General features: G+C 72.8%; 46 protein-coding genes (2 of these 46 running past the window's edge). 30 read left to right on the forward strand and 16 right to left on the reverse strand.

The genetic code is table 11. The features are described 5' to 3' along the window. Together ACSU6M_RS27920 and ACSU6M_RS27925 are read right to left on the reverse strand one after the other, a co-directional pair. Window positions 1-143: the beginning of a DUF2795 domain-containing protein gene (locus ACSU6M_RS27920; protein ID WP_437073283.1), read on the reverse strand. 241 nt of this gene lie to the left of the window's left edge; the window shows 143 of its 384 coding nt (coding positions 1-143); the start codon lies at window positions 141-143; the stop codon falls past the left edge of the window. Window positions 144-377: 234 nt separating this feature from the next. Further along, window positions 378-2,174, reverse strand: a complete 1,797-nt coding sequence (locus ACSU6M_RS27925; RefSeq protein WP_437073284.1) for a thiamine pyrophosphate-requiring protein — start codon at window positions 2,172-2,174, stop codon at window positions 378-380. Window positions 2,175-2,429: 255 nt separating this feature from the next. Here ACSU6M_RS27925 and ACSU6M_RS27930 point away from each other — a divergent pair, with 255 nt between their 5' ends. The 4 genes from ACSU6M_RS27930 (at window position 2,430) to ACSU6M_RS27945 (ending at window position 6,800) form a co-directional block, all read left to right on the forward strand. Continuing rightward, a complete protein-coding gene (locus ACSU6M_RS27930) occupies window positions 2,430-3,221 on the forward strand; it encodes an RNA polymerase sigma factor SigF (RefSeq protein ID WP_437073286.1) in 792 nt (263 codons plus the stop codon). A gap of 220 nt (window positions 3,222-3,441) precedes the next feature. Further along, window positions 3,442-4,071: a hypothetical protein gene (locus ACSU6M_RS27935; RefSeq protein ID WP_437073288.1), complete on the forward strand. Its 630-nt coding sequence runs from the start codon at window positions 3,442-3,444 to the stop codon at window positions 4,069-4,071. Between the two features lie 258 nt (window positions 4,072-4,329). Further along, on the forward strand, window positions 4,330-5,577 hold the full coding sequence (locus ACSU6M_RS27940; RefSeq protein ID WP_437073289.1) for an aminotransferase class I/II-fold pyridoxal phosphate-dependent enzyme: 1,248 nt from the start codon (window positions 4,330-4,332) through the stop codon (window positions 5,575-5,577). After that, entirely contained in the window at window positions 5,574-6,800 is a 1,227-nt protein-coding gene (locus tag ACSU6M_RS27945; protein WP_437073290.1) for an MBL fold metallo-hydrolase, read from the forward strand. Before ACSU6M_RS27940 ends, ACSU6M_RS27945 begins: the two co-directional genes overlap by 4 nt. Window positions 6,801-6,819: 19 nt before the next feature. Here ACSU6M_RS27945 and ACSU6M_RS27950 read toward each other — a convergent pair whose 3' ends face one another. After that, window positions 6,820-7,440: a DedA family protein gene (locus ACSU6M_RS27950; protein ID WP_437073291.1), complete on the reverse strand. Its 621-nt coding sequence runs from the start codon at window positions 7,438-7,440 to the stop codon at window positions 6,820-6,822. Next, window positions 7,437-8,210, reverse strand: a complete 774-nt coding sequence (locus ACSU6M_RS27955; protein ID WP_437073293.1) for an MBL fold metallo-hydrolase — start codon at window positions 8,208-8,210, stop codon at window positions 7,437-7,439. Before ACSU6M_RS27955 ends, ACSU6M_RS27950 begins: the two co-directional genes overlap by 4 nt. 84 nt (window positions 8,211-8,294) lie before the next feature. On the opposite strand from ACSU6M_RS27955, the gene ACSU6M_RS27960 reads away from it, so the two are divergent. From ACSU6M_RS27960 to dnaK, 8 genes are all read left to right on the forward strand, one after another. Then, entirely contained in the window at window positions 8,295-8,732 is a 438-nt protein-coding gene (locus ACSU6M_RS27960) for a hypothetical protein (RefSeq protein WP_437073295.1), read from the forward strand. 182 nt (window positions 8,733-8,914) lie between these two features. Next, window positions 8,915-10,975, forward strand: a complete 2,061-nt coding sequence (locus tag ACSU6M_RS27965; RefSeq protein ID WP_437075386.1) for a phage holin family protein — start codon at window positions 8,915-8,917, stop codon at window positions 10,973-10,975. An 84-nt stretch (window positions 10,976-11,059) separates the two neighbouring features. Beyond that, entirely contained in the window at window positions 11,060-12,433 is a 1,374-nt protein-coding gene (locus ACSU6M_RS27970) for an amino acid permease (RefSeq protein ID WP_437073297.1), read from the forward strand. A 79-nt stretch (window positions 12,434-12,512) separates the two neighbouring features. After that, on the forward strand, window positions 12,513-13,574 hold the full coding sequence (locus ACSU6M_RS27975) for an ATP-binding protein (RefSeq protein WP_437073299.1): 1,062 nt from the start codon (window positions 12,513-12,515) through the stop codon (window positions 13,572-13,574). Further along, on the forward strand, window positions 13,571-15,355 hold the full coding sequence (locus tag ACSU6M_RS27980) for a vWA domain-containing protein (protein ID WP_437073301.1): 1,785 nt from the start codon (window positions 13,571-13,573) through the stop codon (window positions 15,353-15,355). The genes ACSU6M_RS27975 and ACSU6M_RS27980 overlap by 4 nt, the downstream gene beginning before the upstream one ends. A 52-nt stretch (window positions 15,356-15,407) precedes the next feature. Further along, window positions 15,408-15,836, forward strand: coding sequence for an OsmC family protein (locus tag ACSU6M_RS27985; RefSeq protein ID WP_437073302.1), 429 nt, complete (start codon window positions 15,408-15,410; stop codon window positions 15,834-15,836). A gap of 74 nt (window positions 15,837-15,910) precedes the next feature. Beyond that, window positions 15,911-17,206 carry a hypothetical protein gene (locus ACSU6M_RS27990; RefSeq protein ID WP_437073304.1) on the forward strand — a complete coding sequence of 432 codons (1,296 nt, stop codon included), beginning with the start codon at window positions 15,911-15,913 and terminating at the stop codon, window positions 17,204-17,206. Between the two features lie 110 nt (window positions 17,207-17,316). Continuing rightward, complete coding sequence (gene dnaK / locus ACSU6M_RS27995; protein ID WP_437073306.1) at window positions 17,317-19,176, forward strand: molecular chaperone DnaK; 1,860 nt, start codon at window positions 17,317-17,319, stop codon at window positions 19,174-19,176. 69 nt (window positions 19,177-19,245) lie between these two features. Here the strand turns inward: dnaK and narJ are convergent, their stop codons facing one another. The 3 genes from narJ to ACSU6M_RS28010 form a co-directional block, all read right to left on the reverse strand. Next, on the reverse strand, window positions 19,246-19,713 hold the full coding sequence (narJ, locus tag ACSU6M_RS28000) for a nitrate reductase molybdenum cofactor assembly chaperone (protein WP_437073307.1): 468 nt from the start codon (window positions 19,711-19,713) through the stop codon (window positions 19,246-19,248). Window positions 19,714-19,866: 153 nt separating this feature from the next. Beyond that, a complete protein-coding gene (locus ACSU6M_RS28005) occupies window positions 19,867-20,667 on the reverse strand; it encodes an SAM-dependent methyltransferase (RefSeq protein WP_437073309.1) in 801 nt (266 codons plus the stop codon). Between the two features lie 41 nt (window positions 20,668-20,708). Beyond that, on the reverse strand, window positions 20,709-21,572 hold the full coding sequence (locus ACSU6M_RS28010) for a helix-turn-helix domain-containing protein (RefSeq protein WP_437073311.1): 864 nt from the start codon (window positions 21,570-21,572) through the stop codon (window positions 20,709-20,711). 152 nt (window positions 21,573-21,724) lie between these two features. Between ACSU6M_RS28010 and ACSU6M_RS28015 the strand changes: the two genes are divergently transcribed. Further along, a complete protein-coding gene (locus ACSU6M_RS28015; RefSeq protein ID WP_437073313.1) occupies window positions 21,725-22,150 on the forward strand; it encodes a hypothetical protein in 426 nt (141 codons plus the stop codon). On the opposite strand, the gene ACSU6M_RS28020 is transcribed toward ACSU6M_RS28015, so the two are convergent. Beyond that, complete coding sequence (locus ACSU6M_RS28020; RefSeq protein ID WP_437073314.1) at window positions 22,132-22,956, reverse strand: helix-turn-helix domain-containing protein; 825 nt, start codon at window positions 22,954-22,956, stop codon at window positions 22,132-22,134. The genes ACSU6M_RS28015 and ACSU6M_RS28020 overlap by 19 nt on opposite strands. 99 nt (window positions 22,957-23,055) lie before the next feature. On the opposite strand from ACSU6M_RS28020, the gene ACSU6M_RS28025 reads away from it, so the two are divergent. Together ACSU6M_RS28025 and ACSU6M_RS28030 are read left to right on the forward strand one after the other, a co-directional pair. Continuing rightward, window positions 23,056-23,361, forward strand: a complete 306-nt coding sequence (locus ACSU6M_RS28025; protein WP_437073316.1) for a 4a-hydroxytetrahydrobiopterin dehydratase — start codon at window positions 23,056-23,058, stop codon at window positions 23,359-23,361. Window positions 23,362-23,430: 69 nt separating this feature from the next. After that, complete coding sequence (locus tag ACSU6M_RS28030; RefSeq protein ID WP_437073317.1) at window positions 23,431-24,174, forward strand: class I SAM-dependent methyltransferase; 744 nt, start codon at window positions 23,431-23,433, stop codon at window positions 24,172-24,174. A gap of 177 nt (window positions 24,175-24,351) precedes the next feature. Here the strand turns inward: ACSU6M_RS28030 and ACSU6M_RS28035 are convergent, their stop codons facing one another. After that, a complete protein-coding gene (locus ACSU6M_RS28035) occupies window positions 24,352-24,831 on the reverse strand; it encodes a hypothetical protein (RefSeq protein ID WP_437073318.1) in 480 nt (159 codons plus the stop codon). A gap of 39 nt (window positions 24,832-24,870) precedes the next feature. Between ACSU6M_RS28035 and ACSU6M_RS28040 the strand changes: the two genes are divergently transcribed. After that, window positions 24,871-25,842: a helix-turn-helix transcriptional regulator gene (locus tag ACSU6M_RS28040; RefSeq protein ID WP_437073319.1), complete on the forward strand. Its 972-nt coding sequence runs from the start codon at window positions 24,871-24,873 to the stop codon at window positions 25,840-25,842. 49 nt (window positions 25,843-25,891) lie between these two features. Here the strand turns inward: ACSU6M_RS28040 and ACSU6M_RS28045 are convergent, their stop codons facing one another. Together ACSU6M_RS28045 and ACSU6M_RS28050 are read right to left on the reverse strand one after the other, a co-directional pair. Then, the gene (locus ACSU6M_RS28045; protein WP_437073321.1) at window positions 25,892-28,561 is read right to left on the reverse strand and encodes a cellulose binding domain-containing protein; all 2,670 of its coding nucleotides are present in this window, start codon (window positions 28,559-28,561) and stop codon (window positions 25,892-25,894) included. 197 nt (window positions 28,562-28,758) lie between these two features. After that, a complete protein-coding gene (locus ACSU6M_RS28050) occupies window positions 28,759-31,671 on the reverse strand; it encodes a glycoside hydrolase family 48 protein (RefSeq protein ID WP_437073323.1) in 2,913 nt (970 codons plus the stop codon). 492 nt (window positions 31,672-32,163) lie between these two features. Between ACSU6M_RS28050 and ACSU6M_RS28055 the strand changes: the two genes are divergently transcribed. Both ACSU6M_RS28055 and ACSU6M_RS28060 read left to right on the forward strand, forming a co-directional pair. After that, window positions 32,164-33,885, forward strand: a complete 1,722-nt coding sequence (locus tag ACSU6M_RS28055; RefSeq protein ID WP_437073324.1) for a glycoside hydrolase family 6 protein — start codon at window positions 32,164-32,166, stop codon at window positions 33,883-33,885. 177 nt (window positions 33,886-34,062) lie between these two features. Next, on the forward strand, window positions 34,063-34,968 hold the full coding sequence (locus tag ACSU6M_RS28060) for a class I SAM-dependent methyltransferase (protein WP_437073326.1): 906 nt from the start codon (window positions 34,063-34,065) through the stop codon (window positions 34,966-34,968). An 89-nt stretch (window positions 34,969-35,057) separates the two neighbouring features. On the opposite strand, the gene ACSU6M_RS28065 is transcribed toward ACSU6M_RS28060, so the two are convergent. The 3 genes from ACSU6M_RS28065 to ACSU6M_RS28075 form a co-directional block, all read right to left on the reverse strand. Further along, window positions 35,058-35,888: an aldo/keto reductase gene (locus ACSU6M_RS28065; RefSeq protein ID WP_437073327.1), complete on the reverse strand. Its 831-nt coding sequence runs from the start codon at window positions 35,886-35,888 to the stop codon at window positions 35,058-35,060. Window positions 35,889-35,978: 90 nt separating this feature from the next. Beyond that, window positions 35,979-37,805 (reverse strand): AMP-dependent synthetase/ligase, encoded by a 1,827-nt coding sequence (locus ACSU6M_RS28070; RefSeq protein ID WP_437073329.1) that lies wholly within the window; start codon window positions 37,803-37,805, stop codon window positions 35,979-35,981. Between the two features lie 293 nt (window positions 37,806-38,098). Beyond that, window positions 38,099-38,953, reverse strand: a complete 855-nt coding sequence (locus ACSU6M_RS28075; RefSeq protein WP_437073330.1) for a LysR substrate-binding domain-containing protein — start codon at window positions 38,951-38,953, stop codon at window positions 38,099-38,101. 158 nt (window positions 38,954-39,111) lie between these two features. On the opposite strand from ACSU6M_RS28075, the gene ACSU6M_RS28080 reads away from it, so the two are divergent. After that, window positions 39,112-40,152 carry a bile acid:sodium symporter family protein gene (locus ACSU6M_RS28080; protein ID WP_437075388.1) on the forward strand — a complete coding sequence of 347 codons (1,041 nt, stop codon included), beginning with the start codon at window positions 39,112-39,114 and terminating at the stop codon, window positions 40,150-40,152. On the opposite strand, the gene ACSU6M_RS28085 is transcribed toward ACSU6M_RS28080, so the two are convergent. Then, the gene (locus ACSU6M_RS28085) at window positions 40,088-41,314 is read right to left on the reverse strand and encodes a DUF4185 domain-containing protein (RefSeq protein ID WP_437073331.1); all 1,227 of its coding nucleotides are present in this window, start codon (window positions 41,312-41,314) and stop codon (window positions 40,088-40,090) included. The genes ACSU6M_RS28080 and ACSU6M_RS28085 overlap by 65 nt on opposite strands. 207 nt (window positions 41,315-41,521) lie before the next feature. Continuing rightward, window positions 41,522-42,370 carry a formate dehydrogenase accessory sulfurtransferase FdhD gene (fdhD, locus tag ACSU6M_RS28090; protein ID WP_437073333.1) on the reverse strand — a complete coding sequence of 283 codons (849 nt, stop codon included), beginning with the start codon at window positions 42,368-42,370 and terminating at the stop codon, window positions 41,522-41,524. A 253-nt stretch (window positions 42,371-42,623) separates the two neighbouring features. Here fdhD and ACSU6M_RS28095 point away from each other — a divergent pair, with 253 nt between their 5' ends. The 11 genes from ACSU6M_RS28095 to ACSU6M_RS28145 all read left to right on the forward strand — a co-directional run. Next, window positions 42,624-43,562 (forward strand): beta-ketoacyl-ACP synthase III, encoded by a 939-nt coding sequence (locus tag ACSU6M_RS28095; RefSeq protein WP_437073335.1) that lies wholly within the window; start codon window positions 42,624-42,626, stop codon window positions 43,560-43,562. Between the two features lie 228 nt (window positions 43,563-43,790). Next, window positions 43,791-44,468 (forward strand): GntR family transcriptional regulator, encoded by a 678-nt coding sequence (locus ACSU6M_RS28100; protein ID WP_437073336.1) that lies wholly within the window; start codon window positions 43,791-43,793, stop codon window positions 44,466-44,468. A gap of 170 nt (window positions 44,469-44,638) precedes the next feature. After that, window positions 44,639-45,820, forward strand: coding sequence for an ROK family protein (locus tag ACSU6M_RS28105; protein ID WP_437073337.1), 1,182 nt, complete (start codon window positions 44,639-44,641; stop codon window positions 45,818-45,820). Between the two features lie 262 nt (window positions 45,821-46,082). Beyond that, window positions 46,083-47,600: a sugar ABC transporter ATP-binding protein gene (locus ACSU6M_RS28110; RefSeq protein ID WP_437073339.1), complete on the forward strand. Its 1,518-nt coding sequence runs from the start codon at window positions 46,083-46,085 to the stop codon at window positions 47,598-47,600. Beyond that, window positions 47,597-48,616, forward strand: a complete 1,020-nt coding sequence (locus ACSU6M_RS28115; RefSeq protein WP_437073341.1) for an ABC transporter permease — start codon at window positions 47,597-47,599, stop codon at window positions 48,614-48,616. Before ACSU6M_RS28110 ends, ACSU6M_RS28115 begins: the two co-directional genes overlap by 4 nt. A gap of 17 nt (window positions 48,617-48,633) precedes the next feature. Then, window positions 48,634-49,677 carry a substrate-binding domain-containing protein gene (locus ACSU6M_RS28120; RefSeq protein WP_437073343.1) on the forward strand — a complete coding sequence of 348 codons (1,044 nt, stop codon included), beginning with the start codon at window positions 48,634-48,636 and terminating at the stop codon, window positions 49,675-49,677. A gap of 64 nt (window positions 49,678-49,741) precedes the next feature. Continuing rightward, window positions 49,742-50,971, forward strand: coding sequence for a Gfo/Idh/MocA family protein (locus ACSU6M_RS28125; protein WP_437073345.1), 1,230 nt, complete (start codon window positions 49,742-49,744; stop codon window positions 50,969-50,971). Between the two features lie 15 nt (window positions 50,972-50,986). Continuing rightward, window positions 50,987-51,985 (forward strand): sugar phosphate isomerase/epimerase family protein, encoded by a 999-nt coding sequence (locus ACSU6M_RS28130; RefSeq protein ID WP_437073346.1) that lies wholly within the window; start codon window positions 50,987-50,989, stop codon window positions 51,983-51,985. 760 nt (window positions 51,986-52,745) lie between these two features. After that, on the forward strand, window positions 52,746-55,262 hold the full coding sequence (locus tag ACSU6M_RS28135) for a PQQ-dependent sugar dehydrogenase (RefSeq protein WP_437073347.1): 2,517 nt from the start codon (window positions 52,746-52,748) through the stop codon (window positions 55,260-55,262). 14 nt (window positions 55,263-55,276) lie between these two features. Beyond that, window positions 55,277-56,635 (forward strand): ThuA domain-containing protein, encoded by a 1,359-nt coding sequence (locus ACSU6M_RS28140; RefSeq protein WP_437073348.1) that lies wholly within the window; start codon window positions 55,277-55,279, stop codon window positions 56,633-56,635. A gap of 264 nt (window positions 56,636-56,899) precedes the next feature. Continuing rightward, on the forward strand, window positions 56,900-57,671 hold the 5' portion of the coding sequence (locus ACSU6M_RS28145) for an inositol-3-phosphate synthase (RefSeq protein WP_437073350.1). 380 nt of this gene lie beyond the right edge of the window; only the first 772 of its 1,152 coding nucleotides appear in the window; it begins with the start codon at window positions 56,900-56,902; its stop codon lies beyond the right edge, outside the window.

Below are 57,671 nucleotides of genomic sequence, written 5' to 3' on the forward strand. Positions count from 1 at the left end.
ATCCACGGGTCGTCGTCGGCGGCGGGCTCGGGATCGTGCCACTCCTCGACCCGCGTGGGGTGGCCCGACCTCAGCAGGCCCTGGAGCTGGTGCTTCATCTCGTCGTCGCGGTGCGCGCTCATCCGGTCACTGCCTCGCTGCATGACTCCTCCAGATCGTCGGCAGTCGCGCACCGCGTACCCGGACGGGCCACGACGACACCGGGGTTTGCCCGGCGGATCGGGGGAGACCCGGCCCGCACCCCCCACGGAAGCCCCCTGGGGAAGGAAGCGCCATGGCCGTACTCGCCGTGATCATCCCTGTCCTGCTGCTGGGCGTCCTGCTGGCGCTGGGCTGGTACGAGGACCTGCTGCTGCCCGCCGAGAAGGCGGAGGAGGCTACTTCCTCGCGCGGCCCGGCAGGAACTCCTGCAGCTTCGCCTTGAAGCCCTGCCGCACCATGGAGCCGCGGTCGGCGTCGCCCCTCAGGATCGACGCGGCCGTGGCCTCCATCTGCTCCCAGGTGGAGTGCGGCGGGATCGGCGGCACGGCGGGGTCGGTGAGGAACTCCACCACGGCCGGCCCGTCCGCCTCCAGCGCGGCCCGCCAGCCCGCCTGGACGTCCTCCGGCTTCTCCACCCGGATCCCGGTCAGCCCCAGCGAGCGGGCGAACCCGGCGTACTGCACGTCCGGCAGCTCCTGCGAGGGCAGGAAGGACGGCGCGCCGCCCATGGCCCGCATCTCCCAGGTGACCTGGTTCAGGTCGCGGTTGTTCCACACGCCCACCACCAGCCGCGGATCCTCCCAGCGGTCCCGGTACTTGGCCGCGGTGATCAGCTCCGCCAGGCCGTTCATCTGCATCGCGCCGTCGCCGACCAGCGCGATCGCCGGCCGGTCCGGGTGCGCGAACTTCGCGCCGATCGCGTACGGCACCCCGCAGCCCATCGTGGCCAGCGTGCCCGACAGCGACGACCGCATCCCCGGCCGCATGGACAGATGACGGGCGTACCAGTTCGCCGCCGACCCCGAGTCGGAGGACACGATCGCGTTGTCCGGCAGCAGCGGATCCAGCGCCCGGGCCACGTACTCCGGGTTGATGGGATCGGCCGACAGCCCGGCCCGGCGCTCCATCACCTCGTGCCAGTGCGCCACGTTGTCGCACACCGTGTCGAACCACTCCCGGCCGCGCTCCTCGCCCCGCAGCATCGGGATCAGCCGCCGCAGCGTCTCACGGGCGTCACCGACCAGGTTCACCTCGTACGGGTAGCGCATCCCCACCATGTGCGGGTCGATGTCGATCTGCACCCCGCGCGCCGTGCCGAACTCCGGCATGAACTGCGCGTACGGGAAGGACGATCCGATGGTCAGCAGCGTGTCGCAGTCCCGCATCAGCTCGTACGAGGGACGGGTGCCCAGCAGTCCGATCGAGCCCGTGACGTACGGGAGTTCGTCGCTGAGCACATCCTTGCCGAGCAGCGCCTTGGCCACGCCCGCGCCGAGCGTCTCGGCGACCGTGCGCACCTCCTCGACGGCACCGGCCGCGCCCTGGCCGATCAGGATCGCCACTTTGTCGCCGGAGTTGAGGATCTCCGCCGCCCGGCGCAGCGACTCGTCCGACGGGACCGCCGTCCACGCGCTGCGGTCCAGGCTGGAGGGCACCATCTTGAACTCGTGGGTGGGCGGCGAGTACTCCAGCTCCTGCACATCGCCGGGCACGATGACCGCGGTCGGCGAGCGACGCGCGTAGGCCGTGCGGATCGCGCGGTCCAGGACGTTCGGCAGCTGCTCGGGGACGGTCACCGTCTCCAGGAAGTCGGAGGCGACGTCCTTGAACAGCGAGTGCAGATCGACCTCCTGCTGATAGGAGCCGCCCATCGCGGTACGGTGCGTCTGGCCGACGATCGCCAGCACCGGCACATGGTCCAGCTTCGCGTCGTACAGGCCGTTCAGCAGATGGATCGCGCCGGGTCCGGAGGTCGCCGCGCAGACCCCGATCCGGCCGCTGAACTTGGCGTAGCCGACCGCCTGGAGCGCGGACATCTCCTCGTGCCGGGACTGCACGAACATCGGCCGGTTCTCGGCCCGGCCCCAGGCCGCGAGCAGCCCGTTGATGCCGTCGCCCGGATAGGCGAAGACATGCTCCACTCCCCATTCGCGCAGGCGTTCGAGGATGTGGTCGGAGACGGTGGTGCTCATGGCGGATCCTCCCTGGGACTCGGGTCGACGCGGACCGGGCTCACTCCCCGCCGAGTCACCCCGCCCCCCGGCCGGAAACCCCGGCCCTGGTTTGCGGGCAGGAAGCCCGGGCAGGCGCACCCCAGTGCTTCGGACCGGAGGCACGTCCGTGGGAGAGGGTCCCTCCGCAGCCCGCGCGTCGTGCCCGGCCGCCGGTCCGGCCTCCCCACGGTGACCGTCCATCCCAGAGTCCCCACAAGGGAGTTGCGACGCACCATGCGCACCACAACACCCCCGAGGCACCACCCGCACGACGACGCCCCCGACACCGCCGAGGCATTCCGCACGCTCGCCCAGCTCCCTCCGGGGCCGCGGCGCGACGCACTGCGCGACGAGATCGTCGAGGCATGGCTGCCCATGGCCGACCGGATCGCCGGGCGCTTCCGCAGCCGCGGCGAGAGCTCCGAGGACCTGCGCCAGGTCGCGGCGCTCGGCCTGGTCAAGGCCGTCGACCGCTACGACCCCGAACGCGGCAACGCCTTCGAGAGCTACGCCGTGCCCACCGTCACCGGGGAGATCAAGCGGCACTTCCGCGACCACATGTGGACCCTGCATGTGCCGCGCCGGATCCAGGACCTGCGCAACCGCGTCCGCTTCGCCGTGCAGGACCTGCAGAGCGGCTCCGGACGCACCCCCACCGTCGCCGAGATCGCGGCGCACGCCGACCTGAGCGAGGACGACGTGAAGGCCGGGCTGGAGGCGCTGGAGAGCTTCACCGCCCTGTCCCTGGACGCCGAACTGCCGGGCGGCGAGGACGGCTACTCCCTCGGTGACGTCCTCGGCGCCCCCGACCCCGCCCTCGACACCGTCGTGGACCGGGAGTCCGTCAAGCACCGGCTCGCCGCGCTCCCCGAACGCGACCGCGCCATCCTCTACATGCGCTTCTTCGGCGACATGACCCAGAGCCGGATCGCCGAGCAGCTGGGCATCTCCCAGATGCACGTCTCCCGCCTGATCAGCCGCTGCTGCGACCGCCTGAGGGAACAGGTGCTGCGCGACGCGGGGTGACCGGGCAAGCGCGACGCGGGGCCACCGGGGGAGGTGCGACGCGGGGTGACCGGGGGAGGCGCGACATGGCGTGACGGCGGATGCCGGCGTTCACCCGGACGGGTGCGTCTGTCCCACCGATGGTGTCCGGCCGCGCGCGGGGCGCGGTGGGGCGGGCTGTGATGGCTGTCGGGGCGCGAGCGACGTGCCCCGGCAGCCGTCGGCCCGAGGAGCCCTGCCCATGCGCCGCATCGCCCGTGTCCTGTCCGTGGCCGCCGTGACCGGTGCCGTCCTGGCCGGTGCCGGTTCACCGGTGTCGGCGGAGCCGGCCGCCGAGGTGAGCCCCGCCGGTGTGCCGCCGGGCGGGAGCGTCACCGTGTCCGTGAGCTGCGACCCGCTCGGCGGCCCCGCACCCCCGACCCTGGACGCCACCTCGCTGGCCTTCGCGGAGGAGACCGTCGCCCTGCATCTGGTGCCGGGCAACGACGACAAGACCGCGGGACCCGCCTACCGCGGCAGCGCGCGCATCGCCTCCGCCGCCGACCTGGAGGGCGAGCCCGAGGGCACCGGGCCGGACACCGCCTGGACCGTCGAGGGCACCTGCCCGGCCGCGCCCGGCGGACAGGGCAAGCCGTGGAGCGCCACCTTCACCGTGACCAAGGGCGGCGCCACCGCACCAGCCTGCCACGAGACCCCGCCGCACGGCACCCCCTGCCCGCCCGCCCCCGTGCAGCACGGCGTACGGGCGGGCGAGGGCGGCGCCTTCACCGACTCCGTGCCCGCCCTGGTCGCCGGCGGCCTGCTCATCGCCGGCGCGTTCGGCGGTGCCGTCTACCGGCTGCGCCGCAAGATCCCCGCCCGGCACGCCTGACCGAGCGCTCATCTGGGTACGCAGTGCCCGAAGAGACCGGCGGGGCTCCGCACGGCGCGAGGGACAGGGGAACGGAGGCCCGGTAGGACAGCGCTCGAAGGTCGGCACAGACAGCGCGCCACGCGGCCCGCCCGCCCCGTAGCGTCACGTGCGGCACGGAGCGGACGGGCGGCACGGGCGCGTGGCCGCCCCGTGGCGCGGCAGCCGGACACCGGCCCGGCGACGCGGACGAGACGGCAGCACGAGGCGGAGGTGGGCATGGGGCGCAGCGACACGCGGGGGCACGGCCCCGTCCGGTACGGGCCGCCGCTGCCCGACGACGGGCTGCCGGTGCTCCCCGAACTGTGCGCCGTACTCGCGGCGGCCGCCGGCCGCGGTGGCGCGGAACCCGTCGGCGGCGGACCGGTGCTGCTGGAGGCCGCCTGCGGCTACTGGGAGCGCCGGGGCCTGCCCACCGCCCCCGAGCACGCCGCCGCGGGCCCCGGTGCCCCCTCCCTGCTGCTCGCCCTCACCGCCGCGCTCGGCGGCGACGTCCTGGTGCCCCGTCCCTGCGCCGCCTGGTGGGCACCGTACGCCCGTCTGCTCGGCAGACCCGTCTTCCACGTCCCCACCCCCGCCGAGTGCGGCGGTGTGCCCGACCCGTACGCCCTGCTGGAGACCGTGCGCCGGGTCCGCGAGGAGGGCGGCGACCCCCGCCTGCTGGTGCTCTCCGTCGCCGACGACCCCACCGGCACCGTCGCCCCGCCGGAGGTGCTGCACGAGACGGTCGAGGCCGCCGCGGGCGAGGGCCTGCACCTGGTCAGCGACGAGACCTGGCGCGACACCCTGTACGCGCCGCCCGACACCGTGCTGCTCAGCCCCGCCGAGATGCTTCCCGACCGGGTCACCGTCGTCAGCGACCTGGCCGGCGCCCCGCTCCCGGCCGCCTGGCCCGCCGCCGTGGCCCGCTTCCCCCGCGGCGAGGCCGGGGCGGCACTGCACGCGCGTGTGCTGGACGTCCTCACCGCCCTCGGCGCCCGGGTCGCGGGCCCCGTCGCGGCCGCGGCCGCCTACACGCTCGCCGAGCCCGAACCGGTCACCGCCCGCGTCACCGCCGCCGTACGCCTGCACGCGCGCGTGGCCGCCGCCCTGCACGGCGTCGTCGTCGGCGCCGGCGCCCTCGCCCGCCCCCCGCAGGCCGGCCGCCACCTCTACGCCGACCTCGGCCCGCTGCGCGAGGCCCTGTCCGCCCGCGGCGTCGGTGACGCACAGGAACTGGAGGACTTCCTTGCCGCCCGGCTCGGCATGCCCGCACCCGGCGGCCAGCGCTTCGGCGACGACCTCGGCGCGCTGCGCGTCCGGCTGGCCACCGGCCCGCTGCTGGGCGGCACGGACGAGGAACGCGCGGCGTGCCTCGACGCGCCCGATCCGCTGGAACTGCCCCATGTGCACCGCGCGTTGACCACCGTCCAGACGGTCTTCGCCGATCTCCGCGACGACGCTCAGCGATGGGAGCCCCTTCGATGACGCAGCAGTCCGAGTCGACCAGGAGTGCGAGCACCACCACGAGCACTGACACCGCGCCGACCGCCGGGACCGTGCCGACCACCGCTACCGTCACGAGCACCGGCACCGGCACCGGCACCGGCACCGTCACGAGCACCGGCACCGTGACCGGCGCCGACCCCGGCGCTGGCGGCCGCGCTGCCCCCGGCGCCCCCGCACCCCACGCCGACCCCGCCGCGTTCACCGAGTCGCCCCTCGCCCCGCCCTTCCCGCCGCTCGCCGAACCGCGTCCGCTGGGCGAGCGCAGAGTCTGGCCGCGGGCCTTCCACGACCGGCTCACCGCACCCCTGCCCGGCCTGAAGGCACTGGCCCGCTTCGCCCGCGAGGGCGCCCTGCGCCCCGGCCCCGAGGGCCTCGCCGACATCCCCCGGCTGCCCTACGAACCCGGCCCGCTGCCCCGGGTGGACGCCCGCACCGTCGCCGTCACCTGGGCGGGACACGCCAGTTGGGTGCTCCGCATCGGCGGACTGACCGTCCTCACCGACCCCGTGTGGTCCCGCCGCATCCTCGGCACCCCCGCCCGGGTCACCCCCGTCGGCGTCGCCTGGAGCGCCCTGCCGCGCGTCGACGCGGTCGTCATCAGCCACAACCACTACGACCACCTGGACGCCCCCACCCTGCGCAGACTCCCGCGCGACACCCCGGTGTTCGTGCCCGCCGGACTGGGCCGCTGGTTCCACCGCCGCCGCTTCACCCGCGTCACCGAGCTCGACTGGTGGGAGGCCGCCGAACTGTCCGGTGTCCGCTTCGACTTCGTGCCCGCCCACCACTGGTCCAAGCGCACCCTCACCGACACCTGCCGCTCCCTGTGGGGCGGCTGGGTCCTCACCGACCCCGACGGCCGGCGCGTCTACTTCGCCGGCGACACCGGCTACGGCCACTGGTTCTCCCGCATCGGCCGCCGCTACCCCGGCATCGACCTGGCGCTCCTGCCCATCGGCGCCTACGACCCCCGCTGGTGGCTCAGCGACGTCCACTGCGACCCGGAGGAGGCGGTCAGGGCCGTACAGGACCTGGGCGCGCGGCGGATGGCCCCCATGCACTGGGGCACCTTCATCCTCTCGGCGGAGCCGGTGCTGGAGCCCCTCACACGCGTGCGGGCGGCCTGGGAGGAGGCGGGGCTGGACCGTGAGAACCTGTGGGACCTCCCGATCGGAAGCTCACGCGTACTGGAACGCCCCTAGAGAGGCCCGCGAGGCGCCATCACCTGGCAGCGCGGGCCCGCTTCCACACACTCGGCGCCACACTGATGACGACCGTCAGCACCACCGCCGCCACCACCCCCTCCCACGGCTCCGGAAACAGCGACCCGCCCAGAATCCCGATCAACTGGTAGGTCACCGCCCAGGCGAGGCAGGCCGGCAGATTCCCCCGGACGAACCTGCGCAACGGCCACTCGGCCACCAGACAGGCCAGCATCACCGGCAGCCGCCCCGCCGGCATCAGCCGGGACAGCACCAGCACCGCCACCCCGTGCTCCGCCAGCTTCGCCTGCGCCTGCTCCAGCCGGTCCTCCGGCGCCCGCGCCCGGATCGCCTCCAGCCACCGCGACCCGTTCTTCGAGCCGATGCCCCGCCGCCCCAGCCAGTACAGCGCCACGTCCCCCAGGAACGCGGCCAGCGAAGCCGTCACGAAGACCAGCGCCAGAGCGAACGGCGCCGTCTGATGGAACGCCACCACCGCCGCCGACGACACCAGCGCCCCCGTCGGCACGACCGGCACCAGCGCACCGATCAGCACCAGCAGGAACAACGACGGATACCCGATCGCCTGCTGGGTCGACTCCGGCGGCACGGACGACGCGGCCGCGAGCACGGGGGTCACCGCCCGACCTCCAGCCGCACACTCTCCCCGTGCCCCAGCCGGTGCACCGCCGCGGAGGGCGCCCGCTCGGCCGCCAGCCGCACGAAGTCGTCCCCCGGAGCGTGGAACTCGTGCGGCCGCACCGCGTCCATCCCGATCGGCCAGTACGTCCCGTAGTGCACCGGCACCGCATGCGCCGCCCCCAGCAGCGCCAGCGCCTCCGCGGCCCGGCCGGCGTCCAGATGCCCCTCGCCGAGGAACGGCCCCCAGCCGCCCACCGGCAGCAGCGCCACGTCGACCGGCCCGACCTCCTTGGCCATGGTGTCGAACAGGCCGGTGTCCCCGGCGAAGTACGTCCGCGCCTCGCCCTCCACGACGTACCCGAGCGCGGGGGAGCGGTGCGGCCCCACCGGCAGCCGCCGCCCGTCGTGCGCCGCGGGCACCGCCCGTACCAGCAGATCGCCCATCCGGGTCTCGTCCCCCGGCCCGACCTCGTCGATCCGCAGATGGCCGAGCCGGCGCAGCGACGGCACCGACCGGGGTGCGCCCCGGGGCACGAGCAGGCGCGTGCCCGGCGTGAGCCGCGCGAGCGACGGCACATGCAGATGGTCGGCGTGCAGATGCGACACCAGCACCAGCTCCGCCCGCCCCGCGCCGGCCGGCGGCAACGCGCCCCGGCGGCGCCGCAGATGCGCCAGCCTGCGGGCGAACAAGGGGTCGGTGAGGACGCGTACGTCCGAGTCCACGACCGTGCAGGTGGCGTGCCCCCACCAGGTGATCTCCACCGGCACCTCTCCGCCCCTTTCACACGACTCCCCCGAAGCCTACGCGCGGGGGTAGGGTCGGCGGCGAAACCCGGAGGTGAGGGGGACGCCATGGGACAGACACGGGGTGCCTTCGGCCGACCGGACGCGGCCGTCGTCCAGGTCACGGCGATCGCCGGCCTGACACCGCTGGAGGAGCTGGAGGCCGACCCCTTCCTCGTGGACTCCCGCGGCCAGCACGCCATGTGCGCGCGCTGGGCGGCGGAGCGCGGCTACGTCGTCGCACGGCAACTGCTCGTACGGGGACTGCGGCCCGACCACAGCGCCCTGTGGGACGGGGTCCGGCCGGGCCTCGACCTGTTCGTGGCACCCAGCCTCCGGGTGCTGCGCTGCGCGCTCGCGTCGCTGGAGGAGTTCACCGCCGAGTGCGCGCGGCGCGGGGTGCGGGTGGAGACGGTCGGCTGTGCCGAACCCGCCTACGACGCCCGTATGAAGGCCATGGTGCACCGCAGGCTGTCGATGCCCACGGCCGGTTACGACGGCCGTTGACCCCACCGCAGCGGCCGGGCCCCGCGGCCGGGGACGCCGCCCGGATGAAGAACCGATTCCGCCGTCGGTTGTGACAGGCTGGAGGCCGGGCCCGCCGCGGTGACGGGCCGGGACGTGAGGTGTACGGGGTGCTGGGACGGCGTTGGCGACGGGTCGTGAGCCAGATCGGCCGGAGCACCGCGGTGTGGGCCGTCTCCACCCTCACCATGCTCGTGCTCGCCGGCGCGCTGCCCGACTTCCAGCTCCAGTCGCCCGACGGCGACAGCGCCACCCGCATCGCCGTCACCGCCGCCCTCGGCGCCGGGGCCTTCGGTGTGCTGTCGGCCCTGGTGTGGCCGCTGCTGGTGCGGCTGCTGCTGCTCGTGCCGGCCCTCGTCCTCGGTCTGCTGGTGTTCTTCCTCAACGGCGCCCTGCTGCTGCTCGCCCTGCGGCTGAACCCCGCCGAGCGCGGCGGCGCGGCCTGGGAGACGGCCGTGGTGGTGGCCGCCGTGATGTCCGCCGTGGCCTCCGCCACCGGCGCCGCCCTCGCCGTACGCGACGACGACGCCTACCGGCGCCGTCTGTACCGGCTCGCCGACCGCCGGCGCAGAGCCGCGCCGCCCGGCCCGGCCACCCCCGGCACCGTCTTCCTGCAACTGGACGGCGTCGGCCACGACGTGCTCGCGGACGCCGTGGCCAAGGGCGTGATGCCGACCGTCGCCCGCTGGCTGGACGGCGCCCCCGGCGCACCCCCCACCCACCGCCTCACCCCCTGGCGCACCGACTGGTCCAGCCAGACCGGCGCCAGCCAGCTCGGCATCCTGCACGGCTCCACCTTCGACGTGCCCGCCTTCCGCTGGTACGAGAAGGACAGCCGGGTCGTCATGGTCTGCAACCGGCCCACCAGCGCCGCCGAGCTCCAGCGCCGCGCGGTCGAGCGCACCGGCGACGGCGGGCTGCTCACCGCCGACGGCGCCAGCCGCGGCAACCTGTTCAGCGGCGGCGCCGACGAGCAGGCCCTGGTGCTGTCCATCGCCACCCGCCGGCGCAGCCGCGAGACCCGCTCCCGCGCCGGGTACTTCGCCTACTTCTCCGACCCCGCCAACGCGGTGCGCACCGCGCTGTCGTTCGTCACCGAGGTCGGCCGCGAGATCGGCCAGTCCGTCCGGGCCCGGCTGCGCCGGCAGCGCCCCCGCGTGGGGCGCGGCGGCCTCTACCCGTTCGTGCGCGCCTTCGCGACCGTCGTCGAGCGGGACGTCGTGGTCGCGGCGGTGATCGGCGACATGCTCGCCGGCCGCACCTCCGTGTACGCCGACCTCGTGGCGTACGACGAGGTGGCGCACCACTCCGGGCCGCGCAGCCGGGACGCCGAGAAGGTGCTGGCCCGGCTCGACCGCTCGCTCGCGCTGATCGAGAAGGTCGCCGAGCACGCCCCGCGCCCCTACCGCCTCGTCGTCCTCTCCGACCACGGCCAGAGCCCCGGCGAGACCTTCCGCGCCCGCTACGGACTCACCCTCGGCGACCTGGTGCGGGCCGGCTGCGGGCTGCCGGTGCCCCGCAGGGCGCGCCGCACCCACAGCGGCGCCGAGGCGCGGGCGGCGGTGCGCGCGGCGCTGCGCCGGCCGGTGGAGGAGGGCGCCGGGGAGTACCGCCCGGCCCGCCGCAGGGAGCCGATCGTGCTGGCCTCGGGCAACCTGGGCCTGGTCTCCTTCCCGGACGTCCCGCACCGCATGAGCAAGGAGGAGATCGACGCCCGCCACCCGGCGCTGCTGCCGACCCTCGCCAACCATCCCGGCATCGGCTTCCTGCTGGTGCGCAGCGAGGAGCACGGCGGGGTGGTGCTGGGGGCGTACGGCGCCGAGATCCCGGTCGACGAGCTGGAGGACGGGCGCGGGCCGCTGGCCGCCTTCGGGCCGGGCGCCGCCGACGCGGTGCGGCGCACCCACTCCTTCCCGCACACCGCCGACATCATGGTCAACTCCTTCCACGACCCGTCCGACGGCGAGGTGCTCGCCTTCGAGGAGCAGATCGGCTCCCACGGCGGCCTCGGCGGCGACCAGGGCAAGCCCTTCCTGCTGTCCCCGCTGGCCTTCTCGGCGCCGCCCGAGGAGATCGCCGGTGCCGAGCGGATCCACGAGGTGCTGCGCCGCTGGCTGCGGGAGGCCGACGGCCCCGAGGTGCTGCTGGACGATTCGCGGTCGCACGCCGGGCAGATCGCACCTTTTCCGGTGCCGGACGGGGTCGTACAGGACAAAACCGCGTGATTTGGAGAGCCGCCGGACCGTGCCCGACCATGGGCGCCGTCCCGGCGATCCCGGGCGTCAGTTCGATGAGAGGCGCACCACCCCATGCACGACTCCGGAACCGTGACCGCACCGGCTCCGGCCCCCCAGCAGGACACCCCCGCGGCACCGCCCAGCAGGCACGCCCGCCGCTTCGGTCTCCCCGTCGCCACCGCCCTGGTCATGGGCAACATCATCGGCGGCGGCATCTTCCTGCTCCCGGCCTCCGTGGCACCCTTCGGCACGATCAGCCTGGTCTCCTTCGGTGTGCTGACCGTCGGCGCCGTCGCCCTCGCCCTGGTCTTCGGCCGGCTCGCCCGGCGCGACCCGCGCACCGGCGGCCCGTACGTCTACGCCCGTGAGGCGTTCGGCGACTTCGCGGGCTTCCTTGCCGCCTGGTCGTACTGGATCACCACCTGGGTGTCCAACGCGGCCCTCGCCGTCGCCGCGGTCGGCTATCTGGACGTGCTGGTCCCGGTGAACGACCACCGGTGGACCGCGTGTCTGGCCGCCCTCGCCATCCAGTGGCTGCCCGCGCTCGCCAACTTCGCCGGCACCCGCTACGTCGGCGCCGTCCAGCTCGTCTCCACCGTGCTGAAGTTCGCGCCGCTGCTGCTGGTCGCGGTCGGCGGGCTGTTCTTCTTCGACGCCGGCAACCTCGGGCCGTTCCGGGCGAGCGGGGACGGCGCGATCGGCGCGGTGTCCGCCTCCGCCGCGATCCTGCTCTTCTCCTACCTGGGCGTGGAGTCCGCCGCCGTCAGCGCGGGCGAGGTGCGTGACCCGCGGCGCAACGTCGGCCGGGCCACCGTCATCGGCACCGCGGGCGCCGCACTGGTCTACCTGCTGGGCACCCTGTCCGTGTTCGGCACCGTCCCCCACGACAGGCTGGTCGAGTCCTCCGCCCCCTTCTCGGACGCCGTGAACGCCATGTTCGGCGGCACCTGGGGCGGCTGGGCCGTCGCGGTCGCCGCGCTGATGTCGATCGCCGGCTGCCTCAACGGCTGGACACTGCTCAGCGCCCAGACCCCGTACGCCGCCGCCAGGGACGGCCTGTTCCCGGCCCCATTCGCCCGCAGGCGGCGCGGTGTGCCGACCGTCGGCGTCGCCGTCACCGTGGTCCTGGCCTCGCTGCTGACGGTCTACAACTACACGGCCGGCACCGCCAAGGTCTTCGAGATCCTGGTGCTGGTCACCACCTTCACCGCGACCGTGCCGTATCTGCTCGCGACCGCCGCGCAGATCTTCCACCTCGTCAGGGGCGAACAGGTCGACAAGGCCCGCCTGGTGCGCGACGGTGTGGTCGCCGCGATCGCGTTCGGCTTCTCGATGTGGCTGGTCGCGGGCGCCGGGTACGCGGCGGTCTACCAGGGGGTGCTGTTCCTGTTCGCGGGAGTGCTCGTCTACGCGTGGATGGCCGCCAAGAGGCAGCGCGCCGCCTGAAATTCGGCTGCGCCGAAGGGGTCGTACGCACACACTGTGGGTGCGTACGACCCCTTCACCCTTTTGAGGAGCCCCTGCGTTGCAGGCCGCCGTCACCGTCACTCCCGCCCGTGTCCCCGAACTGCTGCTGGGCCTGGCCACCGTCAGGCCGGTGTTCCTGTGGGGTGCGCCCGGCATCGGAAAGTCCTCCCTGGTCAGGGAGTTCGCCGCATCCCTCGGGCTGGAGTGCGTGAGCCTGCTGGGCACCCAGCTCGCGCCCGAGGACCTGATCGGCGTGCCGCAGATCCGGGACGGGCGGTCGGTGTTCTGCCCGCCGCAGGCCATCGCCCGCGACGAGCCGTACTGCCTGTTCCTGGACGAGCTGAACGCGGCCACCCCGGATGTGCAGAAGGCGTTCTACTCGCTGATCCTGGACCGCCGTATCGGCAGCTACGAGCTGCCCGAGGGCTCGATCGTCATCGGCGCGGGCAACCGCTCCACCGACAACGCCCTCGCCCGTCCGATCGCCTCCGCGCTGGTCAACCGCCTCACGCACGTCCACCTGGAGGCATCGCCGAAGGACTGGCTGGCCTGGGCGGCGGGCAACGGCATCCACCCCTGGATCCTGGACCACCTCACCGACCGGCCCGACCACCTGTGGTCCAAGCCGCCCAAGACCGAGGAGCCGTTCTCCACCCCGCGCTCCTGGCACATGCTCTCCGACGCCCTGCACTCCTTCGGCCCCGACCTGGACGAGGAGACCCTGAAGGTCCTCGCGCACGGCACGCTGACCCCGGCCCACGCCACCGCCTTCTGCGGCTACGTCAAGATCGTGCGCAGCCGCTTCGGCATCGAGGCGATCCTCAAGGGCGACGCCCGCTGGCCCAGCCGGATCGAGGACCGGGACCTGCTGTACTACCTCGCCGAGTCGTTCCGCGGCCGGCTGATCAAGGACCTGCCGGTCTCCAAGGAGCACCTGTCGGCGAACGGCCGGCAGACCGCCTACCGCGCCAAGTCCCTGCTGGTGCAGCTCGCCGAGATATCCGTCGAGGTCGCCCAGAGCGTCATCGCCTCCGACGCCGACGGCAATCCGGTGCTGCCCGCGTGGTTCCTGGTGGAGGCGGCCCGTGACATGCCCCGGCTGGTCGAGGCCCGGCGATGAGGAAGCCCAAGGCCAAGGCCAAGGCCAAGCCCGACCCCGCCGCCGAGGCGTGCGCGGCGGGGCTGCGGATCGTGGCGGCCAACCCGGCGCTGGCCGCGCTGGAGGCCAAGACCTGCCGCGACGCCGAGTGCCGGGCGGCACCCCTGCGCGGCCTCGCCCGGATCGACTCCAACGGCACCGTCCATCTGCACCCCACCGTCCGCGCCGAACCCGCCGACTGGGCCTGGGCGATCGCCCACGCCCTGATCCACCTGGGCTTCGGGCACGTCCCCGCAGCCGACGGCGAGCGCGTCCAGCCCGACCGGTTCGAGCTGGCCGCGCGCTGCGCGGTCGTCGACCGCTTCCTGCTGACCTTCAAGGTCGGCCGCCCACCGGAGAACCTGCCCGCCGCCTACCCGGACGGCGACGAGGAGCGGCTGGCCGCCCTGTGGCGCCGCGACGGCATCCCGGCCGCGTACCAGCGCGACGAACCCGACCAGCTCCTGGTCCACTGGGGCTCCTGGAACGGACAGGTGCCCGACTGGCAGCTCGCCTTCGCGCACGCCCTCACCCGCACCCTGTCCACCGCCATGGACCTGGCCGGCGGCCGCCGCGACTCGATGACCGGCGGCCCCACCGAACGCCGTCCCTGGGAACGGGCCCTGAGCTGGTTCATCTCCTCCTACCCCCTGCTCGGCGGCATCGCCTCCGGCATCAAGCTGGTCGCCGACGCCGAGTTCGCCCGCGCCCACGGCATCGCGATCGCCGCGGTCGACGCCCTGGCCGGGGAGATCTACATCAACCCGCTGTGCCGCTACGAGGACGAGGAATGGCGGTTCGTCCTCGCCCACGAGATGCTGCACGCCGCCCTGCGCCACCAGGACCGCTGCGGCACCCGCGACCCGCAGCTGTTCAACGTCGCCTGCGACTACGTCGTCAACGCCTGGCTGCGCGAGATGCGCGTCGGCACCATGCCCGAGGGGCTGCTGTACGACCCGCAGCTGGCCGGACTGTCCGCCGAGGAGGTCTACGACCGCATCGCCGGCGACCTGCGCCGCAGCCGGCGCCTGGCCACCCTGCGCGGCAAGGGCACCGGGGACATCCTGAGCGGCCCGCTGGGCGCGCCCGGCGACTACGTCGACCTCGACGAGTTCTACCGCCGCGGCCTCGCCCAGGGACTCGACCTGCACCAGCGCCAGCAACGCGGATTCCTCCCCGGCGGCCTGATCGAGGAGATCCGCGCGCTCTCCCACCCGCCGCTGCCCTGGGACGCGCAACTGGCCCGCTGGTTCGACGAGTTCGTGCCCCGTCCGGTGCCGCTGCGGTCGTACGCCCGTCCCTCCCGGCGCCAGGCGTCCACCCCCGGCATCCCGCGCGCGGGCCGCCACTTCCCGCCCGAGGAGGTCGCACGCTGCACCTTCGGCGTCGTCCTGGACACCTCCGGCTCCATGAACCGCACCCTGCTCGGCAAGGCCCTCGGCGCCATCGCCTCCTACGCCGAGGCCCGTGACGTCCCCGCCGCACGGGTGGTGTTCTGCGACGCCGCCCCGCACGACGCCGGCTATCTCCCCGTCACCGAGATCGCCGGGCGCGTGCAGGTGCGCGGCCGCGGCGGTACGGTCCTGCAGCCCGGGATCGATCTGCTGCACCGGGCGGACGACTTCCCGCCCGGCGCGCCGGTGCTGATCATCACGGACGGCTGGTGCGACGTCCTGCGGGTGCGGCGCGAGCACGCCTATCTGATGCCGCAGGGCGGACGGCTGCCGTTCACCGCGCGTGGGCCCATCTTCCGCGTGAGGTGAGCCGGAATGTGATCGGATGGGGGGCACGGCAGTCCATGCGAAAGGAAGAAACGTGGCTACCACGCGTTCCGCACACACCGTCTGGGAAGGCGACCTGCTCAAGGGCACCGGTGTCGTCACCTTCGACTCCTCCGGTGCCATCGGCCAGCAGCCGGTCACCTGGGCCTCGCGGGCCGAGGAGGCCAACGGCAAAACCAGCCCGGAGGAGCTGATCGCGGCCGCCCACTCCAGCTGCTTCTCCATGGCCTTCTCCAACATGCTGGCCAAGGCCGGCAACGCGCCCACCAAGCTCGTCACCTCCGCCGATGTCACCTTCCAGCCCGGTGAGGGCATCACGGGCGTCCACCTCACGGTGGAGGGCACGGTTCCCGGCATGGACGAGGACACGTTCCTCGCCGTCGCCGAGGAGGCCAAGACCGGCTGCCCCGTCAGCCAGGCCCTGAAGGCCGTGCCGATCACCCTGTCGGCCAAGCTGGCCTGAACCGGGCCGGTACGACAGGCGGTGCGGCACGCCCCGGCGGCGTGCCGCACCGCTTCCGGGGGAAGGGGAGGGCGATGACGCAGGGAACGTCCGCCGCGACGACGGCACTCGACTCCGCCACCCGCCCGGCCACCCGAGTGCGGCTGCTGTTCAGCCTCACCGGGCGGATCGACCCGGACCGGGCCGTCGGCCGGCTCACCGACCGCTTCGACTTCGGGCGGTTCGACGCGCATCTGCGCTCCGGTGACGCGATGCTGCCCGTGCCGGTGCTCGCCGAGCACATCGACCCCACGCAACTGGGGCTGCCCGGCGGCGACCACGGGCTGCGGCTGTCCGGCGCCGGACTGCTCGTCATCACCACGCCCCGCGCGGACGCCACCCTCATCGTCGACTGCGACTTCGCCGACGACACCCCGACCGCCGCGCTCGCCCCGTGGCTCGCGGCCACCTGCTTCCGGCGCGACGCCCTCACCCTCGGCGGCCGCCCCCTGCTGGAGGCCGTCGGCGAACGGCTGGCCCTTGCCCGACCCCTGGCCTTCGGGCAGAACGTCCACCAACTCGTCCTCCCCGGCGGCCGGCTGCTCACCGAGCTGCGCACCGCGGCCGCCCGCGGCGAGTCGGCGCTCGCCGCGCCGCTGAACGAGCTGATCTACCGCGGCCGCCACCGCGGCACCGCCGCGCCGGCCCACCTGCACCTCGGGGACGCGACCCTGATCGCCCACGGCCGCGGGGTGTCCGTGCACGCGGGCTGGGCGCCGCCCGCGGAGAACGCGTTGACGCTGGTCGCCGCGGGCCTGCTGTCCGCGCTCGCCGTGCTCCAGCGCACCCGGATCCGCTCGTTCGAGATGATGCGCCTCAACCAGCAGGCGTCCACCCGTTCCCCGCGCGAGGCCCGCGAGCTGATCTCCGAGCTGTCGGCGGGCGTCAACGAGCTCCAGCTGGACCTCGCCTTCGGCGTGGAGGCGTACATCGACAGCCTGCTCTTCCCGGAGATGCTCACCGAGGGCTTCCAGACCTCCCTGGCCGAGGCCCTCGGCATCCGCGGCAGCCTGGAGAACTCCGCCCGCATGACCGAGCGGCTCACCTCCGTCATCGACGCCCGCTCGGCGGGCCACGACGCCGCCCTCGCCGACGACAAGGAGCACCGCGACGGTGTCGTCTCCGGCCTGCTCGCCGTGGCCACGCTGCTCGCCCTCCCGCCGACCCTGCTGCTCGCCTTCTTCGGCGCCAACGCCTCCGACGTGGACGACGGCCGCTCGGTGCTGGATCTCGCCGCGTACCGGTGGGCGTACGCGGCGGCCTGGCTGCCGTTCCTGCTGCTGGTGGGGGTGGGCTGGCTGCTGCTGCGCCGCAGGCGCGGGGCCCGCTGAACACGCGGCCATCGCGGGCGCGACCCGCCATGGCCCCATTGACAAGCACCCACTCAAGTTTTGTGCTGGAGGTGCGGGCGACAGGGGAGCCCCGGTGGAAGGAGACGGCGATGGCACGTGCGGTCGGGATCGATCTCGGGACCACGAACTCGGTGGTGGCGGTGCTGGAGGGCGGTGAGCCCACCGTCGTCGCCAACGCGGAGGGCGCCCGTACGACACCGTCGATCGTGGCCTTCGCCAAGCACGGCGAAGTGCTCGTCGGCGAGGTCGCCAAGCGGCAGGCGGTGACCAACGTCGAGCGCACCGCCCGCTCGGTGAAGCGGCACATGGGCGACGCGAACTGGCGCTTCCCGGAGCAGGGCGACGTGGACGGCACCCGCTACCGTGCCCAGGAGCTGTCGGCCCGGGTCCTGCAGAAGCTGAAGCGGGACACGGAGGCATACCTCGGCGAGGACGTCACCGACGCGGTGATCACCGTGCCCGCCTACTTCGACGACGCCCAGCGCCAGGCCACCAAGGAGGCCGGAGAGATCGCCGGCCTGAAGGTGCTGCGGATCATCAACGAGCCGACGGCGGCCGCCCTCGCGTACGGACTGGACCGCGGCGAGGAGCAGACCGTGCTCGTCTTCGACCTGGGCGGCGGCACCTTCGACGTGTCCCTGCTGGAGATCGGCGAGGGCGTCATCGAGGTCAAGGCCACCAACGGCGACACCCGCCTCGGCGGCGACGACTGGGACCAGCGGATCGTCGAGCATCTGATCAAGCGCTTCCAGGGGCAGTACGGCATCGACCTCGGCAAGGACAAGATGGCCGTGCAGCGGCTGCGGGAGGCCGCCGAGAAGGCCAAGATCGAGCTGTCCAGCGCCACCGAGACCAACATCAACCTGCCCTATGTCACCGCGACCGCCGAGGGACCCCTGCACCTGGAGGAGAAGCTCACCCGCGCCCAGTTCCAGGAGCTCACCGCCGATCTCCTCGACCGCTGCAAGCAGCCCTTCCACCAGGCGGTCAAGGACGCCAGGATCCAGCTCTCCGCGATCGACCACGTCATCCTGGTCGGCGGCTCCACCCGGATGCCCGCCGTCACCGAGCTGGTGCGCGAGCTGACCGGCAAGGACCCGCACAAGGGCGTCAACCCCGACGAGGTGGTGGCCGTGGGCGCCGCCCTCCAGGCCGGGGTGCTCCGCGGCGACGTCAAGGACGTGCTGCTCCTGGACGTCACCCCGCTGTCCCTGGGCATCGAGACCAAGGGCGGCATCATGACCAAGCTGATCGAGCGCAACACCACGATCCCCACCCGGCGTTCGGAGATCTTCACCACCGCCGAGGACAACCAGCCGTCCGTCGGCATCCAGGTCTACCAGGGCGAACGCGAGATCGCGGCCTACAACAAGAAGCTCGGCACCTTCGACCTCACCGGCCTGCCGCCCGCCCCGCGGGGCGTCCCGCAGATTGAGGTCGCCTTCGACATCGACGCCAACGGGATCATGCATGTCTCCGCCAAGGACCTGGGCACCGGCCGCGAACAGAAGATGACCGTCACCGGCGGCTCGGCCCTGCCCAAGGAGGACATCGACCGCATGATGCGGGACGCCGAGCAGTACGCCGAGGAGGACCGGGCCCGCCGCGAGGCCGCCGAGGCCCGCAACCAGGCCGAGCAGCTCGTGTACCAGACGGAGAAGTTCCTCCGCGAGAACCAGGACAAGGTCCCGGCCGACACCCGCTCCGAGGTCGAGGCGGCCGTCGGCGAGCTCAAGTCCCAGCTGGAGCGCGACGCCGACACCGGCCCGCTGCGCGCCGGCATCGAGAAACTCGCCGCCGCCAGCCAGAAGATGGGCCAGGCGATGTACGCGCAGGCCCAGCAGCAGCCGGCCGGTGAGGAGCGGACCGCGCCCCCGCAGGAGGAGGAGGGCGTGGTCGACGCCGAGATCGTCGACGACGACCGGGATCAAAGGGGAGGGGCGGCCTGATCCTGGGGCCGCCCCGCACACCTGGCGGGCGGCCCCACCCGGTCCGGACGCGGCCCCGGCTGCCCTGCGTCAGGGCAGCGTCGCGCACACCGCGTCCAGGACGCAGGCGTACGGGGTGCCGAAGTCCGTGAGCCGGGAGCGCAGTCGCTCCAGGCCGCCGCGGTGCTCGGTGAGCAGATCGGTGTCGCCGGTGCGCGCCGCGAACTCCAGCACCGCGGGCAGGAAGTCGGGCAGCTCCTCGCCGGTGAACTCCAGGCCGTGGGCGCGGTACACGTCCTCGAAGCGCACCGGTGGCCTTTCGCCCCGCCGGGTGTCCCCGTCCCGCCACCGGCTCAGATACAGGCTCCGGTTCCTGAGGCCGAAGACCCGCACATAGTGCTCGGCCAGCTCCGGGGCCGGTGTGACGGCCGCGTGGTCGGTGAACTGCCGCAACGGGGGCGCGGCCTCGCGCAGCAGCGGCAGCCGGGCGCGGAAGTCGTCGTCGGGGTACGTCAGACAGAGCGCGGCGGCCTGGTACAGCACGGCGTCCGAGGGCATCAGGCGTCCTTCCCGTCGTCCGAGGTCTGCCGCCGGCGCAGCAGCGGGTTGCGCTCCCCTGCTCGCCAGGTGGTTCGAACCTAGGGGCGAGCGCGGGAGCACACCTGTCCACGGCAGCCGTCCGGGGGACGGGCCGGGGCCCTCACGCGCAGGTCAGGGCTTGCGCGCCACACCCGCGTACACCGGCACGATGCCCTCCGCCTGCGCGGCCACGTCCTCCGCCTCCGGCCGCCAGCCGTGCACCGGGATCACACCGGGGCCGAGCAGCTCCAGGCCGTCGAAGAACCGGGAGAACTCGGCCAGCGTGCGCGGGAAGAACGGGGTGCCGCCGCGTCGGAAGTGCTCGGCCGCCTGCTCGATGGCCCGCGGGTTCAGATCGGGGGTGACCTGCGACAGGATCAGGTGACTGCCGGGCGCGAGCGCACCGACGTACCGCTCCAGCAGCGGGTACGCCTCGTCGTCCAGATAGTGGGTGAGCGCGATCAGCGACAGCGCGACCGGGCGGCTGAGGTCCAGGGTCTCGGCGGCGCGGGCCAGCAGGGCGTCGACGTCCCGGACGTCGGCGTGCACATAGTCCGTGGAGCCCTCGGCGGTGCCGCCCAGCAGCGCCTCGGCGTGCCGCAGCACGATCGGGTCGTTGTCGGCGTACACCACCCTCGCCTCCGGGGCGGTCTTCTGGGCCACCTGGTGGAGGTTCGGCTCGGTGGGGATGCCGGTGCCGATGTCGAGGAACTGGCGGATCCCGGCCTCGGCGACCGTACGGACCGCCCGGTGCATGAAACGCCGGTTGGCGCGGGCGCCGCGCACCACGGTGCCGTCGACGGCGAGGATGCGGCGGGCCAGCTCCTCGTCCACCGGGTAGTTGTCCTTGCCCCCGAGCCACCAGTCGTAGACCCGCGCCGGGTGCGGCCGGCTGGTGTCGATGCGGGGGGCTGCGGCGTCGGATCCGGTCATGCGGGCTGCACTCCTGGAGATGAGGGATTCGGTCGGCGGTGCTAGTAGCGCTCGCGGTACTCGCGCAGCAGCTTGCGGGTGCGCTGGGCCGACGCCGCGTGCGCGGTGACGTGGTCCAGCACCTCCAGATGCGCGGAGACCTCCGCGCGGGAGTCGAGGTACAGGGCGCCGGTCAGATACTCGGTGAACACCATGTCCGGCAGCTCCGGCTCGGCGAAGCGGAACAGCGAGAAGGGCGCGTACGTCCCCGGATGCGGGCCGCTCGCGAACTCGGCCACCTGGAGCGTGACCCGGTCCCGCTCCGATACGTCCAGCAGCCGGTCCAGCTGGGCGCGCATCACCTCGGGCCGGTCGCACACCGGGCGCCGCAGCACCGTCTCGTCCATGATCACCCACAGGTGGGGTGCGTCCGGGCGGTCCAGCAGCCGCTGGCGCTCCCTGCGCAGCGACACATGCCGCTCGACGGTCTCCGGACCCGTCCGGCCGATCGTCCCCGCCTCCAGCACGGCCCGCGCGTACTCCTCGGTCTGCAGCAGTCCGGGCACGAAGTGCGGCTCGTAGGAACGGATCAGCCGGGCGGCGCCCTCCAGGCTCACATACAGGCTGAACCAGTCCGGCAGCACATCGTGGAACCGCTGCCACCAGCCCGGCTGGTTGGCCTCCTCCACCAGCGCGACGAACGCCTCCGCCTCCGCCCGCGGCACCCCGTACGTCTCCAGCAGCACCTGGACGTAGGGGATCTTCAGCGCGACGTCGGCCGTCTCCATGCGGCGCACGGTCGCCGGGGCGACCCGCAGCACCCGCGCGGCCTCCTCCCGCTTGAGCCCGGCCGCCTCCCGCAGCTCCTGCAACCGCTTCCCGAGCACCACTTGCCCCACGGTGGGCGCGGGCCGCCGCTCACTCACGCAACGCCCTCCCCTGAAGCGCCGAATGTCTGGGGGCAGTGTGTCATGTGCGGATTGCTCGGCGCCCAGGGGCGCGGGGCATCTCGGCGGGCGCCCGCGCATTACCTACGAGGTAATCGACCCCCGACGGCCCCCGCAGCCATGGTGGTCCCATGACCGCAACCACCATCACCGCCCTCGCCCGCACCACCGAGCCCAACACCGCGCTGCGCCGCTTCCTCGCCCTGGACGCGATCGTGACCGGCGCGAACGGCCTCGCCTACCTCGCCGCCTCCGGCCCGCTCGCCGACCTCCTCGGCGTCGGCAGAACCCTCCTCCTCGAACTCGGCGCATTCCTCACGGTGTACGCCGTCGCGGTGGGCGCCCTCGGCTCCCGCCGCCGTCCCGCCAGGCTGCCCGCGCAGGCGGTCGTCGAGGCCAACCTCGCCTGGTCGGCGCTGAGCGTCGCCGCCCTCGGTCTGTGGCTGTCCCCGACCACCGCCGGCACGGTGTGGACGGTGCTCCAGGCGCTCACCGTCACCGGCTTCGCCCTGCTCCAGTACGCAGCCTTGAAAAACCGTCAGGACATCAGCGAGTGAAGGTACTTGACCGTCGCGGGGTCGGCCGGGAGCAGCGTCTCGATGGCCAGCTCGGCGACGGTCACGTCCATCGGCGTGTTGAACGTGGAGATCGACGAGATGAACGACAGCACCCGCCCCTCGTGCTCCACCTGCAACGGCAGCGCGAAGTACGGCACCGGCTCCTCCGGTTCCGCCCCCGGCGTCTCCTCCGGCACCGGGTACGCGGCGACCTCCTCGTACAGCTCCCGCAGCGGCTGCGAGCGGTGCAGCGCGATCTGCCGCTCCATCTGCGCCAGCAGATGCCCGCGCCACTCGCGCAGATTGCGGATGCGCGGCGCCATGCCCCGCGGGTGCAGCGTCAGCCGCATCGCGTTCAGCGGCGGCGCCAGCAGTTCCTCCGGCATGCCGTCCATCAGCATCAGGATGCCCCGATTGGCGGCCACCACGTTGTACGTCGCGTCGACCACCAGCGCCGGATACGGCTCGTAGCCCTGGATGAGGCGCTCCATGCCCTCGCGCAGCGACCGCATCGAGGGGTCGTCCAGCGGGGTCTCCGGATAGCGCGGGGCGTAACCGGCCGCCAGCAGCAGCGCGTTGCGCTCGCGCACGGGGACGTCGAGGTGCTCGGCGAGCCGCAGCACCATCTCCTCGCTGGGTCGGGACCGGCCGGTCTCGATGAAGCTGATGTGCCGGGCGGAGGAGTCGGCGCGCAGGGCCAGTTCGAGCTGGCTGACCCGCCGTTGCTCCCGCCAGGCCCGCAGCAGCGGGCCGACGCCCTTGTCGGCGGCGGGAGCGGTGGCGGCGGCGAGCGTGGATGTGGTCATGTGGACGACGGTAGTCGAGCAGGGCAGGCTGGTCAGGTACGAGATCCCCGTACGCCGAGTATGCGAGTACTCCGCGACCCTTGAGGAAGGGAGCCACGCGTGGCCGTCGAACCCCTGTCGCAGAAGGAGATCGAGGACCGGCTGGCCGAGCTGCCCGGCTGGGCCGTCGAGGACGACCGGCTCACCCGCACCTACCGGCTCGCCTCCCACACCGCCGCGACCGCGATGGTCGTGCACATCGCCCAGGCCCAGGAGGAGCTCGACCACCACTCCGACCTCACCCTGGGCTACAACACCGTGCGCCTGTCGGTGAACACCCACAGCGCGGGCGGCGCCCTCACCGAACTGGACTTCAGGCTGGCGCGAAAGGTGGAAGACCTGGCACCCGCGCATGGGGCAAGCTGAACTCGTTGACCCGTCAATCGAGGGCCGGGGAGCCGCGGGCCCCGAGGGACGACGAGAACGGGGGCGCGCATGCTCGACTACGACAAGGAAGCCGACGCCTACGACGCCCTGCGCGGCGGTGAGCCACGGGCCGCCGCCGCTGCCGAGGCCGTGCTGGGCCTGCTGCCGCCGGACGGCACCGCCCTGCTGGACGTCGCCTGCGGCACCGGCATCGTCACCCGGCAGCTGGCCGCCGCCCGCCCCGGCACCCGGGTGACGGGCGTCGACCTGGCCGCGGGCATGGCCCGGACGGCCGCGGCCCGGCTGCCCGGCCGGGTCGTCGTCGGCGACAGCCGCCGGCTGCCGTTCCCGGACGCCTCCTTCGACGCGGTGGTCAGCGTCTGGCTGCTGCATCTGCTGGACGACCTCGGTGTGCGCGGTGTCGTCGCCGAGTGCGCGCGGGTGCTGCGGCCCGGCGGCGTCTACGTCACCACGGTCGACAAGGCCGCCGCGCACAACGTCGGCAGCGACATCGACGCCGTGCTCGCCTCCCGCCCCCGCAGCCCCGCCCGCGACGCCGCCGGGACGGTCACCGCCCTCGCCGCCGCCCATGGCCTCACCCCGGCCGGCCGGGCCCGCTTCCCCGGCCGGGGCCAGGGCCGCAGCCCCCGCCGGACCATCGCCGACCTGCGCCGCGGCTGGTTCGTGACGCTCCCGCCGGGCGAGCCCCGCACCGAGGAGTTCGCCGCCCGCCTGGCGGCGCTCCCCGACCAGGACCGGCCCCGCCCGGACCCGGTGTTCAGCCTGCGGGCGTTCCGGAAACCGGCCGGGTGAACCGCATGACCCCGTTCTCCGGCCAGGTCCCGCCCCGTCCAGCGAGAACGCCTGCTCCCAGCGGGCGGTCGTCGCGCTGATCCCGGACCACACGAACCGCACCCGCACCTCGACTCCGGGTCGAACAGCCGCCGGGTCAGCCCCCGGTGACCCAGGTGCGGCAGCCGCGCGGGCTGCTCAGGAACGTCCTCCGGTGGTGCCCTCGGGCATGCTGTCGGCCAGATACGCGGCCAGGTCGGGTGTGCCGGGCGCGAGCAGATGCCGCACCCAGGCGTCCCGCTCGTGCTGTAGGGGCGGCAGCTCCCAGACACAGCCGATCCAGTTGCGGTCGACGGTGACGAAGTGCGTGGGATCGCCGTCCGGACAGCCCAGCACCGGCTGGCCCGCGGCCGCGCCCCGGAAGTGCAGCACGTTGTCCCAGACCCAGCTGTACGCGTTCAGATAGACGCCGTCGTCACCGCCCCGGTGCAGCACCACGAAGGTCGCGGCCGGGGTGCCGTCCGGCTCCGGCAGCAGCTGCGGCAGGATCGCGTACGCCGCCTCCTGCACCTCGGGCGCGATGCCCGCCGGGTCGGCGGTCACGTGGTAGCGCTTGATGTGCCGGCCGGCCACCTCGATCGGCGGCGGCACGGTCAGCAGTTTCTCCTCGAAAGCCATGGCCGCACGCTAGGAGCCCTTCACTGACATCCTGTGGCAGTGAAGTCCAGCCGACTCGTCTCCGTCCTGCTGCTGCTCCAGACCCGCGGCCGGATGACCGCGGCCCAGCTCGCCGAGGAGCTGGAGGTCTCGGTCCGTACGGTGTACCGGGACGTCGAGGCGCTCACCGCGGCCGGTGTCCCGCTGTACGCGGACGCGGGCCACGCCGGCGGCTACCGCCTCCTGGACGGCTACCGCACCCGGCTCACCGGTCTGACCGCCGGCGAGGCCCAGGCGCTGTTCCTGTCCGGCGTCCCCGGACCCGCCGCCCAGCTGGGCCTCGGCCCGCTCCTGGCCGCCGCCCAGCTCAAGGTGCGCGCCGCGCTGCCGGCCGAGCTGCGCGCCCACGCCGACCGGGTCGCCGGCCGCTTCCACCTGGACGCGCCCGGCTGGTACACCGACGCCGACGACCCGCCCTTCCTGCCCGCCGTCGCCGACGCCGTCTGGAGGGGACGCGCGCTGCGGGTGACGTACCGCCGCTGGCGCGAGCCCACCGACGTCGAGCGGCGCCTGGAGCCGTACGGGCTGGTGCTCAAGGCGGGACGCTGGTACGTCGTCGCCGCGCCGGGCCCGCGCACCTACAGAGTCGACCAGATCCTCGAACTGACCGAGACCGGGGAGGACTTCGCCCGCCCCGGCGACTTCGATCTGGCCGCCCACTGGACCGCCTACCAGCGGGATTTCCTCGCCCGGCTGCACCGGTCCGAGGCGGTCGTGCGACTCGCCCCCGGCGTGGCGCTGACCGGGCGCGCCGGGGACGCCGTCCGCGCGAACGGACGTACGGACGAGGAGGGTTGGACCGTGGCCACGGTACCCATCGAGTCCGTCGACCACGCTCACGGTGAGTTCCTGCGCCTGGGCACCGGCATCGAGGTCCTCGAACCCGCCGCCCTGCGCGAGCGGATCGCGGCGACGGTGGCGGAGCTGGCGCGACGGTACCTCCCGGCGCCCGAGGACGCCCGCCACGGCTGATCGGAGCGAGGGACAAGGGGGCGTCCCCGCGACGGGCACGCCCCCCGGTTCAGCTCACCGTGCAGGACCGGTCGCCCATCCTGAACGCGGTCGGCTTGCCGTTGGTGCCCGACCAGCTGCCGGTGAAGCCGAAGCTCACCGACGAACCCGCGGCCACCGTGGCGTTCCAGCCGACGTTCTTCGCCGTCACCGTCCCGCCCGAGGCGGAGTGCTCGGCGTTCCACATCTGGGACACCGTCTGGCCGTCGGGGAAGGTCCAGCTCAGGGCCCAGCCGTTCCAGGCGCTCGTCCCGGTGTTGGACAGCCGCACATCCGCCTGGAAGCCGCCCGCCCACTGGTTGGTGACCTTGTACGTCACCGCGCAGGCGCCCGTGGGCGCGGGCCCGGGTCCGGTGCCGCCGCCGGAGTCGGAGGAGTCGCCGTAGATGATCCCCCGGCCGTTGGTGGCGATGTACACCCGGCCGTAGACCCGCGGGTCACCGGTGATCGCGGCGCCCGTCCAGCCCCACTGGTGGGCGTCGTCGTTGATCCGGGTCCAGGTCGCACCCTTGTCCGTGGAGCGGAAGATGCCCCGCACCCCGCCGATCTCGGCGCTGGTGTAGAGGGTCTGGTACGAGGCGCCGGCCGCCGCCTTGCCGAAGCCGATGGCGTCGGCCTCCTGGACGTTCGCCAGCTTGGTGAAGCTCGCCCCGCCGTCGGTGGAGTGCCACAGCCCGTACGCCCCGTCGCTCGCCCCGCCCGCCAGCCACACCTCGCCCTTGGTGCCGGGCAGCGCCTTGAAGCGCACGCTGTCCCCGCTGGGCAGGCCGGTCGCGGCGGAGGCGGTGAAGGTGGCGCCGCCGTTTGTACTGACGTAGAACTTCCCGGACTTGAAGCCGTAGAACACCTTCGGGTCGACCCGGTCGGACTCGACGATCGCCCCTGCGGGGATCCCGGAGGACGCGGCCCACGAGGTGCCGAACCCGGTCGTGTGATGCACGCCCGCGCCCTGCGGGCTCCACACGAACCGGCTGCCGTCGGCCGCCGCGGCCACCGTGCCGCCGCCGCTCACGCCCGAAGGGTCCTGTCCCGCGAACCAGTTGGTGCCGTTGTCGGTGGAGAACGCGATGTGCGGGCCCGCGTCCAGGTTGCCGACCCGCACCACCGTGTTCGGGTCGGACTCCGCGTAGTCCAGGCTGGTGGTGGTCGTGAAGTTCGGCGAGGTGTACATCATCGCCGGCACCTTCGTCAGATCCGTGTGCCGGAAGCCGCCCACGTCACCGAGCGCGCTGAGCAGCGGGGCGCCCGACGGGGGAGAGGCCAGGTCGTTGACGGCCGTCTCCTCCAGGCCCTGCACCATCGGCTTGATGGTGAACCGGGTGTCGCGGTCCCAGTTGGTGAGGTTCTCGGTGCCGTAGATCGTCGCGCCCGTGCCGTACATCATGCGGTCGGAGTTGAACGGGTCGATCTCCAGCGCCTCGGTCATCCAGCCCAGTTTGGGCGTCTGCTCGGGCGGCGACGGGTTCGCGCCCCAGGTCAGCCAGGGGGACGACGAGACGTCCATCGTGTAGCGGTTCGCGCGGTCGGGGTACGAGGTGTAGTCCCACGCCTTCGTCCAGGTGCCGCCGCTGTTCGTGGAGCGGAAGATCTGGGTGTCCGGCCACCAGGAGCTGTACGCCGTCGCCATCACCGTGCCCGGCCTCTGCCGGTCGACGGTCAGGCCGCTGAACCCGTAGTAGGTGTCGGCCTCGGCGACCGGGCTGATGTCCGTCCAGGTGCCGGACGCCGTCGCGTACCGCCACAGCCGGCCCTTGCCGCCGTTGTAGGGGCCCGCCTTGTCGCTGTAGGCGAGGTACAGATAGCCGTTGGCCGCGTCGAGCACGCCCTTGTGGGCCAGGTAGCCGGTCGGCTGACCCGGCAGGCGCTGCCAGGTCGCGCCCGCGTCCGTCGAACGGTAGACGGCGTTGTCCTTGTCGGCGACACCGACGTAGATCGTCCTTGTGGCGCTGCCCGCGGTGCCGGTGGACTCGTCGAAGGTGACCCAGACGATGCCCTGGTTGTCGGAGTTGTAGCCGGAGGTGTCGGCCGGATCCTCCACGTAGTTGCCCACGTTGGGGAAGTGGGACACCTGCGACCAGGTCACACCGGAATCCGTCGACCGCCACAGGCCCTTGCCGCTGGGCGCCCCCAGGTACAGCACGCTGTTGCGGTTCGGGTCGACCGCGAGCCGCTCGCCCATGCCGCGGCCGGGCATGTTGCCGCCCAGCTTGAACGGCAGGTCGGTCTTCCGCCAGGTCGCGCCCCGGTCCGCGGAGCGCATCACCGCGCCGTTCTTCGGGTCCCAGTCGTTGGTGTACGTCCCGACGGCCGCGTACACCCTGTTCGGGTCCACGGGGTCGGAGGCGAGGCTCACCACGCCGGTGTGCCCCCAGTCGTCCCAGCCGACCGAGTCCAGCAGCGGGGTCCACGTTCTGGTGGACTCCACCCAGCGGTAGGCGCCGCCGATGTCGGTGCGGGCGTAGGCGAGGTTCTTCTCCTTGCGGTTGAACACGATGCCGGGGACGAAGCCGCCCCCGTCGATCCGGGCGTTCTTCCAGGTGTAGGTGTCGGCGGCGATCGCCGCCGGTTCGCTGCGCGCGGGCTCGGGTGCGCTCGCGGGGGCGCCGACCGCGGCGGGCGCCCCGGCCAGCAGCCCGGCCGCGAGCGCGCACACGGCCGTGAGGATGCGGGTTCTTCGCACGGTGGGGATCCTCTCCTCATGGGGGTGGAAAGGCATGGGGAGACCGGGCGGCCCCCGTGCGGGAGGGGGCCACCCGGCCGGCCGGCCTCGCCGTCAGGTGACGAGACCACGTACGCGGAACTCTCAGGCGCTCGGCGGTGAGGTGCCCGGGGCGTGGGACCGACCCACGTCCCGACCCGCGGAGCGCCCGGCGGGGGCTATTCGAGGAGCTCCGCGTACGAGCCCATGGCGAGGGCGATGTCCGCCTGCGCCCAGAACCGGTGGTACGTGAAGGACGGCACCGCGCCGCCCGCGAGATACGACTCGATCTTCGACCAGGCCGGGTCGTCCTCGTAGAAGGAACGGATGGACTCGAACGTCGACGAGGAGTTGATGACGTCGCCGTTCGGCATGGTCCCGGTCCAGCCGCTGGGGACGTACACCGGGTCGTCGAAGCGGTTGTAGTCGGCGCGGTTCTCCGGGACGGCGATGCCCAGGGCGTCCTGGTGGTTCTTCCACATGCCGTCGAGCAGGGCCTTCGCCGTCGTCGCCGCCTGGGTGTCACCCGAGCGGTCCGCGTAGTACGTCAGGGTCTTGGCGTACGCGGCGGCCACACCGACGTCGTTGGTGTAGTCGACCACGGACACGTGCAGCCCGTTGTTGGCGCCCGGGTTCGCGGCGTTCCAGGTGTCGGGCTGGCCCGACCACTGGAGCGTCGACGGGATCCGGAAGGTGCCGTCCGGGTTGATCGTCGTCTCCGACAGCGCCCAGTCGACCCACTTGTCGAGCACGGCCTTGGCGGCCGCGTTGCCCGTCTGCTGGTAGTACTCGGCGACCCGCTCCATCGACCACGCCTGGAAGCCGAACCACTGGTTGGACGGCGGGTCGTGGTAGACGGGCTTCTCGTCGTAGTACATGCCGTAGAACGTCGACTTGCCGGCCGGCGGGGTCGCGTAGCGGCCCGCCCAGCTGTTGGTCGCGCCGCCGGCGATCGCGCCCTCGCTGGACTGCAGCCAGCGGTAGAACTCGATCTGCCGGGTCAGGGACTTCGCCCAGTCGGCGGTGCCCGTGGCGGACTTCGGCTTCAGCGGGTCGTAGGCGCTCAGCGCGTACGCGGCCAGCGGGTTCTGGTAGCCGCCGTGCGCGTGGCTGGAGCCGATGCGCCAGGCCCAGCCCGCCGAGGTGTCGGTGGCGCCGCCCCACGCGTAGTACCAGGACAGCAGGTAGTGCGAGGCGTCCTTGCCGGTGCCGGCCGGGCAGGACGGGCTGGTGCAGTTGCCGATCTTCTTGAAGTACTTGTCGAACATGGCGTAGCGCAGGTAGTCGCCCATCTTCGCGGCCTTGCTCACGGTCGCGGAGACGGCCGAGCCCTTGCCCTGCTGCTTGGCCCAGATGTCCGCCCAGTACGCGGCCTGCACCGCGCGCGCGTCGGCGTCGGGGGCGTTGGTGAACTTCCACTGCTTGGCGTAGGACGCGTCCTTGGTGAACAGGTCCAGATAGCCGTTCCTGCCGCCGTACTTGAAGGCGTCGCAGGTGGGCTGCGGGATGGTCTCCCACACCGACTCCTGCGGGCCGCGCTGGAAGGTGTTGATGTAGGACGGTCCGGTGTCGGTCGGTCCGGCCTCGCACTTGCCGGGCGAGTTGCCGTAGCCGTAGACGTTGTCGACGTCCTGGATCCAGTGCATGCCGTACACGTCGTCCGTGCCGTAGGCGGACTTCAGCTCACCGGCGATCGGGTCCGGTCCGACCGAGACGCCCGTGTCCAGCGGGGACGGGTACTCGTTCGGGGTGTCGTACTCGGGCGCGTAGGTGGCGGGCTTGGAGGCGTTGTAGAAGGAGTTGGTCGGCTGGTCGGCGTGGGTGGGGATCATGTACTTCTCCATGATCTCCCAGGCCCCGTTGAACTTGGACCAGTCGCCGGTCACCTTGCCGTACATGGCCTGGAGCCACAGCAGATAGCTGTACGCCTCCGAGGTGGTCTCATGGCCGTGGTCGGGCGCCTCGACGATCAGTGTCTCCACCGAGTGGTAGGGGATGCCCTCGGGGGAGAAGTAGCCGTTCGCCGGGTTGGTGATCTTCCCGTACAGCTCCAGGAAGCGGGCGTCGTACTCCTTCGCCGCGGCGATCTGGGTGACCGTCACCGTCGCCTTGGCGTGCCCGGTGGCCGTCGACTCGAAGGTCGCCGCGCCGGTGCCGGTGGAGTTGGCGGTGATGGTCACCTTCTGCGCGGTGTTCCAGTTCGCCGGGGTGAAGGTCAGGCTCGCCCCGCCGGTCACGGACAGACCGGTGTTGCCGCCGGTGCGGGCCGTGGTGACGGTGACGTTGGAGGAGGGCTGCGTGGACAGCTTCACCTCGTAGGTGCCCGTCTTCCCCTGCTGGACCGGGAGTTGGGTGGGGCTGGCGACGACCGACGGGCCCGCGGCCACCGTGATGCCGACCGGCGTGGAGTTCGCGGAGGCGCCCAGGCTGTCGTACGCCTTCGCGACCAGCGAGTGGCTGCCGACGGCCAGGTTGCTGACCGACAGCGCGTACGGCGCGGTCGTGTCGGTGCCGAGCAGCGTCGTGTCGTCGTAGAACTCCACCTTGGTGATGGAGGCGTTGTCGGCCGCGGCCGCGGTGGCCGCGAGCGGCACGGCGTCGCCCTGTGTGTAGACCGCGCCCGCGGCGGGGCTGGTCAGCACGGTGATCGGCGGCTGGTGGGCGCCGGTGCAGGGGGTGCCGTTGACGGAGAAGGAGGCCGGTGCCGCGTTGGTGCCGCTGTAGGTGAACTGGGCGCCGGTCGACACCGCGGCTCCGGCGGCGATCGTGCCGTTGTACGAGGCGTTCCGTACCGTGATCGTCTGGCCGGACTGGGACCAGGTGCCGTTCCAGCCGTTGGTCAGCCGCTGGTTGCCGGTGTAGGAGTACGTCAGGGTCCAGCCGTTGATGGGGTCCGTGCCCCGGTTGGTGAGCGTGAGGTCGGCGGTGAAGCCGGAGCCCCAGTCGTTGGTCTTGTAGTCGACGCTGCACTGGAGCGGCGCTGCCTGAGCGGGCGTCGAGCCCGTGCTCAGCATGGTCAGGGGGAGCGCCAGAGCAGCCACGACGGTCGTCCACACCCGCCGTAGGCCCTTGCGTCTGCGTGGGGGATGCACGTGCTGGTTCCTCCTTGCGGCTCGGAGAAAGATGTCAAGGCTTGAACCAGTGGGAGCGCTCCCATAGTGAGAGCGGGGTGGTATTCGGTCAAGGCGTTTGAAGAGTCGAAAAGATTCGATGAACCTGTTCGAGGAAAAGTCAAGTCGGGCCCCTGTCCTTTACCCACGCTTGGCGCTACCTTCCTTCGCACCAGTGGGAGCGACTCCACCAGTCGACGCGAGCTGCCACAGCTCGCCCGGACGGCAAGGAATCGCTCATGCGACACCCCCCGCGTTCCGTTCTGCCATGCGCCGGCGCGGCCACCGCGTCCGCCAGGGCCTGCCCTCGGGGCCGGCCGCGCCGATGACGCCCGGCGGTGACCCCGCACCTGCCTTTCTCCGCTCGCGAGTTCGGCGAGCGCTTCCGCCTGCACTCCTTCGCCGATCACGTCATGGCGTGGTGCGGCGCGCGTACCACCCGGACAACCCCACCTGGAAAAGGAACCCGCACTCATGAGCCGTAGCAGAACAGCGATGCTCGCCGCCCTGGCCCTCGTCGCCGGTGCCTCCGGAACCGCCCTCGCCGTGGTCCCCGGCGGCGCCGGGATCGCGGCGGTGCCCTGCACCGTCGACTACAAGGTGCAGAACGACTGGGGCAGCGGCTTCACCGCCGCCGTGACCGTCACCAACAACGGCGCCGCCAAGTCCTCCTGGTCGGTGGGCTGGACGTACGGCGGCACCCAGCGCGTCACCAACGCCTGGAACGCGCGCGTCACCCAGAGCGGCGCCGTCGTGACCGCCGCCAACGAGTCCTACAACGGCTCGCTGGCGACCGGCGGTTCGGTCAGCTTCGGGTTCCAGGGCACCTACAGCGGCAGCAACGCGGTCCCGGCGACCTTCACGCTCGACGGCGTCACCTGCAACGTCGACGGCGGTGGCGGTCCCACCACCCCCGGCCCCACCGACCCGGGCACACCCACCGGCCGGGTCGACAACCCCTACGCCGGCGCCAAGGGATACGTGAACCCCGAGTGGTCCGCGAACGCCGCCGCCGAGCCGGGCGGCAGCCGGATCGCCAACCAGCCCACCGGGGTGTGGCTGGACCGGATCGCCGCGATCAACGGCGCCGGCGGCAAGATGGGGCTGCGCGCCCACCTCGACGAGGCGCTGCGTCAGAAGGGCACCGGCGAGCTCTACATCCAGCTGGTCATCTACAACCTGCCCGGCCGTGACTGTGCGGCGCTCGCCTCCAACGGCGAGCTGGGCCCGACCGAGATCGGCCGGTACAAGACCGAGTACATCGACCCGATCGCCGCGATCCTCGCCGACCCCAAGTACCGCGGCCTGCGGATCGTCACCACGGTCGAGCTGGACTCCCTGCCCAACCTCGTCACCAACGTCAGCCCGCGGGCGACCGCCACGCCCAACTGCGATGTGATGAAGGCCAACGGCAACTACCAGAAGGGCGTCGGCTACGCCCTGAACAAGCTCGGCGACATCCCCAACGTCTACAACTACGTCGACGCGGGCCACCACGGCTGGCTCGGCTGGGACGACAACTTCGGCCCCTCCGCCGACATCTTCAAGACCGCCGCGACCACCGAGGGCGCGACCGTCGCCGATGTGCACGGCTTCATCGTCAACACCGCCAACTACAGCGCCCTGAAGGAGGACCACTTCAAGATCACGGACATGGTCAACGGGACCTCCGTACGCCAGTCCAAGTGGGTCGACTGGAACCGCTACGTCGACGAGCTGTCGTACGCCCAGGCCATGCGCGACAAGCTGGTCTCCGTCGGCTTCGACTCCAAGATCGGCATGCTGATCGACACCTCCCGCAACGGCTGGGGCGGCACCGCGCGGCCCACCGGTCCCGGCGCCACCACCAGCGTCGACACCTATGTCGACGGGGGCCGCTACGACCGCCGGATCAACACGGGCAACTGGTGCAACCAGGCCGGCGCGGGCCTCGGTGAACGCCCGAAGGCCGCTCCCGAGCCGGGCATCGACGCCTACGTCTGGATGAAGCCGCCGGGTGAGTCCGACGGCGCCAGCAAGGAGATCCCGAACGACGAGGGCAAGGGCTTCGACCGGATGTGCGACCCCACGTACACCGGCAACCCGCGGAACAACAACAACATGTCCGGAGCCCTCCCGGACGCCCCGCTCTCGGGGCAGTGGTTCTCCGCGCAGTTCCAGCAGCTGATGCGCAACGCCTACCCGCCGCTGTCCTGACCCGGTGACCGCGTGACCCGCCGGGACCGACCCCAGGGAAGGTCCCGGCGGACCACGCCCGGACCCCAGGGAAGGTCCCGGCGGACCACGCCCGGTTTTGCCGTTCCGGCAAGACGACTGGCCTCTCCCCGGTGCGTCGGCGCACGCTGGCGACAACCCGAGGAGAGGCTGACCACCATGGCGCACGCACACCACACGCCCCACCAGCACGGCGCGGGGCACCACCACCACCACGACTCGACCGACATCGACTGGGCCGAGATGGGCCCCCTGCTGGAGTCGCAGGCGGAACTGTTCACACCGCTGTACGAGCACGCCCTGGCCTGGCTGGCCAAGCGGCAGACGGAGCCCGGTCTGATCGTGGACGCGGGCAGCGGACCCGGCGTGGTCGCGTGTCTGCTGGCCGACACCTTCCCCGGCGCGCGCGTGGTCGCCGTCGACAGCACCGAGCCGCTGCTGGAGCGGGCCCGCGCCCGCGCGGAGCGCCTGGGCGTCGCCGACCGCTTCGGCACGCTGGCCGGCGAACTGCCCGGCGTCCTCGGCGACCTGGACTACCCCGCCGACCTGCTGTGGGCGAGCCGCAGCCTGCACCACCTGGGCGACCAGCGTGCCGGTCTGGCCGCCTTCGCCGAACACCTCGCCCCCGGCGGCACGCTCGCCCTCATGGAGGACGGACTGCCCTCCCGCTACCTCCCCCGCGACATCGGCATCGGCCGCCCCGGCCTCCAGGCCCGCCTGGACGCCCTGGAGGCGGAGTGGTTCGCGCGGATGCGGGCCTCCCTGCCCGGCACGGTCGACGAGATCGAGGACTGGCCCGCCCTGCTCACCGCGGCCGGCCTCAAGCCCACCGGCACCCGCACCTTCCTCCTCGACCTCCCCGCCCCCGCCACCGACCGCGCCCGCGCCTACGTCACGGCCTCCCTCACCCGCCTCCGCGACGCCATGGCCGACGAGCTCGACCCCGACGACCGCACCACCCTCGACCGCCTCCTCGACCCCGACGACCCCGCGAGCCTCCACCACCGCCCCGATGTCTTCGTCCTGACGGCCCAGACGGTCCACACGGCGACCCGACCCGTCTGACGGGCCCGCGGGGCATGCGCGAGCGCCCCGGGTTCCGGTGCGGATCCCGGGGCGCTCGGCGCCGGCGGCGCCCGGCGGCGGCCGGTCGGTCAGGCGAAGGTGGCCGGGTCCGGGCCCAGGCGGCGGTTCTCGTTCAGGGCGCTGATGGCGGCCAGGTCCTCGGTGTCGAGGGTGAAGTCGAAGACGGCGATGTTCTCCTGGATCCGGGACGGGGTCACGGACTTGGGGATGACGACGTTGCCGAGCTGGAGGTGCCAGCGCAGGACGACCTGGGCCGGGGTGCGGCCGTGCTTCTGGGCGATGGCGACGATGGCCGGGACCTCGAGGAGGCCCTTGCCCTGGCCGAGGGGGGACCATGCCTCGGTGGCGATGCCCTGCTCGGCGTGGTACTCGCGGGAGGCGTGCTGCTGGAGGTGGGGGTGCAGCTCGATCTGGTTGACCGCGGGGACCACGGAGGTCTCCGCGATCAGGCGCTCGAGGTGCTCCGGGAGGAAGTTGGAGACGCCGATGGCGCGGACGCGGCCGTCGGCGTGGAGCTTCTCGAAGGCGCGGTAGGTGTCGACGTACCGGTCGCGCGACGGCGTCGGCCAGTGGATCAGATACAGGTCCACGTAGTCCAGGCCGAGCTTGCTCAGGGATTCGTCGAAGGCGCGCAGCGTGGAGTCGTACCCTTGCTCGCTGTTCCAGAGCTTGGTGGTGACGAAGATGTCCTCGCGCGGGATCCCGGAGGCGGCGACGGCCTTGCCGGTGCCCTTCTCGTTGCCGTAGATCGCCGCTGTGTCGATGCTGCGGTACCCGGCCTCCAGCGCGGTGGTGACCGCCTGCTCCGCCTCGTCGTCCGGCACCTGCCAGACGCCGAATCCCAGCTGGGGCATCTCGACGCCGTTGTTGAGGATGATCGGGGGGACCTTGCTGCTCACGAGCTCTCGATCCTTCGGTTGTCGTCAGGTGGTACTCACATCGTCAACGATCACACGCCGTGATGCATTCCTGACCGCCAAATCCAGCCGTCACACCCGGTACAGCGCGTCGACCTCCGCCGCGTACGCCTTCTCGATCGCCTTGCGCTTCAGTTTCAGGGACGGCGTGAGCAGTCCGTGCTCCTCGGTGAAGGGCTGGGCGAGGATGCGGAAGGTCCGGATGGACTCGGCCTGGGAGACGAGGGTGTTGGCCGCGACCACCGCGCGACGGATCTCGGCCTCCAGGTCAGGGTCGCGGACCAGTTCGGCCGGGGTGAGCCGGGGTTTGTTGCGCATCGTCAGCCAGTGGTCGACGGCGTCGCGGTCCAGGGTGACCAGCGCGGCGACGAACGGGCGGTCGTTGCCGACGACCACGCACTGGTGGACCAGCGGGTGTTCGCGCACCCGCTCCTCCAGCGGGCCGGGGGAGACGCTCTTGCCGCCGGAGGTCACCAGGATCTCCTTCTTGCGGCCGGTGATGGTGAGATAGCCGTCCTCGTCCAGCTGGCCCAGGTCACCGGTGGCCAGCCAGCCGTCGTGCAGGGTCTCGTCGGTGGCCTTGGGGTTGTTGAGGTAGCCCTGGAAGACGCCCGGTCCGTTCAGCCAGATCTCGCCGTCCTCCGCGATGTGCACGGTCACGCCGGGTATGGGCTGCCCGACCGTGCCGTAGCGGGTGCGCTCGGGCGGGTTGGCGGTGGCCGCGCCCGTGGACTCGGTCAGCCCGTAGCCCTCGTAGATCTGGACGCCCGCGCCCGCGAAGAACAGTCCGAGGCGCCGGTCCATCGCCGAGCCGCCCGACATGGCGTTGCGGATCCTGCCGCCCATCGCCGCGCGCACCTTGGAGTAGACGAGCTTGTCGAACAGCTGGTGCTGCACGCGCAGTCCGGCCGAGGGGCCCGGCCCGATGCCCCAGGCCCTCGCCTCCATCGCGTCGGCGTAGCGCACCGCCACGTCGACGGCCTTGTCGAACGCCCCGAGCCTGCCCTCCTTCTCGGCCTTGCGGCGGGCCGCCGCGAACACCTTCTCGAAGATGTACGGCACGGCCAGGACGAACGTGGGCCGGAACGCGGCCAGATCGGGCAGCAGCGCGGCGGCGTCCAGGCGCGGCTGGTGCCCGAAGCGCACCTTGCCGCGGATCCCGGCCACTTGCACCATCCGCCCGAAGACGTGCGCGAGCGGCAGGAACAGCAGCGTCGCCGCCTCGTCGCCCTTTCCGGAGCGGAACACCGGCTCCCAGCGCCGGACCACGGTGTCCGCCTCGTACATGAAGTTGCCGTGGGTGAGGACACAGCCCTTGGGGCGGCCGGTGGTGCCCGAGGTGTAGATGACGGTCGCCACCGACTCGGGGGTGACCGCGCGGCGGTGCCGGTGCACCACCTCGTCGTCCAGGTGCGCCCCCGCGTCGTACAGCTCCCGCACACAGCCCGCGTCCAGCTGCCAGAGCCGGCCGAGGCGCGGCAGGCGGTCGATCACCGTGGCGATGGTCATCGCGTGGTCCTCGTGCTCCACGACCGCGGCCGTCACCTCGGCGTCGTGGAGCATCCAGAAGCACTGCTCGGCCGACGACGTCGGGTACAGCGGCACCACCTGCGCGCCGATCGTCCACAGCGCGAAGTCGAACAGGGTCCACTCGTAGCGGGTGCGGGACATGATGCCGACCCGGTCGCCGAACCGTACGCCCTGCGCGAGCAGGCCCTTGGCCAGCGCGAGCACCTCGTCGCGGAACTCGGCCGCGGTCACGTCCCGCCACTGCCCGGCCTCGTCCTTGCGGCCGAGCGCGATGTGCAGCGGGTCCTCCTGGGCGTGCTCGAAGACGACGTCGGCCAGGCCGCCCACCGGCGGTGCCGACGCCAACGGAGGGTTGGTGAACTCGCGCAAACCCGCTCCCGCCTTCGACTGGCGCCGCTCCGCACAGCGCCGTGAAAGGTACCTCACCTGGGCGTGTGCCGGGGCGTCCGGTGAGTCCTGGGCGGCCCAATCTCCACGGAATCTGTACGGGACCGGCACCGGGCGGGACGGGCGCGGGGTCCGGGGTGGGACGGGCGCCGGGTTCGGGGTGGGACGAGCGCCGGGTTCGGGGTGGGACGGGCGCCGGGTTGGGGGTGGGTGGTTCGCCGGCCGTCGCGGGGTGCCGGCTCGCCGCGGCCGGTCGCGCGGGTCCCCGCGCCGCTTCAGGGGCGTACCCCGCCCGCCAGTACCGATGCCGCCAGCGCTTCCGCCGGGCCCTGGGCGGGCGTGCGGCGGGGGTTGTGCAGGAGGACGAAGTCGACCTTGCCCAGCTGGGGCAGGCCGGCCCGGTCCGGGACGCGGGCCAGGCCCGGGGGGATCAGACCGCGGGAGTGGGCCATGACCCCGAGCCCGGCGCGCGCGGCCGCGATCAACCCGTTGAGGCTGCCGCTGGTGCAGGCGATCCGCCACTCGCGGCCCTCCCGCTCCAGCGCCTCCAGCGCCAGCGCACGGGTGATGCCCGGCGGCGGGTAGACGATCAACGGGACGGGCCGGTCGGGGTCCAGCCGCAGCCGTTCGGCGCCGATCCAGACCAGCCGGTCGTGCCAGACCAGCTGCCCGCGCGGATCCTCCGCCCGGCGCTTGGCCAGCACGAGATCCAGCTTCCCGGCCGCCAGCTGCTCGTGCAGCGTGCCCGACAGCTCGACCGTGAGCTCCAGGTCCACCTCGGGATGGTCGTGCCGGAAGCGCTCCAGGATCTCCGGCAGCCGGGTGAGCACGAAGTCCTCCGACGCGCCGAACCGCAGCCGCCCGCGCAGCCGGGTCCCGGTGAAGTACGCCGTCGCCTGCTCGTGCACCTGGAGGATCCGCCGGGCGAAGCCCAGCATGGCCTCGCCGTCCTCGGTCAGCTCCACCGAGTGGGTGTCCCGGCTGAACAGCGTCCGCCCGGTGGCGTCCTCCAGCCGCCGCACATGCTGGCTGACCGTCGACTGGCGCAGCCCGAGCCGCCGCGCGGCCTGCGTGAAACTCAGCGTCTGGGCCACCGCGAGAAAGGTGCGCAGCTGGGAGGGGTCGTACACGCCCCCGAGCCTATCGCCGTTCGTGATGACAGTCAGTGCGGTGTACGGGATTCCCGATCACGCGGCGGGGGAGCAGGATGGAGGGGGACCCACGGGCCCCCGTACGAGGGGGACCCCATGTGTCCCGTACGGAGAGAACCGAACGCGAGTGGAGCACTGTGAAGCGCCTGCGCAGGCCGACCCGGCTGCCGATCGACCCGTATGTCCTCCTGCTCCTCGGGACGGTGGGCCTCGGGGCGCTGCTGCCGGCCCGCGGCACGGGTGCGGACGTGGTCGACGGGGCGTCGACGGCCGCGATCGCGCTGCTGTTCTTCCTGTACGGGGTGCGGCTGTCCACCGCCGAGGCGCTGGACGGGCTGAGGCACTGGCGGCTCCATGTCACCGTGCTGGCCTGCACCTTCGTCGTCTTCCCGCTGCTCGGCCTGGCCACGCGCGGCCTCGTCCCGGTGCTGCTGACCGAACCGCTCCACCAGGGCCTGCTGTTCCTCACGCTGGTCCCCTCCACCATCCAGTCCTCGATCGCGTTCACCTCGATCGCCCGCGGCAATGTGCCCGCCGCGATCTGCGCCGGCTCCTTCTCCTCGCTCGCGGGCATCGTGATCACCCCGCTGCTCGCGGCCTCGCTGCTGGGCTCCGGCGTGGGCGGGTTCTCGGCAGACTCGGTGGTGCAGATCGTGCTCCAGCTGCTGGTGCCGTTCATGGCGGGACAGCTGCTGCGCCGCTGGCTGGGCGGTTTCGTCGCGCGGCACAAGAAGGCGCTGGGGCTGGTCGACCGCGGCTCGATCCTGCTGGTCGTCTACGCCGCGTTCAGCGAGGGCATGGTCCAGGGCGTCTGGTCCCAGGTCAGCCCGCTGCGGCTGGGCGGCCTGCTGGCCGTGGAGGCGGTGCTCCTCGGGGTGATGCTCGCGCTGACCTGGTACGGCGCCAAGGCGCTGGGCTTCGGCCGTGAGGACCGTATCGCCATCCAGTTCGCGGGGTCGAAGAAGTCCCTGGCCGCCGGGCTGCCCATGGCGAGCGTGCTGTTCGGCGCGCACGCCTCGCTGGCCGTGCTGCCGCTGATGCTGTTCCACCAGATGCAGCTCATGGTCTGCGCGGTGATCGCCAGGCGCCGCTCGCACGACCCCGTCGAGCCGGTCAGCCCGCGTCCCGCAGCCGCAGGGTCACAAAGCGCGGCCGGTACAGGGCGACGTTCCCGCTGACCTGCGCGGCGGCGTCCGCCGGCTCCAGCCAGTTGACGTCGTAGCTGAGCACCAGCCGCCCTCCGCCGCTCAGCTCGGGGTGCGCCTGCGGGTTGTAGGCGGCGACGCCGCCCGGAGGCAGCGGCGGGGTGAAGTCACGGGCGGGACCGTGCCAGGGGCCGGTGGGCGAGCAGGACCAGTACGACGTCACCGTGGTCAGCCCGGCCGTCCCGCCGGCCATGGTGAACAGCACGTACGTCCCGGCGTCCCGCACCACCGAGAAGGCGCTGCCCACCCCGGTGCGCCGCCCGTCGCCGAGCACCGCGCCGGGCCGCACCCCGGCCGACCACTCGCGGCCCGTCCAGAACTCCCAGGCCGCCGGGTCGCCGAGCCCGCCCTCGGGCACCCGGGCCACGTACGCCGAGGAGACCGGGCGGCCGACGGGGCGGCCGTCGTCACCGCCGTAGACGTACGTCCAGCCGTCCTGGGCGACCAGCGTGGTCCCGAACAGCACGCGCCGCGACGGATCGGCGACCGACCGCTGGTCGTGGACCCGCACCACGGACTCCACCCGCAGATCCGGCAGGGAGAGGGTGGCGACCTCGGTGGCGGTGGGCACCCCGAAGATCCACGGGGCCTGTCCGGCCGTCCGCACCCACAGCACCACGCGGACGACCTGGTCGGCGGCGCCGGGGGAGCGGGGCTCGACCCGGGCGGCGACCGGCCAGCGCCACTGACCGGGGCCGGGGTCGGGGAAGAGCGGGGCGGGCAGGGTTTGCTCCAGGCGGCCGGCGCGCATCAGCACCGCCGAGTTGCGCACCATCGGGGCGCCGGCGTCCCGCCAGGCCGCGAACTCGCCGCGCGGATTGGGCGGGGCGTGCACCGACCCGAGGAAGGTGTCGGAGAACAGCCACAGCAGCCGCCCGTCCGGCAGCCGCACCGAGTGGGAGCCGTCACCGCCGGTCCAGTCGTCGGTGCGCTCGGCGTTGTCGCCGTACCGGGCGAACTCGCCGGTCAGCCGCTCGTCGACGGCCCAGGACCCGACGGCCCGCGCCTCGCACGCCGCCTTGTCCGACCGCTCCTCGCCGGGCAGCGCTGTGAGCAGCACGGCCCCGAGGACCAGGGCCAGCAGCAGACCGATCCCGGTTCCCGTGCGCTGTCGTACCGTCGCGTCGGCAGGCATCGGCGGCGACGTTAGCCGCTGCCCGGCGCGAGGTCCATGGGCGCCCGGCCGGGATGATCTCCCGGTGCGCCTCGCCGGCCCAGCTCGCGGTGCGCCTCGCCGGCGTCCCCCCATCATCTCGCGGTGCGCCTCGCCGACGTCCCCCCATCTCGCGGTGCGCCTCGCCGGCGCCCCCAGCGCGTGCCCGGCGGGGGACGCGGGGAACCGTCAGCCCCGGGCGGCCGCGGTCCGCAGGGCGATGCGGTGCTCACCCGCGTACACGTTCATGGAGCTGCCCCGCAGGAAGCCCACCAGGGTCAGATCCGTCTCCGCGGCCAGGTCCACCGCCAGCGACGACGGCGCCGACACCGCCGCCAGCAGCGGGATCCCGGCCATCACCGCCTTCTGCGCCAGCTCGAACGAGGCCCGCCCCGACACCAGCAGCAGCGACCGCGACAGCGGCAGCCGCCCGTCCCGCAGCGCCCGTCCCACCAGCTTGTCGACGGCGTTGTGCCGGCCCACGTCCTCGCGTACGTCGATCAGCTCGCCGTCCGCCGAGAACAGCGCCGCCGCGTGCAGTCCCCCGGTGCGGTCGAAGACCCGCTGGGCCGCGCGCAGCCGGTCGGGCAGGCTCGCGAGCAGCTCCGGCGCGATGCGCAGCGGGGGCCGGTCGGCGATCGGCCAGCGGGCCGTCGTCCGGACCGCGTCCAGGCTCGCCTTGCCGCACAGGCCGCAGGAGGACGTGGTGTAGACGTTGCGCTCCAGCGTGAAGTCGGGGACGGTCACACCGGGCGCGGTCCGCACATCGACCACGTTGTAGGTGTTCGAGCCGTCGGCCGTGGCACCCGCGCAGTACACGATGTTCCGCAGGTCCGCCGCCTCGGCCAGCACCCCCTCGCTCACCAGGAACCCGGCCGCGAGCGCGAAGTCGTCGCCCGGAGTGCGCATGGTGACGGCCAGCGGCTTGCCGTTCAGCCGGATCTCCAGGGGCTCCTCGGCGACGAGTGTGTCCGGGCGGGTGGAGACGGCCCCGTCCCGCACGCGGATCACCTTGCGCCGTTCCGTGACTCGTCCCATGTGCGCCTCAGTCCCGGTTCTGTATGTGCCGCCAGCCGAACATCTCATTGTCCTGCACGCGCAGGGTGAGGGTGCATCCCCCTCCGCGGTACGCGCACACGGGCGGCAAGGTGCGCGCACCCCCCGTCGCTCTGACAGAAGCCGACAACCCGAGCGCCTGATTCCTGTGACTTCACCTGCCGGGCTACCCGTCGGTCACTGACAAGACTGGTGAATCCCGTAACCGAGGTCATCAACAGGGGGACCGCCAGACATGAACGGCTCGCGTATCGCCGCAGTCGGCCACTATCAGCCCGCCCGGGTGCTCACCAACGAGGAGCTGACGGGCATGGTCGACACCAGTGACGAGTGGATCAGGAGCCGTGTCGGCATCCGTACCCGGCACATCGCCGGCCCCGACGAGCCCGTGGACGAGCTGGCCGCCCACGCCGCCGCCAAGGCGCTCGCGGCCGCGGGACTGGCCCCGGCCGACATCGACCTCGTGCTGGTCGCCACCTCCACGGCCGTCGACCGCTCCCCGAACACGGCGGCCCGCGTCGCCGCCCGCCTCGGCATCCCGCGGCCCGCGGCCATGGACGTGAACGTGGTGTGCGCCGGGTTCACCCACGCGCTCGCCACCGCCGACCACACCGTGCGCGCGGGGGCGGCGCGGCGGGCGCTGGTCATCGGCGCCGACAAGATGTCCGCGGTGACCGACTGGAGCGACCGCACGACCTGTGTCCTCGTCGGCGACGGTGCGGGGGCCGCCGTGGTCGAGGCGTCCGAGGAGCCCGGCATCGGGCCGGTGCTGTGGGGATCCGTGCCCGAGATGGGACACGCCGTACGCATCGAGGGGGAGCCGGCGCGGTTCGCGCAGGAGGGGCAGAGCGTGTACCGCTGGGCGACCCAGCAGCTGCCGCCGCTGGCCCGGCAGGCATGCGAGCGGGCTGGCCTGGCGCCCGAGGAGCTCGCCGCGGTCGTGCTGCACCAGGCCAACCTGCGGATCATCGAGCCGCTCGCGGAGAAGATCGGCGCGGTGAACGCCGTCGTGGCCCGCGATGTCGTCGAGTCCGGGAACACCTCGGCGGCGAGCATCCCCCTCGCCCTGTCCAAGCTGGTGGAGCGCGGCGCGATCACGACCGGCGACCCGGTGCTGCTGTTCGGCTTCGGAGGGAACCTGTCGTACGCGGGGCAGGTCGTGCGCTGCCCCTGAGGGGAGGCGCGCGGGCCGGTCCGCGCGGTCCTCGAGGTCCCTCGCGCATGCCGTCACGCTTCACGCGCTGCTGGGGAGGGCGGGGTGCGCCGGACGAGGCGACGGTGCGCTCGACGAGGTCATGACGGGCCGGACGCGGCCATGGTGCGCCGTAGGGTGTAGACAAAATCCAATCGGCACTGGGTTTTCCGTTGCCGCGCACGGCCGGGCGCCGAGGAGGGGACCGCGATGCTGTCGTCAGGACTGCCCCAGGGGGCCGTGCCCAGGCTCGAACGGCCCGGCCCGCTGCGGGAGCGCGTCTACGAGGCGCTGCTCGAACTCATCACCACCCGTGCCCTGCAGCCCGGCCAGCACCTCGTCGAGACGGAGCTCGCGGGGCACCTCGGCGTGTCCCGCCAGCCCGTGCGCGAGGCCCTGCAGCGGCTGAACACCGAGGGCTGGGTCGATCTGCGGCCCGCCCAGGGGGCCTTCGTGCACCAGCCGACGGAGGAGGAGGCCGACCAGCTCCTCACCGTGCGTACGCTGCTGGAGGCCGAGGCCGCCCGGCTCGCCGCCGCGCACGCGGACAGCGCCGGGGTGGCGGCGCTGGAGGCGCTGTGCGCGCAGGGGGAGCGGGCCGTCGCCGCGGGCGACGCGGACGCGGCCGTCGCGCTCAACGCCCGTTTTCACGCGAAGGTCATGGAGCTCGCCGGCAACGCGGTGCTCGCCGAGCTGGCCGGGCAGGTGGACCGGCGGGTGCGGTGGTACTACACGCCGATCGCGCGGCAGAGGGGGGAGCGGTCCTGGAGCGAGCACCGGGAGCTGATCGCGGCGATCGACGCGCGGGACGAGCAGCGGGCGGGGCAGCTGATGCGGGAGCACACCGAGCAGACTCGGCGGGCCCACCACGCGAGGGCTTCGCAGTAGCGCCGTCGGGGGGCCGTGCGCGCCTGAGGGCGTCTTTGTCCTCTCAGTGGAAAAAGTAGGGGGCAATTCCTGCGCGACTTCTTCCCAGTCCTGGGCGGCCACTGCTACGTTCCCCTCGAAAGCCAGACGGCAGTGGCCGAAAACCAGGCGGGGAGGGGCACGTGAGACGCATGACGGCACGACCCGCGAACGCTCACCAGGCCCGGCTGCTCAAGCTGTTGCGTGACGGCGGCCCCAACTCCCGTGCACAGCTGGGGGATCAGGTCGAGCTGTCACGGTCCAAGCTGGCCGTGGAGGTCGACCGGCTGCTGGAGACCGGCCTGGTGGTGGCCGACGGCCTCGCCGCCTCGCGCGGTGGCCGCCGTTCCCACAACGTCCGGCTCAACCCCGGACTGCGGTTCCTCGGCGTCGACATCGGAGCCACGTCCATCGACGTGGCCGTCACCAACGCCGAGCTGGAGATCCTCGGACACCTCAACCAACCCATGGAGGTGCGCGAGGGCCCGGTCGCGGTCTTCGAGCAAGTCCTCGCCATGGCCGCCAAGTTGAGGGCCTCCGGACTCGCGGAGGGCTTCGACGGCGCCGGCATCGGCGTGCCCGGACCGGTCCGCTTCCCCGAGGGCGTACCGGTGGCGCCGCCGATCATGCCGGGCTGGGACGGCTTCCCCGTGCGGGAGGCGCTCAGCCAGGAACTCGGCTGCCCGGTGATGGTCGACAACGACGTGAACCTGATGGCGATGGGGGAGCAGCACGCCGGGGTCGCCCGCAGCGTCGCCGACTTCCTCTGCGTCAAGATCGGCACCGGTATCGGCTGCGGCATCGTCGTCGGCGGCCGAGTCCACCGCGGTACGACGGGCAGCGCCGGCGACATCGGCCATATCCAGGCCGTGCCCGACGGGCGTCCGTGCGCCTGCGGCAACCGGGGCTGCCTGGAGGCCCACTTCAGCGGCGCGGCCCTGGCCCGCGACGCCGAGGAGGCCGCCCGGCAGGGGCTGTCGGCGGAACTCGCGGCCCGGCTGGAGACGCACGGCGCCCTGAGCGCCGTCGACGTCGCCGCCGGGGCCGCCGCCGGTGACTCCACCTGCCTCGACCTCATCCGCGAGGGCGGCACCCGGACCGGCCAGGTCATCGCCGGTCTGGTCAGCTTCTTCAACCCCGGTCTCGTGGTGATCGGCGGCGGGGTGACCGGCCTCGGCCACACCCTGCTGGCCGCGATCCGCACCCAGGTCTACCGCCAGTCGCTGCCGCTGGCGACCGGCAACCTCCCCATCGTCCTCGGCGAGCTGGGCCCCACCGCCGGTGTCACCGGTGCCGCCCGCCTGATCAGCGACCACGTGTTCTCGCCCGCGTAAGCACACTCGTCCCTCATCGGCTCGACCAGCACAGCGCGTCGCCTCGCCCTGCCCTGCACTGCCCAAGTCCTGTACTGCCCCACGCTCGGCACCACCGCCCCACGCTCAGCACCGCCCAACGCGCAGCACCGCCCAACGCGCAGCACCGCCCCACGCTTTGCCCTGCTCCACGCCCCGCACAACCCACGCCCCGCACAACCCATGCTTCGCCCTGCCTCTGCTTCGCCCTGCCCTGAAACCGGCCCGACGCCCAGGGGAACCCATGGCACCACAACCACCGCTGCTCAGCATGTCCGGCATCACCAAGTCCTTCCCCGGAGTCCGGGCCCTCGACGGCGTCGACCTCGACGTCCAGGCAGGTGAGGTCCACTGCCTGCTCGGCCAGAACGGGGCCGGCAAGTCCACCCTCATCAAGGTCCTCGCCGGCGCCCACCAGCCCGACACCGGCACCATCCGCTGGCGCGGCGAGCCCGTCACCCTCCGCTCGCCCATCGCCGCCATGCGCCTCGGCATCGCCACCATCTACCAGGAACTCGACCTCGTCGAGCACCTGTCGGTGGCCGAGAACGTCCACCTCGGCCATGAACCCACGGCCGCCGGTTTCGTCGTACGCCGCAGAGCGGCACGCGAGTCGACCGCGCTGCTGCTGCGGCGACTCGGGCATCCCGAGATCGATCCGGCGCGCCTGGTGGGCGAGTTGTCCGCCGCCCAGCAGCAGATCGTCTCCATGGCGCGGGCGCTCTCCCACGACGTACGGCTCATCGTGATGGACGAGCCCTCGGCCGCGCTCGACCCCGACGAGGTCGACAACCTCTTCCGGATCGTCGGCGATCTGACCGCGGACGGCGTGGCCGTCGTCTACATCTCCCACCGCCTGGAGGAGATCCGCCGCATCGGCGACCGGGTGACCGTGCTCAAGGACGGGCGCGCGGTGGCCGGCGGACTGCCCGCGAAGACCACGCCGACCCGAGAGGTCGTGGCGCTGATGACCGGGCGGAACATGGAGTACGTGTTCCCGGAGCGCCCCGGCGAGCCGTCCCGGCGGGAGCCCGTGCTCCAGGTGCGCGGCCTGGGCAGGGAGGGGGAGTTCGCACCCCTCGACCTGGACGTGCACGCCGGTGAGATCGTCGGGCTCGCCGGACTCGTCGGCTCCGGCCGTTCCGAGATCCTGGAAACCATCTACGGCGCCCGCAGGCCCACGGCCGGTCATGTCCTCGTCGACGGACGGCCGTTGAGGCCCGGCAGTGTCCGCGCCGCCGTCCGGGCCGGACTCGGCCTGGCGCCCGAGGAGCGCAAGGCGCAGGCCCTGCTGATGCTGGAGTCGGTCACCCGCAATGTCTCCGTCTCCTCACTGGCCCGCTTCTCGCGCGCCGGCTGGATCGACCGCGGCGCCGAACAGGGGGCGGCGCGCGCGGCGGTGCGCGAGCTGTCGCTGCGGCCCGACAACCCGGAGGTGCCGGTGCGCACGCTGTCCGGCGGCAACCAGCAGAAGGCCGTCCTGGCCCGCTGGCTGCTGCGCGGCTGCCGCGTCCTGCTCCTCGACGAACCCACCCGCGGCGTCGACGTCGGCGCCCGCGCCGAGCTCTACGCGGTCGTGCGCCGTCTGGCCGACGAAGGACTCGCGGTGCTGCTGGTCTCCAGCGAGGTGCCCGAGGTGCTCGGCCTCGCGGACCGCGTCCTGGTGCTCCGCGAGGGCCGGGTCGTCCACACCGCGCCCGCCCGCGAGCTCGACGAACACCGCGTACTCGACCTGGTCATGGAAGGAAGCCCGGCGTCATGACGCAGCACGTCTCCCCGCCTCGGGACGGCACCGGCAAGGCGGCCCCCGCCGGCGGACTCCCCGCCTGGCGCGGGATGTTGTTCCGCGCCGACGTCCGCACGCTCTCCCTCCTCGGAGTGCTCGCCGCGCTGATCGTCATCGGCGGGATCACCAAGCCGGAGGAGTTCCTCGACACCCGCAACCTCCAACTCGTCCTCACCCAGGCATCCGTCATCGGCGTCGTCACGGTCGGCATGACCTTCGTGATCACCTCCGGCGGCATCGACCTGTCCGTCGGCGCGATCGTCGCCCTCGCCTCGGTCTGGGCGACCACCGTCGCCACCCAGGAGTACGGCTTCGCCGGCATCCTGTTCACGGCGGTGATCGTCGGCGTGGGATGCGGGCTGGTCAACGGGCTGCTCATCGCGTACGGCGGGATGGTCCCGTTCATCGCCACGCTCGCCATGCTGGCCTCGGCGCGCGGCCTCGCCCTGCAGATCACCGACGGACGCACCCAGATCGTCACCGTCGACGGCATCCTCGACCTGGGCGAGCGCGACGCGTATGTGCTGGGCATCCCGCCGCTGGTGCTGGTGTTCGCCGCCGTCACCGTCGTCGGCTGGCTGCTGCTCAACCGCACCACCTTCGGCCGCCGCACCGTCGCCGTCGGCGGCAACGCCGAGGCCGCCCGGCTCGCCGGCATCGACGTCCGCCGGCAGCGGCTGTATCTGTACCTGCTGTCCGGGCTGTGCTGCGGGATCGCCGCCTTCCTGCTGATCGTCCTGTCCGGCTCCGGCCAGAACACCAACGGCAACCTCTACGAACTCGACGCCATCGCCGCCGCGATCATCGGCGGAACCCTGCTCAGCGGGGGCCGCGGCACCATCACCGGGTCCGTGCTCGGTGTCCTGATCTTCACCACGATCACCAACATCTTCGCCCTGAACAACCTGCAGAGCGACGTCCAGCAGATCGCCAAGGGCGCGATCATCGTCGCCGCCGTGCTGGTCCAGCGCCGTACCGCGAGCACGACCTGAGGAAAGGGTTCACCGCCATGTCAGAACTTACGAGCCGCAGAGGACTGCTCTTCGGGGCCGCCGCCGTCTCCACCGGTGCCTTCCTCACGGCGTGCACGAGCAACGAGACCAAGGACGACAGCGGCAAGGCCGCCGGCAACCAGCCCGCCGCCGACGACAAGCCCGGCAAGGCGGTCACCATCGGCTTCGCCGGACCCCAGGCCGACCACGGCTGGCTCAACGCGATCAACGTCAACGCCCGTGAACGCGCCGAGAAGTACTCCGACGTCACCCTGGAGATCACCGAGGGCTCCAACGACACCGCCGCCCAGATCGGCCAGATCGAGACCCTCATCAACAAGAAGGTCGACGTCCTGGTCGTGCTGCCCGCCGACGGCAAGGCCCTCACCCAGGTCGGCCTGAAGGCGATGCGCGCCGGCATCCCCGTCGTCAACCTCGACCGCATTTTCAACTCCCCGCAGGCATACCGCTGCTGGATCGGCGGCGACAACTACGGCATGGGCCTCAACGCCGGGCACTACATCGGCGAGAAACTCAAGGACAAGCCCGACGCCCGCGTCATCGAACTCGCCGGCCTGGACAACCTGGAACTCACCCAGCAGCGCACCCAGGGCTTCGACGACGCCCTGAAGAACTACCCCAACATCAAGAAGGTCGCCCGCCAGGCCGCCGAGTTCACCGTCGAGTCCGGCCAGGCCAAGATGGCCCAACTCCTCCAGGCGCAATCGAAGTTCGACGCCCTGTGGAACCACGACGACGACCAGGGCGTGGGCGCCCTGCGCGCCATCGAACAGGCCGGCCGCGACGACTTCCTGATGGTCGGCGGCGCCGGCGCCCTCTCCGCCTTCCAGGCCATCAAGCGCGACGACGGCGTCCTCAAGGCGACCGTCCTGTACCCGCCCACCATGGCCGCCTCCGCCATCGACCTCGCCCGCGCCCTCGGCCAGGGCAAGGGCATCGGCGGCATGGCCGAGTTCGAGATCCCGGCGTCGGTCACCCTCTACTCGGCCGTCGTCGACAAGACCAACGTCGACCAGTACATGCCCACCGGCTTCCAGTGAGGCGCCCGCACCCCCCACCGCGCCCCGACCAAGAGCGCGCCCCGACGAAGAGGAGGAGCACCGCATGGATCAGCCGCAGCAGTCAGAGGAGACGGGCGGTTCGACGGAACCCCACGGCAGGGCCCGGCCGCCGCTGCGGATCGGCATGGTCGGCTACGCCTTCATGGGCGCCGCCCACTCCCAGGGCTGGCGCACCGCGGGCCATGTCTTCGACCTGCCGCTGCGCCCCGTCCTCGCCGCGATCTGCGGCCGGGACGCCGACGCCGTGCGCGCCGCGGCCGACCGGCACGGCTGGGCGTCCGCCGAGACCGACTGGCGCGCCCTGATCGCCCGCGACGACATCGACCTCGTCGACATCTGCACCCCCGGCGACAGCCACGCCGAGATCGCCCTGGCCGCCCTCGCCGCGGGCAAGCACGTGCTGTGCGAGAAGCCCCTCGCCAACACGGTCGAGGAGGCGTCGATGATGGCCGCCGCCGCCGAAGAGGCCCATGCACGGGGGCGGTTGGCGATGGTCGGCTTCAACTACCGTCGGCTGCCCGCCACCGCGCTCGCCCGGCGGATGGTCGCCGAGGGCCGCCTCGGCACCCTGCGGCATGTGCGGGTGACGTACCTCCAGGACTGGCTGGCGGACCCGCAGTTCCCGCTCACCTGGCGGCTGCGCAAGGAGCACGCGGGGTCGGGCGCGCTGGGCGACCTGGGCGCGCATGTCGTCGACCTCGCCCAATATCTGGTGGGCGAGCCGTTGGCCGGGGTGTCCGCGCTGACGGAGACCTTCGTCCGGGAACGCCCGCTGCCCGTCGGCGCCACCAGCGGCCTCGCCGCCGTCTCGTCGGCCGGCACCGGCACGGTCACCGTCGACGACGCCGCCCTGTTCACCGGCCGCTTCCCCTCCGGCGCCCTCGCCTCCTTCGAGGCCACCCGCTACGCCACCGGCCGCAAGAACGCCCTGCGCCTGGAACTCAACGGCGAGCGCGGCTCCCTGGCCTTCGACCTGGAGCGCCTCAACGAGCTCTGGTTCCACGACGCCACCGAGCCCTCCACCCACGCCGGCTTCCGCCGCATCCTCGTCACCGAACCCGACCACCCCTACCTCGACGCCTGGTGGCCGCCCGGCCACGGACTCGGCTACGAGCACACCTTCGTCCACCAGGCCCGCGACCTCGTCCACGCCGTCGCCGAGGGCCGCCGCCCCGAGCCGTCCTTCGCCGACGGACTCCAGGTGCAGCGCGTCCTGGCGGCCGTGGAGGAGAGCGCCGAGAAGAACTCCGTCTACACCCCCATCGCGGTCTGAAGGAGGCCCTCGACGATGCCGCGCACCTTCACCCTGTTCACCGGCCAGTGGGCCGACCTGCCCCTGGAGGAGGTCTGCCGACTCGCCCGCGACTTCGGCTACGACGGACTCGAACTCGCCTGCTGGGGCGACCACTTCGAGGTCGACAAGGCGCTCAGCGACCCCTCCTACGTGGCGTCGAGGCACCAGCTGCTCGACAAGTACGGCCTGAAGTGCTGGGCCGTCTCCAACCACCTCGTCGGCCAGGCCGTCTGCGACGCCATCATCGACGAACGCCACCAGGCCATCCTCCCCGCCGAGGTGTGGGGCGACGGCGACCCCGAGGGCGTACGGCAGCGCGCGGCCGCCCGGATGAAGGACACCGCCCGCGCCGCGGCCGCCTTCGGCGTGGACACCGTCATCGGCTTCACCGGCTCCGCCATCTGGCACCTGGTCGCCATGTTCCCGCCCGCCCCCGAGGCGATGATCGAACGCGGCTACGAGGACTTCGCCGCCCGCTGGAACCCGATCCTCGACGTCTTCGACACCGAGGGCGTCCGCTTCGCCCACGAGGTCCACCCCAGCGAGATCGCCTACGACTACTGGACCACCCAGCGGGCCCTGGAGGCCGTGGACCACCGTCCCGCCTTCGGCCTCAACTTCGACCCCTCCCACTTCGTCTGGCAGGACCTCGACCCCGTCGGCTTCCTGTGGGACTTCCGCGACCGGATCTACCACGTCGACTGCAAGGAGGCCCGCAAGCGCCTCGACGGCCGCAATGGCCGGCTCGGCTCCCACCTCCCCTGGGGCGACCCGCGCCGCGGCTGGGACTTCGTATCCGCCGGACACGGAGACGTGCCCTGGGAGGACGTCTTCCGCATGCTGCGCTCCATCGGCTACCAGGGTCCCGTCTCGGTCGAGTGGGAGGACGCCGGCATGGACCGCCTCCAGGGCGCCCCCGAGGCCCTCACCCGCCTCAGGGCCTACGACTTCGACCCGCCGTCGGCCTCCTTCGACGCGGCGTTCGGCAACTGAGCCACGGCCCTCCGGGCGGTGAGCCGCGGGGGCGTGGAGCCGAGGGGGTGTGGAGCCGAGGGGGCGTGGAGCCGAGGGCCACGGAGGATCTGGGCCGAGGGCCCCGAGCCGCTGACCCCCGAGCCGCTGGGCCTGGGGGTCAGGGAGCCGGCGCTCCGCTGACTCCGGGCCACCGGGCGACCGGACCGATCGACCCAGGGCGACCGAGTCGCTTCGTCCCCCGAGCCCCTGGGGTCACCGAGCCCGTTCGCCCCCTGAGCCTCAGGGTCACCGAGCCCGTTCGTCCCCTGAGCCCCTGGGGTCACCGAGCCCGTTCGTCCCCCGAGCCTCAGGGTCACCGAGCCCGTTCGTCCCCTGAGCCCTTTCGCCCCCTGAACCCCAGGGGTCACCGAGCCCCTTCGCCCCCCAAGTCCTGGGCCACCGAGCGCCTTCCTCCCCGATCCCCCCGAACCCCAGAACCCCGGCGCCTGAGCACCACGCACTCAGGGACACCGAGCGCTGGAACCCAGACACACCGACGCCCAGCCCCGAAGGCCCAGACCCACCCACGCCCAGCCCCCGAAGGCCCGAACTCAGCAAGCCCCAGCCCCAGCCCCCGCATCCCCAGACCCACCAAAGCCCCACCCCCCGAATCCCAGGGCACTTGCCGACCTGATCCGCACCCCAGGCGGCCCGCGGCCCTGACTCCCCCTCTCCGGGATGACGGCGCATCCCGGCGTACGCCATCACCCGCACAACCGGCCCCATTCTGGAGGCACCCGTGCACGGGAACGACCGCACCACCAGCCCCACAGGCAACAGGACTCACAGACGACGCCCGTCCTTCCGTCAGGCCGTCGCCCTGCTCAGCGGCGCGCTGCTGGCGGGCGCGTCGCTCACCCTCGCCGCACCCCAGGCCGGCGCAGCCGTCGCCGGCGAGGGGACCGCGGCGGCCGGGGACACGGCCGTGGCCGAGGACTTCCAGCAGGTCACCCTCGCCAAGGGGGAGGCGGAGGTCGGTGAGCCCATGTCCCTGGCCGTCCTCCCGGACCGCTCGGTCCTGCACACCTCACGCGACGGCGAACTGCGCCTGACCGACGCCGCCGGCAACACCCGCCTCGCGGGCAAGCTGGACGTCTACACCCACGACGAGGAGGGCCTCCAGGGCATCGGCGTCGACCCCGGCTTCGCCACCAACCGCTTCATCTACCTCTACTACGCACCCCCGTTGAACACCCCGATCGGCGACGCTCCCACCACGGGCACCGCCGCCGACTTCGCCCGCTTCGACGGCGTCAACCGCCTCTCCCGCTTCGTCCTGCGGCCCGACGGCACCCTCGACACCGCCAGCGAGACGAAGATCCTCGACGTGCCGGCCTCCCGCGGCATCTGCTGCCACGTCGGCGGTGACATCGACTTCGACGCGGCCGGCAACCTCTATCTGTCGACCGGCGACGACACCAACCCGTTCCAGTCCGACGGCTTCACCCCCATCGACGAACGCGCCGAGCGCAACCCCGCCTTCGACGCCCAGCGCACCTCCGGCAACACCAACGACCTGCGCGGAAAGATCCTCCGTATCAAGGTCAACGCGGACGGCACCTACTCGGTTCCCGACGGCAACCTCTTCCCGCCCGGCACCGCGAACACCCGGCCCGAGATCTACGCCATGGGCTTCCGCAACCCGTTCCGCTTCAGCGTCGACCAGGCCACCGGCATTCTCTACGTCGGCGACTACGGCCCCGACGCCGGCGCCGCCGACCCGGCCCGCGGCCCGGCCGGACAGGTCGAGTTCGCCCGCGTCACCGGCCCCGGCAACTACGGCTGGCCGTACTGCACCGGTGACAACGACCCCTATGTCGACTTCGACTTCGCCACCCGCCAGTCGGGCGCGGCGTTCGACTGCGCCGCCCCCAGGAACACCTCCCCGAACAACACCGGCCTGACCGAGCTGCCCCCGGCGCAGGCCGCCTGGATCCCGTACGACGGCGGTTCCGTGCCCGAGTTCGGCACCGGCTCGGAATCCCCGATGGGCGGCCCCGTCTACCGCTACGACCCGACGCTCGACTCGCCGGTGAAGTTCCCCGAGGCGTACGACGGCGACTTCTTCGCCGGGGAGTTCGGCCGCCGCTGGATCAAGCGGATCGAGAGCGACGGCACGGGAACCGTGCAGTCCATCAACGCCTTCCCCTGGACCGGCACCCAGGTGATGGACATGGCCTTCGGACCCGACGGCGCGCTGTACGTCCTGGACTACGGCACCGCCTGGTTCGGCGGCGACGACAACTCGGCGCTCTACCGCATCGAGAACGCCACCGACGGCCGCTCCCCGGTCGCCCGGGCCGCCGCCGACCGCACCTCGGGCCAGGCCCCGCTGCGGGTCCGCTTCTCCTCCGCCGGCACCACCGACCAGGACGGCGACGCGCTCACCTACCACTGGGACTTCGGTGACGGCACCACCTCGACCGAGGCCCACCCGACCCACCGCTACCGCGCGAACGGCACCTACACCGCGACCGTGACCGCCAAGGACCCGACCGGCCGCACCGGCAGCGCCGGCGTCCGCGTCGTCGTCGGCAACACCGCGCCCACCGTGGTCCTGGAGACACCCAAGGACGGCCAGCTCTTCAGTTTCGGCGACGCCATCCCCTTCAGCGTGAAGGTCAGCGACCCCGAGGACCGAACGATCGACTGCTCCAAGGTCAAGGTCACCTTCATCCTCGGCCACGACACCCACGGCCACCCGGTGACCTCCGCGAACGGCTGCACCGGCACCCTGCAGACCAGCGCCGACGGAGGCCACGACGACGACGCCAACATCTTCGGCGTGATCGACGCCGAGTACACCGACGGCGGAGGCGGCGGCCAGGAGGCCCTCACCACCCACGACCAGCACGTCACCCAGCCCCGCCACCGCCAGGCCGAGCACTTCGGCGACTCCTTCGGCGTCAGCCTGATCAGCAAGGACACCGCCCACGGCGGCCGCACCGTCGGCGACATCCACCACGGCGACTGGATCTCCTTCACCCCGTACGCCCTGAGCAACGCCAGGAGCATCACCGCCCGCGTGTCCTCCGGCGGCACGGGAGGCACCCTGGAGATACGGGCCGGCTCCGCGACCGGCACCCTCCTCGGCCGGGCCGCCGTGCCCGTGACCGGCGGCTGGGAGACGTTCCAGGACGTCACCGCCGGCCTGTCCCGCGCCCCGCGCGGCACCACGACCCTCTACCTCGTCTTCAAGGGCAGCGGCACCGGCGCCCTGTTCGACGTGGACGACTTCACCCTCACCACCGGCTGAGAGGAGGCCACGCCATGCGACCCACCACCGGACTGACCGCGGCCGCCCTCGGAGCGGCCCTGCTCCTCGGCGCAGCGGCCGCCCCCACCGGGGCCGCCCCGGCACCGGACGACCGCGTCCTGGTCTTCTCCAAGACCGCCGGCTTCCGCCACGACTCCATCCCCGACGGCATCACCGCACTGCGCGAACTCGGCGCCACCGGCGGCTTCACGGTCGACGCCACCGAGGACGCCGCCGCCTTCACCCCGGCCAACCTGCGCCGCTACGACGCCGTCGTCTTCCTCTCCACGACCGGAGACGTCCTCGACGCCGGCCAGCAGCGCGCCTTCGAGGACTACATCCGGCGCGGCGGAGGCTACGTCGGCATCCACGCGGCCGCCGACACCGAGTACGACTGGCCCTTCTACGGCGGCCTCGCGGGCGCCTACTTCCACTCCCACCCCGCGATCCAGCCCGCCACCGTGCACGTCGAGGACCGCGCCCACCCGGCCACCGCCGGGCTGGCCCGCACCTGGAACCGTACCGACGAGTGGTACAACTACCGCTCCAATCCCCGCGAGCACGCCCACGTCCTCGCCTCCCTCGACGAGTCCTCCTACTCCGGGGGCACCATGAACGGCGACCACCCCATCGCCTGGTGCCAGAACTACGCGGGCGGCCGCGCCTTCTACACCGGCGGCGGCCACACCAAGGCGTCCTACGCCGAGCCCGCCTTCCGCGCCCATCTGCTGGGCGGCATCCGCTGGGCCACCGGCGCCGCCCAGGCCGACTGCCGCCCCGAGAACGGCTACCGGCCGCTGTTCGACGGCACCTCCCTGGAGGGCTGGCGCCAGGCGGGCCCGGGCGCGTTCACGCTGGACGCCGACGGCACGCTCACCACGACCGGCGGCATGGGCATGCTCTGGTACGCCGCCTCCGGCTTCGGCTCGTACTCCCTGAAGCTCGACTGGCGGATGGCGAGCCCCTCCGGCGACGACAACTCCGGTGTCTTCATCGGCTTCCCGCCCTCGGACGACCCCTGGTCGGCCGTCCACAACGGCTACGAGATCCAGATCGACGCCACGGACGTCCCCGAGAAGACCACGGGCGCCGTCTACGGCTTCCAGTCCGCCGACCTGAAGAAGCGCGACCGTGCGCTGAACCCGCCGGGGGAGTGGAACACGTACGAGATCCGCGTGGAGGGCGAACATCTGCGCGTCTGGCTCAACGGCGTGAAGATCAACGATTTCACCAACACCGATCCGGCCCGCAGCCTCACCGACGGACACATCGGGCTGCAGAACCACGGAGACGCCGACCAGGTGTCCTTCCGTGACATCCGGATCAAGGAACTGCCCACGAGGACCGCCGCCACGGCCTCGCAGGGCGACTGAACGGGCGGCGGGCGGCAGACGCCGGACTTCCGCCCGCCGTCCTCCCACCAGCGCGCCCCGCGCGTACGGCGAACCGCGCGTACGGCGCCCTGCGCGTACGGCGAACAGGCGCCGGACCTCGCAGCGCGCACCCGGCCGGCAGGACGTGCCCCTGCCGGCCTCCCCCCGACCGTCCGCCCGACCTCTCACCCGACCCCCACCCGACTTCGCACCCGACTTCGCGCCCGACCCAGCCCGACTCCGCGTCCGCCGAGGAGGCTTCTCATGCCCGCGTCCCCTGCCCCGTTCCGACCACGCGTGGGGGTGTGGCTCATCGGAGCACGCGGCTCCGTGGCCACCACCGTCGTCGCGGGCTGTGCCGCGCTCACCGCAGGGTTGCGTCCGCCGACCGGCCTGGTCACCGAGACCGCCGCGTTCGCCGGCAGCGGGCTGCCCGCCCTCGCCGACTTCGTCTTCGGCGGTCACGACACCGCCGACTGCCCCCTGCCCAAGCGCGCCGAGGCCCTTGCCGCCGAGGGCGTCCTGCCGGCCGGCCTCCCGGCGGCCGTCGCCGCCGAACTGGCCGCCGCCGAGCGGGAGATCCGGCCCGGCGGCCCCACCCCCGGCGACACCCGCGAAGCCTCCGCCCTGATCGCCGCCTTCACCGCCGACATCCAGGACTTCGTACGACGCCGGAACCTGGCCCGCGCCGTCGTGGTGAACGTGGCCTCCACCGAGCCCGAACCCGCGCCCGGCGCGTGGCCGGCCAGCTCCCTGTACGCGGCGGCAGCCCTGCACGCGGGCTGCGCCTACGTCAACTTCACCCCTTCCACGGGCCTGCACCACCCTTCCCTCTCGGCACTCGCCGCCTCTTGCGGCCTTCCGTACGCGGGCCGCGACGGCAAGACCGGCCAGACCCTGCTGCGCTCGGTGCTCGGCCCGATGTTCGCCCAGCGTGCGCTGGCGGTCCGGGCCTGGTCCGGCACCAACCTCCTCGGCGGCGGCGACGGCGCCGCCCTCGCCGACCCCCGCGCCGCGGCCGCCAAGAACGCCGGCA

This window comes from Streptomyces sp. enrichment culture (genome assembly GCF_964272895.1).
Taxonomy (GTDB): Bacteria; Actinomycetota; Actinomycetes; order Streptomycetales; family Streptomycetaceae; genus Streptomyces.

Coding starts and splice junctions, on each gene's coding strand:
- ACSU6M_RS27925 (WP_437073284.1), bottom strand. CDS start 2,174: ATGAGCACCACCGTCTCCGACCACATCCTCGAACGCCTGCGCGAATGG.
- ACSU6M_RS27930 (WP_437073286.1), top strand. CDS start 2,430: ATGCGCACCACAACACCCCCGAGGCACCACCCGCACGACGACGCCCCC.
- ACSU6M_RS27935 (WP_437073288.1), top strand. CDS start 3,442: ATGCGCCGCATCGCCCGTGTCCTGTCCGTGGCCGCCGTGACCGGTGCC.
- ACSU6M_RS27940 (WP_437073289.1), top strand. CDS start 4,330: ATGGGGCGCAGCGACACGCGGGGGCACGGCCCCGTCCGGTACGGGCCG.
- ACSU6M_RS27945 (WP_437073290.1), top strand. CDS start 5,574: ATGACGCAGCAGTCCGAGTCGACCAGGAGTGCGAGCACCACCACGAGC.
- ACSU6M_RS27960 (WP_437073295.1), top strand. CDS start 8,295: ATGGGACAGACACGGGGTGCCTTCGGCCGACCGGACGCGGCCGTCGTC.
- ACSU6M_RS27970 (WP_437073297.1), top strand. CDS start 11,060: ATGCACGACTCCGGAACCGTGACCGCACCGGCTCCGGCCCCCCAGCAG.
- ACSU6M_RS27980 (WP_437073301.1), top strand. CDS start 13,571: ATGAGGAAGCCCAAGGCCAAGGCCAAGGCCAAGCCCGACCCCGCCGCC.
- ACSU6M_RS27990 (WP_437073304.1), top strand. CDS start 15,911: ATGACGCAGGGAACGTCCGCCGCGACGACGGCACTCGACTCCGCCACC.
- dnaK (WP_437073306.1), top strand. CDS start 17,317: ATGGCACGTGCGGTCGGGATCGATCTCGGGACCACGAACTCGGTGGTG.
- narJ (WP_437073307.1), bottom strand. CDS start 19,713: ATGCCCTCGGACGCCGTGCTGTACCAGGCCGCCGCGCTCTGTCTGACG.
- ACSU6M_RS28005 (WP_437073309.1), bottom strand. CDS start 20,667: ATGACCGGATCCGACGCCGCAGCCCCCCGCATCGACACCAGCCGGCCG.
- ACSU6M_RS28015 (WP_437073313.1), top strand. CDS start 21,725: ATGACCGCAACCACCATCACCGCCCTCGCCCGCACCACCGAGCCCAAC.
- ACSU6M_RS28020 (WP_437073314.1), bottom strand. CDS start 22,956: ATGACCACATCCACGCTCGCCGCCGCCACCGCTCCCGCCGCCGACAAG.
- ACSU6M_RS28030 (WP_437073317.1), top strand. CDS start 23,431: ATGCTCGACTACGACAAGGAAGCCGACGCCTACGACGCCCTGCGCGGC.
- ACSU6M_RS28035 (WP_437073318.1), bottom strand. CDS start 24,831: ATGGCTTTCGAGGAGAAACTGCTGACCGTGCCGCCGCCGATCGAGGTG.
- ACSU6M_RS28055 (WP_437073324.1), top strand. CDS start 32,164: ATGAGCCGTAGCAGAACAGCGATGCTCGCCGCCCTGGCCCTCGTCGCC.
- ACSU6M_RS28060 (WP_437073326.1), top strand. CDS start 34,063: ATGGCGCACGCACACCACACGCCCCACCAGCACGGCGCGGGGCACCAC.
- ACSU6M_RS28085 (WP_437073331.1), bottom strand. CDS start 41,314: ATGCCTGCCGACGCGACGGTACGACAGCGCACGGGAACCGGGATCGGT.
- fdhD (WP_437073333.1), bottom strand. CDS start 42,370: ATGGGACGAGTCACGGAACGGCGCAAGGTGATCCGCGTGCGGGACGGG.
- ACSU6M_RS28095 (WP_437073335.1), top strand. CDS start 42,624: ATGAACGGCTCGCGTATCGCCGCAGTCGGCCACTATCAGCCCGCCCGG.
- ACSU6M_RS28100 (WP_437073336.1), top strand. CDS start 43,791: ATGCTGTCGTCAGGACTGCCCCAGGGGGCCGTGCCCAGGCTCGAACGG.
- ACSU6M_RS28105 (WP_437073337.1), top strand. CDS start 44,639: ATGACGGCACGACCCGCGAACGCTCACCAGGCCCGGCTGCTCAAGCTG.
- ACSU6M_RS28110 (WP_437073339.1), top strand. CDS start 46,083: ATGGCACCACAACCACCGCTGCTCAGCATGTCCGGCATCACCAAGTCC.
- ACSU6M_RS28115 (WP_437073341.1), top strand. CDS start 47,597: ATGACGCAGCACGTCTCCCCGCCTCGGGACGGCACCGGCAAGGCGGCC.
- ACSU6M_RS28120 (WP_437073343.1), top strand. CDS start 48,634: ATGTCAGAACTTACGAGCCGCAGAGGACTGCTCTTCGGGGCCGCCGCC.
- ACSU6M_RS28125 (WP_437073345.1), top strand. CDS start 49,742: ATGGATCAGCCGCAGCAGTCAGAGGAGACGGGCGGTTCGACGGAACCC.
- ACSU6M_RS28130 (WP_437073346.1), top strand. CDS start 50,987: ATGCCGCGCACCTTCACCCTGTTCACCGGCCAGTGGGCCGACCTGCCC.
- ACSU6M_RS28140 (WP_437073348.1), top strand. CDS start 55,277: ATGCGACCCACCACCGGACTGACCGCGGCCGCCCTCGGAGCGGCCCTG.